The 57,671-nt window shown below is 71.2% G+C and carries 49 protein-coding genes and 4 pseudogenes (1 of these 53 running past the window's edge); 14 read left to right on the forward strand and 39 right to left on the reverse strand.

The window, feature by feature from the left end:
* The 4 genes and pseudogenes from QWU11_RS21605 to QWU11_RS21620 form a co-directional block, all read right to left on the reverse strand.
* Positions 1-222: pseudogene (locus QWU11_RS21605) on the reverse strand (carbohydrate ABC transporter substrate-binding protein); the annotation flags it as partial.
* Positions 219-1,565, reverse strand: a complete 1,347-nt coding sequence (gene ugpC / locus QWU11_RS21610) for a sn-glycerol-3-phosphate ABC transporter ATP-binding protein UgpC (RefSeq protein WP_290115980.1) — start codon at positions 1,563-1,565, stop codon at positions 219-221. The pseudogene QWU11_RS21605 and the gene ugpC, both read right to left, overlap by 4 nt.
* 115 nt (positions 1,566-1,680) lie before the next feature.
* A complete protein-coding gene (locus tag QWU11_RS21615) occupies positions 1,681-2,829 on the reverse strand; it encodes an acyl-CoA dehydrogenase family protein (RefSeq protein ID WP_290116348.1) in 1,149 nt (382 codons plus the stop codon).
* A gap of 120 nt (positions 2,830-2,949) precedes the next feature.
* Positions 2,950-4,068 carry a Xaa-Pro peptidase family protein gene (locus QWU11_RS21620; RefSeq protein WP_290115981.1) on the reverse strand — a complete coding sequence of 373 codons (1,119 nt, stop codon included), beginning with the start codon at positions 4,066-4,068 and terminating at the stop codon, positions 2,950-2,952.
* A 307-nt stretch (positions 4,069-4,375) separates the two neighbouring features.
* Here QWU11_RS21620 and QWU11_RS21625 point away from each other — a divergent pair, with 307 nt between their 5' ends.
* The 4 genes from QWU11_RS21625 to QWU11_RS21640 all read left to right on the forward strand — a co-directional run bounded on the left by QWU11_RS21625 (position 4,376) and on the right by QWU11_RS21640 (position 8,280).
* A complete protein-coding gene (locus QWU11_RS21625; protein ID WP_290115982.1) occupies positions 4,376-5,872 on the forward strand; it encodes a SpoIIE family protein phosphatase in 1,497 nt (498 codons plus the stop codon).
* Positions 5,873-5,905: 33 nt separating this feature from the next.
* Positions 5,906-6,820 carry a 5'-3' exonuclease gene (locus QWU11_RS21630; protein WP_290115983.1) on the forward strand — a complete coding sequence of 305 codons (915 nt, stop codon included), beginning with the start codon at positions 5,906-5,908 and terminating at the stop codon, positions 6,818-6,820.
* Positions 6,821-6,925: 105 nt separating this feature from the next.
* Positions 6,926-7,426, forward strand: a complete 501-nt coding sequence (locus QWU11_RS21635; RefSeq protein ID WP_290115984.1) for a hypothetical protein — start codon at positions 6,926-6,928, stop codon at positions 7,424-7,426.
* A 158-nt stretch (positions 7,427-7,584) separates the two neighbouring features.
* Positions 7,585-8,280, forward strand: a complete 696-nt coding sequence (locus QWU11_RS21640; RefSeq protein ID WP_290115985.1) for a Crp/Fnr family transcriptional regulator — start codon at positions 7,585-7,587, stop codon at positions 8,278-8,280.
* A gap of 598 nt (positions 8,281-8,878) precedes the next feature.
* On the opposite strand, the gene QWU11_RS21645 is transcribed toward QWU11_RS21640, so the two are convergent.
* The 6 genes from QWU11_RS21645 to QWU11_RS21670 all read right to left on the reverse strand — a co-directional run bounded on the left by QWU11_RS21645 (position 8,879) and on the right by QWU11_RS21670 (position 15,124).
* On the reverse strand, positions 8,879-11,617 hold the full coding sequence (locus QWU11_RS21645) for a DEAD/DEAH box helicase (RefSeq protein ID WP_290115986.1): 2,739 nt from the start codon (positions 11,615-11,617) through the stop codon (positions 8,879-8,881).
* Positions 11,618-11,667: 50 nt separating this feature from the next.
* On the reverse strand, positions 11,668-12,546 hold the full coding sequence (gene tatC, locus QWU11_RS21650; protein ID WP_354670876.1) for a twin-arginine translocase subunit TatC: 879 nt from the start codon (positions 12,544-12,546) through the stop codon (positions 11,668-11,670).
* Positions 12,547-12,584: 38 nt separating this feature from the next.
* Positions 12,585-12,905 (reverse strand): Sec-independent protein translocase subunit TatA, encoded by a 321-nt coding sequence (gene tatA, locus QWU11_RS21655; RefSeq protein WP_290115987.1) that lies wholly within the window; start codon positions 12,903-12,905, stop codon positions 12,585-12,587.
* A 60-nt stretch (positions 12,906-12,965) separates the two neighbouring features.
* A complete protein-coding gene (locus QWU11_RS21660; protein WP_290115988.1) occupies positions 12,966-13,154 on the reverse strand; it encodes a hypothetical protein in 189 nt (62 codons plus the stop codon).
* Between the two features lie 22 nt (positions 13,155-13,176).
* A complete protein-coding gene (locus tag QWU11_RS21665) occupies positions 13,177-14,115 on the reverse strand; it encodes a WYL domain-containing protein (RefSeq protein WP_290115989.1) in 939 nt (312 codons plus the stop codon).
* 64 nt (positions 14,116-14,179) lie between these two features.
* Entirely contained in the window at positions 14,180-15,124 is a 945-nt protein-coding gene (locus QWU11_RS21670; protein WP_290115990.1) for a WYL domain-containing protein, read from the reverse strand.
* A gap of 50 nt (positions 15,125-15,174) precedes the next feature.
* Between QWU11_RS21670 and QWU11_RS21675 the strand changes: the two genes are divergently transcribed.
* A complete protein-coding gene (locus QWU11_RS21675; RefSeq protein ID WP_290115991.1) occupies positions 15,175-16,245 on the forward strand; it encodes a DUF3866 family protein in 1,071 nt (356 codons plus the stop codon).
* A gap of 143 nt (positions 16,246-16,388) precedes the next feature.
* Here the strand turns inward: QWU11_RS21675 and QWU11_RS47365 are convergent.
* The 9 genes and pseudogenes from QWU11_RS47365 to QWU11_RS21720 all read right to left on the reverse strand — a co-directional run.
* A pseudogene (locus QWU11_RS47365) lies at positions 16,389-16,837 on the reverse strand (hypothetical protein); the annotation flags it as partial.
* The gene (locus QWU11_RS21685; RefSeq protein WP_290115993.1) at positions 16,834-17,316 is read right to left on the reverse strand and encodes a DUF3291 domain-containing protein; all 483 of its coding nucleotides are present in this window, start codon (positions 17,314-17,316) and stop codon (positions 16,834-16,836) included. The gene QWU11_RS21685 and the pseudogene QWU11_RS47365, both read right to left, overlap by 4 nt.
* A 33-nt stretch (positions 17,317-17,349) precedes the next feature.
* A complete protein-coding gene (locus tag QWU11_RS21690; RefSeq protein ID WP_290115994.1) occupies positions 17,350-17,991 on the reverse strand; it encodes a transcriptional regulator in 642 nt (213 codons plus the stop codon).
* A gap of 29 nt (positions 17,992-18,020) precedes the next feature.
* On the reverse strand, positions 18,021-18,920 hold the full coding sequence (locus QWU11_RS21695; protein ID WP_290115995.1) for an FKBP-type peptidyl-prolyl cis-trans isomerase: 900 nt from the start codon (positions 18,918-18,920) through the stop codon (positions 18,021-18,023).
* Between the two features lie 24 nt (positions 18,921-18,944).
* Complete coding sequence (locus QWU11_RS21700; protein WP_290115996.1) at positions 18,945-20,054, reverse strand: FKBP-type peptidyl-prolyl cis-trans isomerase; 1,110 nt, start codon at positions 20,052-20,054, stop codon at positions 18,945-18,947.
* A gap of 83 nt (positions 20,055-20,137) precedes the next feature.
* Positions 20,138-21,496, reverse strand: coding sequence for a Pup--protein ligase (gene pafA / locus QWU11_RS21705; protein WP_290115997.1), 1,359 nt, complete (start codon positions 21,494-21,496; stop codon positions 20,138-20,140).
* A 151-nt stretch (positions 21,497-21,647) separates the two neighbouring features.
* Positions 21,648-22,400 carry a proteasome subunit alpha gene (gene prcA, locus QWU11_RS21710; RefSeq protein WP_290116350.1) on the reverse strand — a complete coding sequence of 251 codons (753 nt, stop codon included), beginning with the start codon at positions 22,398-22,400 and terminating at the stop codon, positions 21,648-21,650.
* A gap of 45 nt (positions 22,401-22,445) precedes the next feature.
* Positions 22,446-23,294: a proteasome subunit beta gene (gene prcB, locus QWU11_RS21715; protein WP_290115998.1), complete on the reverse strand. Its 849-nt coding sequence runs from the start codon at positions 23,292-23,294 to the stop codon at positions 22,446-22,448.
* Positions 23,295-23,467: 173 nt separating this feature from the next.
* Positions 23,468-24,421, reverse strand: coding sequence for an AraC family transcriptional regulator (locus QWU11_RS21720; RefSeq protein WP_290115999.1), 954 nt, complete (start codon positions 24,419-24,421; stop codon positions 23,468-23,470).
* Positions 24,422-24,497: 76 nt separating this feature from the next.
* On the opposite strand from QWU11_RS21720, the gene QWU11_RS21725 reads away from it, so the two are divergent.
* Positions 24,498-25,529, forward strand: coding sequence for a saccharopine dehydrogenase NADP-binding domain-containing protein (locus QWU11_RS21725; protein ID WP_290116000.1), 1,032 nt, complete (start codon positions 24,498-24,500; stop codon positions 25,527-25,529).
* A 16-nt stretch (positions 25,530-25,545) separates the two neighbouring features.
* Here QWU11_RS21725 and QWU11_RS21730 read toward each other — a convergent pair whose 3' ends face one another.
* The 7 genes and pseudogenes from QWU11_RS21730 to QWU11_RS21760 all read right to left on the reverse strand — a co-directional run bounded on the left by QWU11_RS21730 (position 25,546) and on the right by QWU11_RS21760 (position 33,157).
* The gene (locus tag QWU11_RS21730; RefSeq protein ID WP_290116001.1) at positions 25,546-25,908 is read right to left on the reverse strand and encodes a hypothetical protein; all 363 of its coding nucleotides are present in this window, start codon (positions 25,906-25,908) and stop codon (positions 25,546-25,548) included.
* A gap of 3 nt (positions 25,909-25,911) precedes the next feature.
* Positions 25,912-26,529: pseudogene (locus QWU11_RS47370) on the reverse strand (endonuclease domain-containing protein); the annotation flags it as partial.
* 141 nt (positions 26,530-26,670) lie between these two features.
* On the reverse strand, positions 26,671-26,880 hold the full coding sequence (locus QWU11_RS21740) for a ubiquitin-like protein Pup (RefSeq protein WP_290116351.1): 210 nt from the start codon (positions 26,878-26,880) through the stop codon (positions 26,671-26,673).
* Positions 26,881-27,090: 210 nt separating this feature from the next.
* Positions 27,091-28,605 carry a depupylase/deamidase Dop gene (gene dop, locus QWU11_RS21745; RefSeq protein ID WP_354670877.1) on the reverse strand — a complete coding sequence of 505 codons (1,515 nt, stop codon included), beginning with the start codon at positions 28,603-28,605 and terminating at the stop codon, positions 27,091-27,093.
* 380 nt (positions 28,606-28,985) lie between these two features.
* Positions 28,986-30,758, reverse strand: coding sequence for a proteasome ATPase (gene arc, locus QWU11_RS21750; RefSeq protein ID WP_290116003.1), 1,773 nt, complete (start codon positions 30,756-30,758; stop codon positions 28,986-28,988).
* Positions 30,759-31,089: 331 nt separating this feature from the next.
* Positions 31,090-31,989 carry a tRNA (adenine-N1)-methyltransferase gene (locus tag QWU11_RS21755; protein WP_290116004.1) on the reverse strand — a complete coding sequence of 300 codons (900 nt, stop codon included), beginning with the start codon at positions 31,987-31,989 and terminating at the stop codon, positions 31,090-31,092.
* Between the two features lie 31 nt (positions 31,990-32,020).
* Positions 32,021-33,157, reverse strand: coding sequence for a site-2 protease family protein (locus QWU11_RS21760; protein ID WP_290116005.1), 1,137 nt, complete (start codon positions 33,155-33,157; stop codon positions 32,021-32,023).
* Positions 33,158-33,252: 95 nt separating this feature from the next.
* Here QWU11_RS21760 and QWU11_RS21765 point away from each other — a divergent pair, with 95 nt between their 5' ends.
* From QWU11_RS21765 to QWU11_RS21775, 3 genes are all read left to right on the forward strand, one after another.
* Positions 33,253-34,167, forward strand: coding sequence for a PD-(D/E)XK nuclease family protein (locus QWU11_RS21765; RefSeq protein WP_290116006.1), 915 nt, complete (start codon positions 33,253-33,255; stop codon positions 34,165-34,167).
* Positions 34,168-34,275: 108 nt separating this feature from the next.
* Complete coding sequence (locus QWU11_RS21770; protein ID WP_290116007.1) at positions 34,276-35,466, forward strand: sensor histidine kinase; 1,191 nt, start codon at positions 34,276-34,278, stop codon at positions 35,464-35,466.
* Positions 35,463-36,140 carry a response regulator transcription factor gene (locus QWU11_RS21775; RefSeq protein WP_290116008.1) on the forward strand — a complete coding sequence of 226 codons (678 nt, stop codon included), beginning with the start codon at positions 35,463-35,465 and terminating at the stop codon, positions 36,138-36,140. The genes QWU11_RS21770 and QWU11_RS21775 overlap by 4 nt, the downstream gene beginning before the upstream one ends.
* Here the strand turns inward: QWU11_RS21775 and QWU11_RS21780 are convergent.
* Together QWU11_RS21780 and QWU11_RS21785 are read right to left on the reverse strand one after the other, a co-directional pair.
* Positions 36,118-37,089, reverse strand: coding sequence for an Lrp/AsnC family transcriptional regulator (locus QWU11_RS21780; RefSeq protein ID WP_290116009.1), 972 nt, complete (start codon positions 37,087-37,089; stop codon positions 36,118-36,120). The genes QWU11_RS21775 and QWU11_RS21780 overlap by 23 nt on opposite strands.
* Before the next feature lie 753 nt (positions 37,090-37,842).
* A pseudogene (locus QWU11_RS21785) lies at positions 37,843-38,583 on the reverse strand (VOC family protein); the annotation flags it as partial.
* A gap of 414 nt (positions 38,584-38,997) precedes the next feature.
* Between QWU11_RS21785 and QWU11_RS21790 the strand changes: the two are divergent.
* Together QWU11_RS21790 and QWU11_RS21795 are read left to right on the forward strand one after the other, a co-directional pair.
* A complete protein-coding gene (locus tag QWU11_RS21790) occupies positions 38,998-39,768 on the forward strand; it encodes an ABC transporter ATP-binding protein (protein WP_290116353.1) in 771 nt (256 codons plus the stop codon).
* 64 nt (positions 39,769-39,832) lie between these two features.
* Positions 39,833-42,337 carry an FtsX-like permease family protein gene (locus QWU11_RS21795; protein ID WP_290116010.1) on the forward strand — a complete coding sequence of 835 codons (2,505 nt, stop codon included), beginning with the start codon at positions 39,833-39,835 and terminating at the stop codon, positions 42,335-42,337.
* A 52-nt stretch (positions 42,338-42,389) separates the two neighbouring features.
* Here the strand turns inward: QWU11_RS21795 and QWU11_RS21800 are convergent, their stop codons facing one another.
* A complete protein-coding gene (locus tag QWU11_RS21800; protein ID WP_290116011.1) occupies positions 42,390-44,069 on the reverse strand; it encodes an ABC transporter substrate-binding protein in 1,680 nt (559 codons plus the stop codon).
* 135 nt (positions 44,070-44,204) lie between these two features.
* On the opposite strand from QWU11_RS21800, the gene QWU11_RS21805 reads away from it, so the two are divergent.
* Together QWU11_RS21805 and QWU11_RS21810 are read left to right on the forward strand one after the other, a co-directional pair.
* Positions 44,205-45,245, forward strand: a complete 1,041-nt coding sequence (locus tag QWU11_RS21805) for a mechanosensitive ion channel family protein (protein ID WP_290116012.1) — start codon at positions 44,205-44,207, stop codon at positions 45,243-45,245.
* Between the two features lie 22 nt (positions 45,246-45,267).
* Entirely contained in the window at positions 45,268-46,209 is a 942-nt protein-coding gene (locus tag QWU11_RS21810; RefSeq protein ID WP_290116013.1) for an NADP-dependent oxidoreductase, read from the forward strand.
* A gap of 51 nt (positions 46,210-46,260) precedes the next feature.
* Here the strand turns inward: QWU11_RS21810 and QWU11_RS21815 are convergent, their stop codons facing one another.
* The 7 genes from QWU11_RS21815 to QWU11_RS21845 form a co-directional block, all read right to left on the reverse strand.
* Positions 46,261-47,334, reverse strand: coding sequence for a dipeptide ABC transporter ATP-binding protein (locus QWU11_RS21815; RefSeq protein WP_290116014.1), 1,074 nt, complete (start codon positions 47,332-47,334; stop codon positions 46,261-46,263).
* Positions 47,335-47,369: 35 nt separating this feature from the next.
* Entirely contained in the window at positions 47,370-48,431 is a 1,062-nt protein-coding gene (locus QWU11_RS21820; protein ID WP_290116015.1) for an ABC transporter ATP-binding protein, read from the reverse strand.
* Positions 48,428-49,441, reverse strand: a complete 1,014-nt coding sequence (locus QWU11_RS21825; RefSeq protein WP_290116016.1) for an ABC transporter permease — start codon at positions 49,439-49,441, stop codon at positions 48,428-48,430. The genes QWU11_RS21820 and QWU11_RS21825 overlap by 4 nt, the downstream gene beginning before the upstream one ends.
* A gap of 88 nt (positions 49,442-49,529) precedes the next feature.
* Entirely contained in the window at positions 49,530-51,278 is a 1,749-nt protein-coding gene (locus QWU11_RS21830; protein WP_290116017.1) for an ABC transporter substrate-binding protein, read from the reverse strand.
* Between the two features lie 54 nt (positions 51,279-51,332).
* A complete protein-coding gene (locus QWU11_RS21835; RefSeq protein WP_290116018.1) occupies positions 51,333-52,334 on the reverse strand; it encodes an ABC transporter permease in 1,002 nt (333 codons plus the stop codon).
* Between the two features lie 265 nt (positions 52,335-52,599).
* On the reverse strand, positions 52,600-53,016 hold the full coding sequence (locus QWU11_RS21840; protein WP_290116019.1) for a hypothetical protein: 417 nt from the start codon (positions 53,014-53,016) through the stop codon (positions 52,600-52,602).
* A gap of 130 nt (positions 53,017-53,146) precedes the next feature.
* The gene (locus tag QWU11_RS21845; RefSeq protein ID WP_290116020.1) at positions 53,147-54,127 is read right to left on the reverse strand and encodes a DUF5937 family protein; all 981 of its coding nucleotides are present in this window, start codon (positions 54,125-54,127) and stop codon (positions 53,147-53,149) included.
* Between the two features lie 70 nt (positions 54,128-54,197).
* On the opposite strand from QWU11_RS21845, the gene QWU11_RS21850 reads away from it, so the two are divergent.
* The gene (locus QWU11_RS21850; RefSeq protein WP_290116021.1) at positions 54,198-55,433 is read left to right on the forward strand and encodes an MFS transporter; all 1,236 of its coding nucleotides are present in this window, start codon (positions 54,198-54,200) and stop codon (positions 55,431-55,433) included.
* Here the strand turns inward: QWU11_RS21850 and QWU11_RS21855 are convergent.
* The 3 genes from QWU11_RS21855 to QWU11_RS21865 all read right to left on the reverse strand — a co-directional run.
* Entirely contained in the window at positions 55,384-56,031 is a 648-nt protein-coding gene (locus QWU11_RS21855) for an HAD family phosphatase (protein WP_290116022.1), read from the reverse strand. The genes QWU11_RS21850 and QWU11_RS21855 overlap by 50 nt on opposite strands.
* A gap of 113 nt (positions 56,032-56,144) precedes the next feature.
* Positions 56,145-57,083, reverse strand: coding sequence for an aldo/keto reductase (locus tag QWU11_RS21860; RefSeq protein WP_290116023.1), 939 nt, complete (start codon positions 57,081-57,083; stop codon positions 56,145-56,147).
* 57 nt (positions 57,084-57,140) lie between these two features.
* A protein-coding gene (locus tag QWU11_RS21865) for an aldo/keto reductase (RefSeq protein ID WP_290116024.1) crosses the window boundary here: on the reverse strand, positions 57,141-57,671 show its 3' portion. Its footprint extends 384 nt past the window's final position; the window shows 531 of its 915 coding nt (coding positions 385-915); its start codon lies beyond the right edge, outside the window; it ends in the stop codon at positions 57,141-57,143.

Consider the following 57,671-nt stretch of genomic DNA (forward strand, 5'->3'; position numbering starts at 1 on the left):
CTTCGCCCCCGTCTGCTTCTCAAAAGCCGACAAAACCTTCTGGAAGTTCGCCTGCTCCGGACCCGTCCACTTCGCCGCGACCTCAATGGTCGTGCCCTTGAGCTCCTGCGTACCAGTGCTCGCCTTGTCGGAGGTCTTGGAGTCACTGTCGCTGCACGCCGCGGCGGTGACGAGCAGTCCCGCCGCGGCCACCGCGGCGGTCCACCGCGTGTTCATTCTCATTTGTCTTCCTCCTTGGCCTCGTCGCCGGCCTCGTCGCCGGTCTCGTCGCCGGTGGGGGCCGCCGTCTCGTCCTCGGGCGCGGCCTCGGGTGTCTCCGCGGGTGTCTCCGCGGGCGTCTCGGCGGCCGGTTCCTCGGCGGGTTCCGACGGCAGGTCCCAGATCGCCGCGCTGGTGTCCAGGTCGAAGAAGTGCAGCCGGGTCGTGTCGACGCTCACCTCGACGGCGTCGCCCACCTTGACCTCGGTACGGGGGCTGAAGCGCGCCACCACGACCGTGTGCGGCGTCTCGAGCTCGCCCAGGACGTCGCTGCCCGCATCGCGGGCGAGCTCCTTGGTGTCCTCGGTGACGACCGCGCCCGCCTCGATGGTGAAGTGGACCATCACGTCCGAGCCCATCGACTCGACGAGCTCGGCCGTGGAGGTGAACCGGCTCCCGTCGGTGGCCTCGGCGAGCGAGGCGTCCTCCATGTCCTCGGGCCGTACGCCGACCGCGACCGAGCGGCCGATGTACTCGCGCAGCGCGGGGCGCTGTTCGAGGACCCCGGCGCCGACGCGCAGCTCCTGGCCGCCGACGTTCAGCCGCAGGTCGTCCTCTGCACCGGACAGCTCGCCGCGCAGGAGGTTCATCGCCGGGGAGCCGATGAACCCGGCGACGAACAGGTTCGCCGGCCGGTCGTACAGCTCCTGCGGCGGCGCGACCTGCTGCAGCTCGCCCTTCTTCATCACCGCGACGCGGTGACCGAGGGTCATCGCCTCGGTCTGGTCGTGGGTGACGTAGATCGTGGTGACGCCGAGGTCGCGCTGGATGCGGGCGATCTCGGCCCGCATCTGGACGCGCAGCTTGGCGTCGAGGTTGGACAGCGGCTCGTCCATCAGGAAGGCCTGCGGCTCACGTACGATCGCGCGGCCCATCGCCACGCGCTGCCGCTGGCCACCGGACAGGTTGCGCGGCCTGCGGTCGAGGTACTCCTCCAGGCCCAGCGTCTGGGCGGCCTCGTCGACCCGCTTGCGGATCTCCGCCTTCGGCAGCTTGCGCAGCGTCAGGCCGAACCCGATGTTCTGCCGGACCGACAGGTGGGGGTAGAGCGCGTAGCTCTGGAAGACCATCGCGACGTCACGGTCGCGGGAGGGCACCCGGTTGACCACCTTGCCGCCGACGCTCACCGTCCCCTCGGAGATCTCCTCCAGTCCGGCCACCATTCGCAATGCCGTGGTCTTGCCGCACCCTGACGGCCCCACGAGCACCAGGAACTCACCGTCAGCGATGTTCAGATTCAGATCGCCGACGGCACGAGTGCCATCGGGATAGACCTTGCCAACTCGGGCCAGGACGACCTCGGCCACCGCGCCTCCTCATAAATGTCCCAAGCACGCCTCAAGAACGCGTGCCAGAGTCCTACTCCTCCTTTTGCCAAGGCGCAGGATTTCCTGAAGGAGAGCGCTCTTCGTAAAGAGATCGTTACCTCGGGCGCGTCAACCGGCGCCCGATCACGATGCGCTGAACCTGATTCGTCCCTTCGACGATCTGGAGTACTTTCGCCTCCCGCATATACCGCTCGGCCGGGAAGTCACTGACGTATCCGTAGCCGCCGAGCACCTGGACGGCGTCGGTGGTCACCCGCATGGCGGCGTCGGTGGCGAAGAGCTTGGCCATGGCCGCGTGCGTGCCGTACTCCAGTCCGGCGTCGCGGCGCCGGGCGGCGGTGAGATAGAGCGAGCGCGCGGCCTCGACGGCCGTCGCCATGTCGGCGAGCATGAACTGCAGCCCCTGGAACTCCCCGATGGGCCTGCCGAACTGCTTGCGTTCGCGCGCGTACCCCACGGCCGTCTCCAGCGCCGCCCGCGCCACCCCGACCGCGCAAGCGGCGATGCCCAGGCGTCCCCCGTCGAGGGCGGACAGCGCGATCGAGAACCCCTGGCCCTCCACGCCGATCAGGTCGCCCGCCGGCACCCGTACGTCGTCGAAGCTGAGCTGCGCGGTGGGCGAGGAGCGCAGGCCCATCTTCTTCTCCGGCGGCGCCGGGTGCAGGCCCGGCGCGCCGGCCGGGACGTGCAGACACGACACGCCGCGGCTCTTCTCGGCGGAGGTGCGCGCGAAGACGGTGTAGAAGTCGGCGCGGCCGCCGTGGGTGGTCCACGCCTTGGTGCCGTCCAGCGCGTACGTGTCGCCGTCACGGCGGGCCTTGGTGACCAGCGCCGCCGCGTCGGAGCCCGAATGCGGCTCGGACAGGCAGTAGGCGCCGAGCATCTCGCCGCCGAGCATGTCCGGCAGCCGGCGCTCCCGCTGCTCCGCGGAGCCGTACGCGGCGATCGGGAAGCAGGCGAGGGTGTGCACGCTCACGCCGAGGCCGACGGCGAGCCAGCCTGCCGCGAGCTCCTCGACCACCTGGAGATAGACCTCGTACGGCTGCCCGCCCCCGCCGTACTCCTCCGGGTAGGGCAGCCCGAGCAGCCCGGCGCGGCCCAGCGTGCGGAAGACCTCGCGGGGGAACCGGCCGGCCTCCTCGTCGGCGGCGGCGCGCGGCGCGAGCTCGGCCGCGACCAGCTCACGGGTCAGATCGAGCAGGTCGCGGGCCTCTGGTGTCGGCAGTTCGCGCTCAGGACTCAGCTCGGCTCGGCTCATCGGTCCACCCGCCTCCCGTGTCCCTCCTCGACGTTGAGGAAGGGACTCAGGAAAATAGTAGGACGTCCGACTAACCGGACTCGCCGCCGGGTCGCGCCCGTACGCTCAGGCGTCCACGACGATGAGGTCGTGCGTCACGTGGTTGACGCTCTCGTGGCCGTCGGCCGTGCACACCACGATGTCCTCGATGCGGGCGCCGTGCGCGCCGGGGTAGATGCCCGGCTCGACGGAGAACGCCATCCCCGCCTCGATCGGCTCGGTGTTGCCCGCCACGATGTAGGGGTCCTCGTGCGTCTCCAGGCCGATGCCGTGGCCCGTACGGTGGATGAACCACTCGCCGTACCCGGCCGCCGTGATGATGTCGCGGGCGGCCGCGTCGACGGCCTCGGGCGTGACCCCGGGGCGTACGGCGGCGCACGCGGCGGCCTGGGCCTCCTGGAGCACCGCGTAGTAGGCGCGGAAGTCGGCCGGGGCCTCGCCGACCGCGTAGGTGCGGGTCGAGTCGGAGCAGTAGCCGCTCGGCATGGTGCCGCCGATGTCGACGACGACGGGGTCGCCGGGCCGGATCACCCGGTCGGACAGCTCGTGGTGCGGGCTGGCGCCGTTGGGTCCGGAGCCGACGATCACGAAGTCGACGACCGCGTGGCCCTCGGCGACGATCGCCTCGGCGATGTCGCGGCCCACCTCGCGCTCGGTACGCCCGGCCTTGAGCAGGCTCGGCACGATCCGGTGGACGCGGTCGATCGCCGCCCCCGCCTCGCGCAGCGCCTCGACCTCGGCCCGGCTCTTGCGCATGCGCAGCTCGCGCAGGACCGTACCGGCGGCGACCTGCTCGGCGCGGGGCAGCGCCGCGCGGAACCGCAGCGCCATCACGGCCCACATGCGGTCGGCGACGCCGACGCGGGCCAGATCCGCGGGCAGCCGCCCGGCCACCAGCGCGAACGGGTCCTCGGACTCGCCCCACGGCACCATCTCGACGCCCAGCGCGCCGACCGGGGACGCCTCCGCCGCGGCGAGCTCCAGGCGGGGCACGACGAGGAAGGGGTCGCCGGTGGCGGGGAGGACGAGGCACGTCAGGCGTTCGAGCTGGATGGCGTCGTAACCGGTGACGTAGCGCAGATCGGGTCCGGGCGTGAGGAGCACCGCCCCGAGTCCGGAGTCGGCAACAGCCTGCCGTGCCCGCTCCAGGCGATCGGGCTCGAACGGTGATGTCGCGCTGGTCAACGTCGCCACCTCTCAATGATTGGCACCTGCGTGGATTCGCTTGCCGGGGCAATCTACCGGGCGGCCCCGTCAGGACGCACAGGCCGGCGCACGTTCCGTCGCTCTGTGCGATCGTCACATCGCGTACGGTATGTATCGCTAGGATAGAACCCGCGCGCGTCGCACGTACGAGGTGGTCGCGCCCGCCAGATCCCAGATTCTCATCCGCTACGACTCCTCCCCAAAACCAGGTCCTGCTCCTCCGATGCCCGGAGTGACTACTCTAAGTAGCCGGTCGAGTGCGGGCGATCACATCGAAAGCGGTCTCATGGGCATCCCTCACGACATCCCGCAAGACAAGGGCGGCGAGTCCGCCGAACCGGCGGCCACCGTCGACCAGCTCCGGGTCGAGATCGAGCAACTGCACGCCGCCGCCCATACGACAGCGGTACTCGAACAGGCCAAGGGCCTCATCGCCGGGCGGCTGGGCTGCGGCCTCGCCGCGGCGCACACCCATCTCCTGGAGGTCGCGCGCGACAGCGGGGTCACCCCCGAGGTCACCGCGCGCATGCTCCTCACGCCCGAGCCGGGCACGTCCGCCGCGCGGCCGGCGCCCGGCGCGGTCATCGCGCTCCCCGGCGCCTCCCGCACCCCGCCCGCGCCGCCGCCCGGGCCGGCCCCGCCGGCCGCCGGCGACCTCTGCGCGCAGATCGAGCAGACGCAGCGCATCGGCAACCTCGGCTGGGGCCTGTGGGACCTCGTCGCCGGCGAGATCCACTGGTCCGACCAGCTCTACTGCATCTTCGGCCGCGACCCGGCCGAGGGACCGCTGCCGCTCGACCGGCTCCCCGAGCACGTCGTCCCCAGCGACGTCCCCATCGTCGTCCACCTCGTCCGTACGCTCCTGGACGGCAGTGAGAAGGTCGACAATGAGATCCACATCCTGCGTGGCGAGGAGACCCGCGACGTACGGCTGATGGGCGAGCCCGTGCTCGACACGTTCGGCGTGCCCGTCGCGGTCCGGTGCGTCTGCCAGGACGTCACGCGGTGGCGGCTCGGCGAGCGCACGCTCAAGGCCTCCCGCGTGCAGCTCGAACGCCGCCTCATCGCCGCCGAGCGGCACCAGGCGATCGAGATGCAGCGCTCGATCCTGCCCCTGCCGGAGGGCATCGTCACCAAGCCCGGCCTTCGCGCGGCCGTGCGCTACCTGCCCGCGGGCCATTCGGCGCGGGTCGGCGGCGACTGGTACGAGACGACGGCGATCGAGGGCGACGGGGTCTTCCTCGCGATCGGCGACGTGTCCGGCCACGGGTTGCAGGCGGCCGCGGCGATGGCGCGGTTGCGCAACGGCCTCAGCGGCCTGGCGTTCTCCGGCGCGGAGCCCGACCGCCTGCTCGGCTGGCTCAACCGGCTGACGATGCACTGGCCGACGTCGCTGACCGCCACCGTGCTCGCCGGCCGGTACGACCCGGAGGAACGCACACTGACGTGGTCCCAGGCCGGCCACCTGCCGCCGGTGCTCGTCCGCGACGGCAAGGCGGTCACGCTGGAGCCACCCGAGGGTGTGCTGCTGGGCGCGATGGAGGCGCCGGAGTTCGCCGTCGAGACGACCTCGCTCGAAGCCGGCGACCTGCTGCTGCTCTACACCGACGGGCTGGTCGAGCGGCGTGAGCGTGGCCTGCAGGACGGGCTCGACCTCCTGATCCACGCGGCCTCCACGGCCGCCTGCTGCGACCCCGACAGCGTCCTCGACCACATACTCGACATCTTCGGCGGGCCCAACCCCGACGATGACACCTGTGTGGTCGCCATCCGCATCGAGTGACCGCGGAGGCGCCGAGGCTGCCAAGATGGGGGCGTGGGTGGACTCATGCTGCTGGACACGCCGTCCCTGTACTTCCGCGCCTTCTTCGGCGTGCCCGAATCCGTGACCGCCTCCGACGGCACGCCCGTCAACGCGATCCGCGGGCTCCTCGACATGATCGCGCGCCTCGTACGGGACCGGTCGCCGCACTCGGTGGTCGCCTGCATGGACGCCGACTGGCGCCCGAGTTTCCGGGTCGACGCGCTGCCGTCCTACAAGGCGCACCGGGTCGGGCCCGACGGCGGCGACCAGACCCCGCCCGCGCTCGGCGCGCAGGTGCCGCTGATCGAGGAGGTCCTCGCGGCGTTCGGCATCGCCCAGGTCGGCGCGGCCGGCTACGAGGCCGACGACGTCATCGGCACGCTCGCCACCGTCGAGAAGGGCGAGGTGGACGTGGTGACCGGCGACCGCGACCTGTTCCAGCTGGTCCGCGACGACCAGCCGGTGCGCGTCCTCTACACCGCGCGCGGCATCAAGGCCCTGCAGGTCATCGGGGAGGCCGAGGTCACCGAAAAGTACGGCGTCCCCGGCCGCGCGTACGCCGACTTCGCGACGCTGCGCGGCGATCCGAGCGACGGGCTGCCCGGCGTTCCCGGCGTCGGGGACAAGACGGCCGCGGCTCTGATCACGCGATTCGGCTCATTGGATGGGGTCAAAAAGGCGCTCGATGAAGGCGAGACTTCCGGATTCCCGGCCGGAAGCCGGGCGAAGCTGGAGAAGGCGCGCGACTATCTCGGTTCCGCCGAAATGGTTGTTAGGGTCGTTACCGACATTGCACTTCCCGAGCTCGACGCGCGCCTGCCACATACGCCGCGCGATCCGGAACGCCTGGTAGAGCTCACCGACCGCTGGAATCTCGAAGGCCCGGTCAACCGCCTGCTCGGAGCGGTGAAAACGACCGAGGAATAATGGTTCGCGTCGATTGCGTCATATGGCGCAGTGCTGTGGACCACCCGGAGTTTTCATTTCAGTGAGAGGCGCACTGAAAGTTGCGCCCGACACTGAGAGGCGGTCATGTCCGCGAAACTCAGCAGGCGAACACCAGCTTACCCGGGGGATGACGAAGCTGCGTTCGGCGGCGTGAGTGCGATGTTCGCGATGGTCCAGCGGTCCAATCACGCGACCGCTTTCGCGGGGTGGATCATCGCTACCGGCGCCATGGGGCTGGTCGTCCAGATCGGCACGATCGAGTCGGCGAGCCGCTCGCCGTACGGCGGGCTTCTGGTCGCGGCCCTGGTTCCCGTGCTCGCCGCGGGGAGCCTCGTCGTCGCCCTCCTCGTACGCGCCAACCACATCACCAGGATCGCGCAGGGGGATTTCTACCGCTTCATTGCTGAAATTCCGGGTGATGCACCGGAACTGTGCGCACCGGCGGTACTCCAGCTGCAGTGGCTGACTGCGGCCACGCGCTATCGCGAAACGCTCACTCAGCAGGCGCTGACCTGGGCGTACATCACGGGGACGGCACTACTCGCCTGGAATGTCACCGCCGCGGTGATGGCGTCCGGCAGCTAGTGCCCCACATGCTGGTCGGCATCTGGGTCATGGAAAAAACCGCCCCACTCCCCATGCCCCAGGTGCCGACCTCTAGACAGCGTTCCCCTTCATTGGGTCCACTGGAGGAAATCAGGTTCAATGGCGAACCTCAGCCGGGACAGGCAGACGGGAACTCGGTGCAAGAGACCCTCGCGAACAGACAAGGTTTTTGGCAGGCACTGAACGAGTCCGAACGGACCGCGCTCCGCGCGGCCGGCCGGACTCGTGAGTACGCCGCCGGTACGCTCCTGTGCAGCCAGGGGGCCCCGCCGGACCACGTGCTCATCATCTTGGACGGCTGGGTGAAGGTGACGGCCGGGCGTGCCGACGGTCATGAGGTCATGCTGGCGATCCGCGGCCCCGCGGACACGATCGGCGAGAGCGGCTGGCTGAACGGCCGCCCCCGGTCGGCCAACGTGAAGGCCCTCAACCGGGTCCGCGCCCTGGCGGTACCCGCCGACCAGTTCGCGAACTTCCTGAACGGCCACGCCCACGCCGCCCAGGTCCTCGCCCGCGTGATGGTGGGCCGCATGGACGACGCCGACCGCCGCATGACGTCCCAGGTCGGCACGAGCGGCCCGAAGCTGCTGGCGCTGCTGCTGCTGGACCTCGCGGAGCGTTACGGCGTCCCCGGCCCGGAGAACTCCGTGGCGCTGCCGCTGCCGCTGACCCAGCACGAGCTGGCCACGATGATCGGCCGAGCGCGAGAGACGGTCGCACGGGCGCTGACGGTGTGGCGCAAGGACGGCGTGGTGGTGACGCAGCGAATGCGCATCCTCATCATGAATCCCACCGCCTTGCGCGAGGTCGCCGAAGCCGACGACGACCTCTGAACGGCCGCCGGCCGGCCGCGAGGGGGGTACGACCCCCGCCGGCGGGGGCTCGGGTAAGACTCGGCCCGCAGGCCGCAGGCAAGGATGGCACGCGCCCGCCTCGGCAGCGAGCCGCACCGCGAGACTTCGGCGGCCCACCACAGGACCACAGGACCGCACGCCGACCCGCGGCCGCTCGGTCCACGCGATCACCGCAGCGGTCGCCAGGCCGCTGAGCGAGCGCCCCGGTCGGTGGCCGGCCCGAAGTTCAGGCAGGGCCCGCCGCGGACGACCGGCCCACGTCGCGAACGGGATACCTGTTCGCTTCGCCGCCGGTGCCGGTCACCGCGACCAAGGACGTGCCGCACAGCCAGGCCGCCGTCCTCGCCGATCTCACGTCGTCGTCCTCGGTGAAGTCCGCGACAACGCCCGTGTGACGCCCGGCGTTCTCCACGTTGCGGCGGCGGTGGCCCGCGAGGGCTCTGCCGGCCGTACGAGCACGAACCCTCCGTCCGGCGCCGACGTCGCCTTCGTCCGGATCGCGGTCACGTCCGCCGAGGACCGGGCGAAGCCGGCCGGCCGAGCGGCCGGCCGCCGGGCCGGCACGGGTGCGGGAGGGTCAGGTGACCGAGGTATAGGCGACCACTCCGCGGCGCATCGCGTCCATGGCCTTTCCTGCCGTCTCCCGGATGCCGCTGCCGCGCGGCGCGGCGTCGGCGATCTGGCCCAGCAGGTCCAGCAGCTGCTTCACCCAGCGGACGAAGTCGCCCGCCGTGAGTTCCGCGTCGCTCAGCACCGCGTCCAGTTGGTGGCCCTGTGCCCACCGGTAGGCCGCCCACACGAAGCCGAGGTCCGGCTCGCGCAGGAACGCCACCCGATGGTCGCGTTCGACCTCCCGCAGGTCCTCCGACAGCCCCGCCATCTCGGCCAGCGTCTCGCGGACCGCGCCCGCCGGGATGCGCGGGGCCTTGCCCTCCTCGGTCTGCCGCGACTCGTACACCAGCGCCGACACCGACGCTGCCAGCTCCGCGGCGTCCAGGCCGTCCCAGATGCCCTCGCGCAGGCACTCCGCGGTCAGGAGGTCGGCCTCGCTGTACAGACGCCCCAGACGCCGCCCTGCCTCCGTGACGCGCTCGTCCTCCAGGTAACCGAGCTGCTCCAGCACCGCGCACACCCGGTCGAACGTGCGCGAGATCACCTGCGAGCGGCCCTCCACGCGGCGGCGCAGGTCGGCGGTCTCGCGTTCCAGGCGGAAGTAGCGCTCGGCCCAGCGGGAGTGGTCCTCGCGCTCGGCGCAGCCGTGGCACGGGTGCTCGCGCAGGGTGCGGCGCAGCTGGGTGATCTCCGGGTCCTCCCCCGTCGGCTCGGGCCGCTTGGCCGGCCGGGGGGCGTGGATGCCCGCGGTCTTGTTGCGCAGGGTCGAGGCCAGGTCGCGCCGGTGCTGGGGCGACTTGCGGCTGAACGAGGCCGGGATCCGTACCCGCTCCACCGGCTCCACCGGGCCGCGGAAGTCCATGAGCGCCAGCTGCTTCACCTGCCGGTTGACGGTCAGCACGAGCGGCGACGGGTCGTCGACGCGCTTGGCCGCGCCGGGTTCGAGGACCAGGGCGACGCCGGCCCAGCGGCCGTTCGGGATGACGATGACGTCACCCGGGCGCAGCCGCTCCAGCGACCGCGCCGCCTCGGCCCGCTGCACGCCCGAACGCGCACGCGCGAGCTCCTTCTCCCGGTCCGAGAGCCGGCGGCGGATGCCGGCGTACTCCATGAAGTCGCCCAGATGGCACCCGGCCGCCTCCAGGTAGCCGTCCAGGGCCTCCTCGTTGCGGCGCAGCTGCCGCGCCAGCCCCACCACGGCCCGGTCCGCCTGGAACTGCGCGAACGACTCCTCCAGGAGCGTGCGCGCGCGCTCGCGGCCGACCGCGCCGACGAGGTTCACCGCCATGTTGTACGACGGGCGGAAGCTGGAGTTCAGCGGATAGGTGCGGGTGCCGGCCAGCCCGGCCACCGAGCCGGGGTCGACGCCCGGGGTCCACAGCACGACCGCGTGGCCCTCGATGTCGATGCCGCGGCGGCCCGCCCGCCCGGTGAGCTGGGTGTACTCCCCCGGCGTCAGGTCGGCGTGCATCTCGCCGTTCCACTTGACGAGGCGTTCGATGACGACCGTACGGGCGGGCATGTTGATGCCGAGCGCCAGCGTCTCGGTGGCGAAGACCGCCTTGATGAGGCCCTCGGTGAACAGCTCCTCGACGACCTCCTTGAACGTCGGCAGCATCCCGGCGTGGTGGGCGGCCAGGCCGCGTTCGAGGCCGGCCAGCCACGTCCGGTAGCCCAGCACGTCGAGGTCCTCGGCCGGGATGTCCGCGACGCGCGACTCGACGTGCGCGCGGATCTCCCCGGCCTCCTCCATCGAGGTCAGCCGCAGGCCGGAGTACATGCACTGCTCGACGGCCGCGTCGCAGCCGGCGCGGCTGAAGATGAACGTGATCGCGGGCAGCAGGCCCGCACGGTCCAGGCGGTCGATGACCTCCGAGCGCGGCGGCGGCCGGAACCGCTGCGGCCGTGCCTCGCGCCGGCGGCCGCTGCGGCGGCCCTGGTTGACCTTCGTACGCCGCAGGTCGTCGAGGGCGAACCGGCGCAGCGCCGGGTTGACCTTGGCGTGCTCGGCGTTCGGGTCGTCGGTGTCGACGAACAGGTCGTACAGCCGGTTGCCGGCGAGCATGTGCTGCCACAGCGGCACCGGCCGGTGCTCGTCGACGATGACCGTCGTGTCGCCGCGTACCTCCTGCAGCCACTCGCCGAACTCCTCGGCGTTGCTGACGGTCGCCGACAGCGCCGCGAGGCGTACGGACTCGGGGAGGTGGATGATGACCTCCTCCCAGACCGCTCCGCGAAACCGGTCGGCGAGGTAGTGCACCTCGTCCATCACGACGTAGGCGAGCCCGGACAGCGTCCGCGACCCGGCGTACAGCATGTTGCGCAGCACCTCGGTCGTCATGACGACGATCGGGGCCTCGCCGTTGATGGTGTTGTCGCCGGTGAGCAGCCCGACCCGGCCGGCGCCGTAGCGGCGTACGAGGTCGGAGTACTTCTGGTTCGACAGCGCCTTGATGGGCGTCGTGTAGAAGCACTTCTGCCCGCTCGCGAGCGCCAGGTGGACGGCGAACTCGCCGACGATGGTCTTGCCCGACCCCGTGGGGGCCGCGACCAGGACACCGTGGCCGTTCTCCAGCGCCCGGCAGGCGTCGACCTGGAAGAAGTCAAGGTCGAAGTCGTACAGGCTCTGGAATTCCGTCAGCGCGGGTGTGAAGCCGGCCATGCGCTCACGATTCGCGGCATAGCGCTCCGCGGGGGTCGTCATGGTCCAAGCCTACGGAAGTGCCGGGCATGGGACGGCAACCCGCCCCGCGATCATGAGCGCGGGGTGTCCTCCAGGTCGTCCACGTCGTCCCGGTCCTCCAGCGGCGAGGCCTCGTCGTCGGAGAGGCCGGCGTACGGGTCGGGGCGGGCGGCCTTGCGGCGGTCGTGGAAGTACGCGATGACCTCGGCCACCTCGAACAGCACGACGGTGGGCAGGGCCAGCGCCAGCATCGTGAAGGGGTCCTGGCTCGGCGTCGCCACCGCGGCGAAGACGAAGATGCCGAACAGCAGCGTCCGGCGCCACTTCCTGATGCGCTCGTGGGTCAGCACCCCGGCCAGGTTGAGCACCACGACGAACAGCGGCAGCTCGAACGTCGCCCCGAAGATCAGCAGCATCGCCACGGCGTAGCTGAGATAACTGGTGATCGTCACGAGCGGGACGACGTGGTCGGGGGTGAAGCCCAGCAGGATGCCCAGGCCCTTGTCGAGCGTGAGGTACGCGAGGCAGGCGCCGGCCGCGAACAGCGGGATCGCGCCGGCCATGAAGACGTACGTCCAGCGGCGTTCGCGCTGGTAGAGCCCTGGCGCCACGAACGCCCAGAGCTGGTAGAGCCAGATCGGCGAGGCGAGGACCAGCCCGATGATCACACAGATCTTGATCCGCAGCACGAACGGGTCGAGGATGCCCGTCGTCGTCAGCGCGCACTGGCCGTTGAGCCGGTTGGACTGCGGGATCTGGCAGTAGGGGTGCTGGAGGACCCGCCAGATCGGATCGTAGAAGATCCAGCCGACGACCGCTCCCGCCAGGACCCCCGCGATCGCCTTGAGGATCCGGTTACGCAGTTCGCGGATGTGCTCCATCAGCGGCATGCGGCCGTCCGGGTTGGACGGTCGCTCGTCACGCCGCCGGGACACCTTCATCGCCGACATGTGATCTGGGGCTCCGGCTCGTCAGGACAAGGTCAGGACTAGGACTGCTTGTCGTGCTCCGTCTGCCGCAGCGGCACACCGTTCGCACCGCCGTCGTTCACGGGCGGGTTGAGCTGCTGGGGCCCGGCCTGTGCCTCCAGGCGGGCCGCCTCGGCACGCAGCCGTGCCGCCTCGGCACGCGCGTCGGTGGGCGCGTTGTTCTGCTTGTCGTCATCGTCGCCGATCAGACCCTTGGTCTCGGACTTGAAGATGCGCATCGAACGGCCGAGCGAACGCGCCGCCTGCGGCAGCTTCGCCGAGCCGAACAGCACCAAGATGACGACCGCGATGATCGCGATCTCCCACGGGCCAAGATCCATGACAGTCCTCTTCAGCAGTGGCCGGTTCTCTCCCGATCGTACGCCGTCCGGGAGGCTGGCTCATTCTCGCGCCCGCTCCAGACGCCGTGCCGCGGTCCGCAGGGCCGAACGTTTCGGCTCCAGACCCGCCTTGGCCTGCTGGAGTTCACGGCCCAGGCCACGGACGGCCACGAACACCTTCACGGCGCAGGCGGCGATGACGACCAGCCCGGCGAAGGCCAGTCCCAGGAACAACATCACCCACGGCACACGGTGAGACTACACGGGACGCTCAGGTGTAAAGCGCCAGCGCCCGCTCGGCGTCGTCGCGCACCTCTCCGGCGAGCCCGGCGGGGGCCATGACCACGCCGCTGCCGGCCAGCCGCAGCGCCAGGCGGCGTACCCACCGGGTGTCGCGGGTGCGGAGCTCGACGCGCAGCCGCCCCTCCCCCAGCTCGGTGACGCTCTCGCACGGGTAGTGGTCCGAAACCCAGCGCCCGGCGGGCGTGAGCTCCAGGATCACCCGGATGTCGTCCGGCGTCGGCCGGAACAGGCCACGGTCGACGTCGACCGGCTCGGCGTCCTCAGGGATGCTCGCGGCGGTGTCGAGGACGGCCAGCTCCACGATGCGGTCCAGGCGGAACAGCCGCACCGCCTCGGCCCGGCGGCACCAGCCCTCCAGGTAGGACCAGCCGTCGACCAGCAGCAGGCGCATCGGGTCCACGTCGCGGTCGGTGTTCTCGTCGCGGCCGGGCACGTAGTAGGTCATCCGCAGCCGCCGGCCCTCGTCCAGCCCCTCGCGGACGCGTACGAGCACGTCCGGGCGCACGTCGACCTGCACCGAGACCTGGCTGCTGGGCCGCGCGGCGCTGCCTGCGGCGGCCTCCAGCTTGGCGAGCACGCGGCTGAGCGCGTCGCCCCGGCCGGGGATCTCGGCGAGCGTGCGCAGCGCCACCAGCAATGCGGACGCCTCGTCCACGTCGAGCCGGAGCGGCCTGCTGATCGACTCGGCCTCGCTGACGACGATCTCGCCGCCCTCGTAGGACAGGTCGATCGGGCAGTACGGGTCGGGGGCGCGCAGCTCGACGCACCACAGGAGGTTGAGGTCGTCGATGAGCTGCTTCTCGGTGACCTCGAACGCGGCTGCCGCCTCCGCCACGCTCACCGAGGTACGGCTGATGACGTACGGCACCAGCGCCAGCAGCCGCGTCAGCCGGTCCGAGGAGCTCATGAGCCCTCCTCCGTCGGAGGAGTGGCCAGAGCGCTGTGCTCGTCTATTCGCTCGTTCCGCTCGCTCATGCGAGGACCGCCTTCAGGTGCTGGATCATCGCTTCGCGCACGTCGGGCGGGCCGATCACGGCGATGTCGTCGGCGAACCCGGCGAGATAGTCCACGAGCCGGTCGACGTCGGCGAAACCGAGCTCCGCGACGTCCCACTCGCCCTCGTCGGGCCGTACGTCCGCGGCCCAGCGGCGGATGCCGAGCGCGGCGCCGCGGCGCAGCCGCACGGTGGCGGTCCGCCGGTCCGGCGCCGGGCTGCTGCTGGAGTCGACGATCTCGCGGATGTCGGCGTCGTCGGGCACCACGACCGTGCCCACCGCGCCGTCGGGGGCGACCGTGCCCAGGATCCGGCTGAGCCGGAACACCCGCACCTGCCCGCGGTCGCGGTCGTGCCCGGCGACGTACCACCGGCCGCGCCGGCTCACCACGCCCCAGGGCTCCAGGTGACGGCGCTGCGGGGCGCTGCGGCCGATGCCCTGGTAGTCGAAGGTCACCGGGCGCCGGTCGCGTACGGCACGCCACAGGGCCGGGAACGCCGGCTCGTGGGTGTCGACCCGCGGCTCGATGCCGAGCGAGGCGGCCTCGGCGGTGTCCACGCCGGCGGCGCGCAGTTTCAGCAGTGCTCCGGAGGCGGCCTCGGCGAGGCTGGCGCGCTGCCAGACCCGCGCGGCCAGGCCGAGCACGGCGGCCTCGTCCGGGTTCAGCTGGATCTCCGGCAGCTCGTACGCCTGGCGCTGGATGCGGTAGCCGGTCTCCTCCTCGCCCTCGCTGCCGGTCTCCAGCGGGATGCCGAGCTCGCGCAGCTCCTCCTTGTCGCGCTCGAACATGCGCTTGAACGCCTCGGAGCCGTCGGGATAGCCGGGTACGGCCTGGCGGATCTGCTCGGCGGTGAGATATCTGCGGGTGGCCAGCAGGCACACCACGAGATTGAGCAACCGCTCGGTCTTGCGGCGTGACATCGGCTCTCCTTCTTACCCATCCCCGTGGCCCCCGACGCTACCTTTGGCGGGTGATCCGATGGCGCAAAGGCACGGTTGTCAAGATACGCCGGGAGTGGCCCGGCGCGGTCGAACTCGACGTAGAGATCGAGAATGAGGGTGCGGCCCGCGCACTGGCCTACCCGGAACTGGTGGGGTCGCCCCTGCCGGGCGACGCGGTGCTGCTCAACACCACGGCGCTCGCGATGGGCCTCGGCACCGGCGGGTACGCGATGGTGGTGGCCGTCCCCGACCGCTTTCCGCCGGACCCCTCCGGGCCGGGACATCTGGTCAAGGCACGGTACACGCCGCTGCAGGCGACCGTCCTGGGCGCCGACGAGCAGGACTCAGAACACCACGAGACGCTCCGCGAGGCCGACTCGGTCGGCGGCATGCCGGTGATCGTGGCCGACCTGCACTCCGCACTGCCCGCGATCATCGCCGGGCTGCACCTCGACCGGCCGGGGACCCGCGTCGTCTATGTCATGCCGGACGGCGGGGCGCTGCCGTCGTGGTTCTCCCGTTCGGCGGCGGCGCTGCGCGAGTCCGGCGCGCTGGCCGCGGTCGTCACCGCCGGCCAGGCGTTCGGCGGCGACCTGGAGGCGGTGACCCTCCACACGGGCCTGCTCGCCGCGCGCCTGGTGCTCGACGCGGAGGTCGCGATCGTCGCCCAGGGGCCCGGCAACCTCGGCACGGGCACACGCTGGGGCTTCTCCGGCGTGTCGGCGGGCGAGGCGGTCAACGCCGCCGGCGTCCTCAAGGGCCGGCCGGTGGCCTCGCTCCGGGTGAGCGAGGCCGACGCCCGCGACCGCCACCTCGGCATCTCCCACCACAGCCTGACCGCCTACGGCCGGGTCGCCCTGGCCCGCGCCCAGGTCGTCGTGCCGGAGCTGCCGGGCGACTTCGGCGCCCGCGTCCGCGCCGAGGCCGAGCCGCTGGGCGAACGCCACGAGCTCGTACGCGTGCCGGTGACGGGCCTGGAGGAGGCGCTGCGCGCGTCCCCGGTACGGCTGTCGACCATGGGCCGCGGCCTGGACGAGGACCTCGCGGGCTTCCTCACGGTCGCGGCGGCCGGACGCCACGCGGCGGCGCTCCTCGCCTGATCGCGGGGCTCATCGGTGGCCCGGGCCGGCGCCTTTACATTGTAGATCAATTAGTCACGCACGCTCGCCGGGGTCTGGTCACGCGGCTCTGGTTCGTGCGCGTCCCCGGCGTTGTTGCCGTTGGCTTCGGAGTTGCCGGTCACGAAGGTGCGCAGGGGTCCGAATCGGGCTGCGACGGGGTTGGCCCAGGAGGCGCAGGTCGGGGTCAGGCAAAGTTCGATGGTCGCCGCCTTCACGGGTCCGGGTCAGCCCCCATGGCTGGTCATCGGCCGGGGAGTAACAGCCGCGGAAGTAGCGGATGCCGTGGGTGCGGCGGTAGGTGGCGGGTAGCCGGTCCGGCCGGGACCGCGGCGCCCAGGCGGATCCGTGGCAGGGACGGATCATGGCCGGGCGCGTGGTGGCCGTCGTGGCGATGAACTCGACGTCATCGGTACTGATCAGGCGGGGGCCTCCCCGCCTACTCAGGGTCCAGGCAGGCCAGCGCTAATCCGTTGAACGCATGGATCACGTCCCGGACGGTGTCCTCGTCCGCGGCGACCAGCCGGGCGATCGCCGGCACCGGCGTCCCGGACGCCGAAGCCATGTTGATCATCTCCCGGCGTTCGTGGTCACCGCACCAGCGAGGCCGGCCGGGTCGTACGGTTCGCGGAAGGTGAAGGCCTCCGGGCCCGGGCCCTCCTCGCGCAGGAGGTCGAGGCGGCCCAAGGCCTCCTCGACCGATGGGACGTGCCCGGCCTCCACCCACCACAGCACCGCGATCGGCTCGGCCGTGCGGACGAACCACTCGCGCCGGCGGCGTACGAACTCCAGGTGGTCCGAGCGGTAGGCGAAGTTCCACAGGGCCTCGCGCGACTCCCACACCGACAGGTTGACGATCATGTCGTCGCCGTTCGGATGGATGGAGGTGGCGTCCTTGCCGTCCTCGTCGGTCAGGCGCCACACGAAGCCCGGCGCCGTGTCCGCCAGGGCGTTGACCGGCTCGAGGCCGGCCACGAAACCGGCCGACCCCGGGGCGTGGAGGGGGTGCAGCAGGCGTCCCACGTTGAGCTGGGCGAGGTGGTGATCCGTCATGGACGACAGCAGACCACCGCGCACTCTCTATTGTCAATCTTCATTGTTTTTAGAGATGATCTCGACACAGCACTCCCCCGGCCGCGGCCGCAGGCACGCCGACAGGCCGGTCTCGCCCATGCCGTCGAGGAGGCCGCCGACCAGTGCCAGGTTCATGCCGCACATCAGCGGCGGGAAGTCGCGGGCCAGCGTGTGGAACGGGCAGTTGCGCATCCGGATCGCGCCGCCCTCGCGGTACGGCGCGTACCCCTGCCGCGCCAGCATCTCCTCGACGCCGCCCCCGGCCGAGGCACCGGCACGCCGGCCGTACCGGCGGGCCACCTCCTCCAGGTCGGCCTCGGCGCCCAGCGTGTCCACGACCTCGGCGAGCAGCGACGCCGCGGTGCCGTAGTCGCGCGGCGGCAGGCTCACCACGTGCTCGGCCGCGGACCTGCGGTAGAGCTTGGCCGGGCGGCCCGCGCCCGGGCCGGCCCTGCCCGCCGGCCGGCGGAACACCACGTCGAGCAGGCCGACGCCGGCCAGCCGGTCGAGGTGGAAGGCGGCCAGCGTGCGCTGGATCCCGGCGGCGTCGGCGGCCTCGGCCCGGCCGACCTCGTGGTCCTGCGCGACCACGTAGTCATAGAGCCGCCGGCGTACCGGATCGCCCAGGGCCGTGACGGCCTCGACATCGCTCACGCGCCGATTGTAGGGACGGCGCCCGGAGATCAGTACGCGGCGAGGATGTCGATGACGAAGGCCAGCGTGTCGGTGCTCCTGATGCCGGACGCGGCATGGCCCTTTTTTCCGTACCCCTGACCCGGCGGCACGACGACGAGGACGCGGCTGCCGACCGGCTTGCCCACGACCGCGCGGTCCCAGCCCGCGAGCATCTGCCGGGCGCCCACGACCACCGAGTCCGGATGGCCCCGGCCGCGCGAGGACTCGAACACCTTGCCGGTACGCCAGATCTGCCCCAGGTCGTGGTAGACGACGAGCTGGCGCGCCTGCACCGGCTTGCCCGTGCCCTGCACGATCGTGCGCACCTGCAGCTTGGCCGGCGGACGCGCCGAGGGGATCTTCATCGCCGGCGTCGCGCCCGTCGTCACCCGCGGCAGACCGCCGGACTGCGCCACCGCCGCGCCGCGGGCGCTCGCGTCGTTCGGGTAACGCCCGAGGACGTCCACCACGAACACCATCGAGTCGGTGCCGCCGACCTGCAGCGGCGCGTAGCCGTTCGCGCCGTACCCCTCACCGGGAGGGATGACCGCCATGACCCGGCCGCCCGGCCGCTGGCCCGCGAGCGCCTTGTTCAGGCCCGGCACGAGCTGCCCGTACGGGAACATCGCCGGCCGCCCCGCGTCGAAACTACTGGCGATCAGCTTGTGATCGCCAGCCTTCCAGCGGTAGCCGACGTAGTTCGCGGCGACCAGGTCACCCTTCACGACCTGGTCGCCCTTGCCCTTGTGCAGCGTCTTGACCTCGAGCTTGCCGCCCGGCCCGGACTTGGGGATGGTGACCGTCGGCTGCCGGCCGACATCGCCGGCGATCTTCAGCCCGTCCGGCAGTCCTCCCCCGCTACAGGCGGTCAGCAGGACGAGCAGGACCAGCGGGGCGGCGCGCCGCATACACCGACCTCCAAGCGAGAACGATCAGACCGCGCCGAGGATATCGACAACGAACACCAGCGTGTCGGTGCCCTTGATGCCCGCCTGGGGAGAGCCCTTCGAGCCGTACCCCTCCTTCGGCGGGACGACAAGCAGCACCCGGCTGCCGACCTTCTGCCCCACGAGGGTCTTGTCCCAGCCCGGGATCACCTGGCCCACGCCGATCGGGAACCCGGCCGGCGCGCCGTGCTTGTAGCTGGAGTCGAACTCCTTGCCGGTACGCCACAGCACGCCGTCGTACTGGCCGATCAGCGTCTTGCCCTTGGCGACGGCCGGGCCGGCGCCCTGGATCAGCGTCTTGACCTGCAGCTTGCTCGGCGCCGAGCCCGACGGGATCTTGACCGTCGGAGCCTGGCCGGGCGCGCCCGGCGTCACCTGCGGCAGGCTCTTGTCGAGCGTCTGCTGCGTGCCCTTCACCGACGCCGACTTGCCGAACGTGTTGATCACGTCCACGGACAGGACGAAGTCGTCGGTCTTGGGCAGCTGCAGCGCCTGTGCGACCTGGTCGCCGACGCTCGCGTAGGGCAGCGTCAGCTCCAGCCGCGTGCCCTCCGTACGGCCCGCGATCGCCTTGTCCAGTGCCGGGAGGCCGGTGAGCTGGCTCGCGGTGCCCGTGGCCGGCGTGCCCTTCTTGTAGGTGTTGAGCAGCTCCTTGCCGCCCTTGGCGCCCCACTGGTAGCCGACCAGGTGCGCCACGACGAAGTCGGTGCTCGCGACCTTCGGGCCCGTGCCGTGGATGAGCTCCTTGACCTGCTGCTTCGGGGCCGGCTTGGCCTTCGGCACCGACACCGCCGGAGCCTTGCCGAACGCGCCCTTGAACTTCACCGACGGCTTGGGCCGGTTGGCGTACAGCACGCCCCCGGTGACCGCCGCCGCGACCACCACGACGGCGACCGCCGAGTAGATGACCTTGCGGCGCTTGGCGGCCTTGCGGGTGCCCGAGCGGGGCGCGGGGCGGCCCTTGGTGGCGGCCAGCCCGTGCGGAGTGATGCCACTGCGGCCGATGTCCCTGGCCTGCGGCATCTTCACCTTGGGCCGCGCATCCTCCTGCGTCTCCTCGGTCTCCGCATCCTCGCGGCCTTCCACTTCAGACATCTTCTCCACCGTTTCGCGGGCATGAGACAGCTCGAAAGCACCAACCATGTCAGCAGGCACCTAAAGGTAGCGTGAGATGGCGGTTACATTCCCGCGATCAGCTTGTCGACCCGGTCGTCGACCGACCGGAACGGGTCCTTGCACAGCACGGTGCGCTGCGCCTGGTCATTGAGCTTCAGGTGCACCCAGTCCACCGTGAAATCACGGCGTTTCTCCTGCGCCCGCCGGATGAACTCCCCACGCAACCGCGCGCGTGTCGTCTGCGGCGGCACCGACTTGGCCTCGAAGATCGCCAGATCGCGGGCCACCCGGTCGACCGAGCCGCGCCGCTCCAGCAGGTAGTACAGGCCACGGCCCCGGTGCACGTCGTGATAGGCCAGATCGAGCTGCGCCACCCGCGGCGAGCTCAGCGGCAGGTCGTACTTCCGGCGGTACCGCTCGATCAGCTGGTATTTCGTCACCCAGTCGATCTCGCGGGCGACGTCGTCGAGGTTGCCGGTCTCGACCGCGCGTACGGTCCGCTCCCACAGGTCCAGCACCCGCAGGACCACCGGGTCCGCGCCGCGCCGGTCCACGAAGTCGCGCGCCTTGTCGAGGTATTCGGACTGGATCTCCAGCGAGCTGGCCTCCCGGCCGTTGGCCAGCCGCACCTTGCGGCGTCCGGTCATGTCGTGACTGACCTCGCGGATCGCCCGGATGGGGTTCTCCAGCGTCAGGTCGCGCATCACGACGCCCGCCTCGACCATGCGCAGCACCAGGTCGGTCGCGCCGACCTTGAGCAGCATGGTCGTCTCGCTCATGTTGGAGTCGCCGACGATCACGTGCAGACGGCGGAACCGCTCCGCGTCCGCGTGCGGCTCGTCGCGCGTGTTGATGATCGGCCGGGAGCGCGTCGTCGCGGACGAGACGCCCTCCCAGATGTGCTCCGCGCGCTGGCTCACGCAGTACACGGCGCCACGGGGCGTCTGCAGGACCTTGCCCGCACCGCAGATGATCTGACGCGTCACAAGGAACGGGATGAGCACGTCGGCCAGGCGGCCGAACTCACCGTGCCGCCCGACCAGGTAGTTCTCGTGACAGCCATAGGAGTTGCCGGCCGAGTCGGTGTTGTTCTTGAACAGATAGATGTCCCCCGCGATGCCCTCCTCGCGCAGCCGCCGCTCGGCGTCGACCAGCAGGCCCTCGAGGATTCGCTCACCCGCCTTGTCGTGCACGACGAGCTCGTCGACGCTGTCGCACTCGGGCGTCGCGTACTCAGGATGACTTCCGACATCGAGGTACAGCCGTGCCCCGTTGCGCAGGAACACATTGCTGCTACGGCCCCACGACACCACCCGGCGGAACAGATAGCGGGCCACCTCATCAGGTGACAACCGCCGCTGCCCGCGGAAGGTGCACGTAACGCCGTACTCGTTCTCCAACCCGAAGATGCGCCTGTCCACACCGCAAGGCTATGTGTCCGAGCACCACAGTTGGTAGAGATCAAGCCTGGGCGTACCGGTCACATCCGGCCGCCCGGCCTGGTTTGAGAGATCGAAAACGCCGAAGCCCGCCGTGACCAGGGACGATCACGACGGGCTGCGGGTGAGGTCGTTACTCCTCGGACGTGCCTTCTTCTGCGGTTTCGCCGTCTTCGGACGCCGGAGCGGCCGGAGCCTCGCCGGCGGCCTCCTCGAGCAGCTGCTCGATGCGCGCGGCCGGCAGGCGCCGGAACAGGCGGTGGTCCCGGTTGCGGTCGAGCACCGCGACCTCGAGCTGCCCCGCCTCCAGGTGCCGGTCGGCGTCCTGCTGCTCCAGGGCGTGCACACCGACGCCGAGGGCGCGCGCGAGCGGCAGCCCCTCCTCGAACCGGTCCTTCAGCGCCGCCGCCACCTGGTCGACCTGACCGCCCATCGCGACGTATCCCTGCTCGTCGGCGACCGAACCGTCGAAGGTGAGCCGGTAGATCTGGTCCGAGGCGACGTCGACGCCCACCTCGGCCACCACGATCTCCACCTCGTACGGCTTGTTCATCTCGGTGAACACCGTGCCGAGCGCCGTCGCGTAGGCGTTGGCCAGACCGCGCGCCGTGACGTCGCGGCGGTCGTACATGTAGCCGTTGACGTCGGCGTAGCGGACGCCCTGCTGCCGGAGGTTCTCGAACTCGTTGTACTTGCCGACCGCGGCGAACGCGATCCGGTCGTAGATCTCACTGATCTTATGCAGGGCGCGCGACGGGTTGTCGGCCACGAACAGGATGCCGTCGGCGTACTGCAGCACGACCACGCTGCGGCCCCGCGAGATGCCCTTGCGGGCGTAGTCGGCCTTGTCCTTCATCGCCTGTTCGGGCGACACGTAGAACGGCATGGACACCGGTGGCGTTCCTCACTACTCGTTCGTCATTCGGTCGGGTTAGCGCAACGGGGCGGTCGGGCCTCCGGGAGCCCGCATCCGCGACTCCATCACACTGTCCACCAGCGTGCCCACCCGGTCGTCGGGCAGCCGGCGGAAACCGTCGGCGGTGACCACGGAGACCACCGGGAAGATGCGCCGGGTCATGTCCGGGCCGCCGGTGGCCGAGTCGTCGTCGGCGGCGTCGTACAGCGCCTGCAGCGATGCGAGCACGGCCTCCTCCTCCGACAGGTCGGAGCGGTACAGCTTCTTCAGCGCGCCGCGGGCGAAGACCGAACCGGAGCCGATGCTGTGGAACTCGTGCTCCTCGTAGCGGCCGCCCGCCGCGTCGTAACTGAAGATCCGCCCGGCGTCGGTCTCCTCGTCATAGCCCGCGAACAGCGGCACCACGACGAGACCCTGCAGCGCCATGCCGAGATTGCCGCGCACCATCGTCGCGAGACGGTTGGCCTTGCCCTCCAGCGAGAGCGTACGGCCCTCCATCTTCTCGTAGTGCTCGAGCTCGACCTGGAACAGGCGGACGACCTCGATGCCGATGCCCGCCGTGCCCGCGATGGCGATGGCGGAGTATTCGTCGGCGCGGAAGACCTTTTCGATGTCACGCTGAGCGATCATGTTGCCGGCGGTCGCCCGCCGGTCGCCGCCCATCACCACACCGCCCGGGAACGTCACCGTGACGATCGTGGTGCCGTGCGGGAAATGCTCGCCCGCGGCGGTCCCGGCCGGCAGCTCCCGGTTCCCCGGAAGCATGTTCGGCGAGTGCGCCGACAGGAACTCGGTGAACGAAGAGGGGCTCTGGCTCGCGAACGTGCCCGGCAGGCGTCCCGGGGTGGAACCTTGCGACGTCACACGACTCCTTCCAGTGACAGCGGGACGCGATTCGCCCCCGCTAACCAGACCCTACTGTCAGGGCGCCACCGCGTGCATGCGTCATGATCCCTCCCCTCGTCCGCTCACGGCGAACCCGGCCGAACCGGCCGGATGTGAATCGGCCGGGGAGAACACCGACATACCCCTCGGTCTCACCCGGCGTGACCCTGCCTGCGGTAACGGCCCGGAGCCACGCCGTACTCCCGCTTGAACGCGTTGGCGAAGGCGAACTCCGAGGTGTACCCGACCCGTACCGCCACCGCCCCCAGCGGGGCGTCGGACTCCCTCAGGAGCCCGGCGGCCACGGTCATCCGCCACCAGGTCAGATAGCCCAGCGGCGTACGGCCGACCAGCGCGGTGAACCGCCGGGAGAAGGCGGCACGGGACAGCCCGGCCTGTTCGCCCAGGTCGGCGACGGTCCACCGCCTCGCCGGGTCGCCGTGCATGCCGCCGAGCGCGGCCGCGACCGCGGGGTCGCGGAGCGCGGCGGCCCAGCCCGCGGCGTGCCCGGGGCGCTCGGGGCGCTCGTCGAGCCAGCCGCGCACCATGTAGACCAGCAGCGCGTCGAGCAGCGCGGACAGGGCCGTGTCCGCCCCCGGGCGGCGCCGTTCGAGCTCGGCGCCGAGCAGGTCGATCGCGGCGCGCAGCGAGGGGTGGCGGCCGACGCGCGCCGGGAGGTGGATGACCTCGGGAAGCTCGGCCATCAGGGGATGCAGGCGCGTACGGTCCAGCAGGTACGCGCCGCAGAGCAGGACGGACGCGCCGTCTTCGGACCGCTCCCGGTCGTCGGGGAGTTCGGCCAGCGGGTCGACGGACGGTGTGGCGCCCGGGTCGCCGGCCAGCTCGTGCCCGGCGCCGTGCGGGAGGAGGACCGCGTCTCCGGCGCCGAGTGCGATCGGGTCGCCGTCGCCGCGTCTCAGGCGGCAGGTGCCCTGCAGGACGACGTGGAAGCCGGCTCCCGCGAACGGCGGGTGGCGTACGGCCCAGGGGCCGGTCCGTCGGGTGCGGGCGGAGTGCGGCCGGCCAGTACGCATGGCGGCGATGGCGTCGCTGAGCAGGTCCACGCCACCGAGCGTACCGGCGGTCGAGACGATCACGTATGTCATGACACTTTCAGCGCATTAATCATCTTGGCGATGCTCCGTACGGTGAGATCACCTTGTTTCTTCGGAGGAGATGGACATGCGGATCGCCGTCTATGGCGCCAGTGGACACCAGGGAAAGCTGATCGTCGCCGAGCTGGCCCGGCGAGGTCTCCAGATCGTGGCGGTGGGGCGCGACCGTGAGCGGCTGCGCGCGGCCGCCGGGGACGCCGAGGTACGCGTCGCCGGCCTGGACGACGCGGACCGGCTCGCCGCCGCGTTCCGCGGCTGCACGGTCGTGATCAACTGCGCCGGCCCCTTCACACTCTCGGGCTCGGCCGTGGTGCGCGCCGCGCTCGCGGCGGGATGTCACTACGCCGACACTTCCGGCGAGCAGGCACAGATCAAGCAGACGTTCGACCTGTTCGGCGCCGAGGCCGGGCGCGCCGGCGTCACCGTCGTCCCGGCGGCGACCGACGGCGGCGTCCCCGGCGACCTGATCGCCCACCTGCTCGCCGACCGCCTCGGGCCGCTGGAGGAGATCGTCACCGCCCACCTGATCGCGGGGAGCGGCCGGCTGTCCCGGGGGTCGCTGCGCAGCCTGCTGGAGACGGCCGAGACGCTGTGGAGCGGAGGCCTGGGCTATGAGGACGGCGCGTGGCACCCGACGGCCGCGGCGCGGCGTACGACGATGAGGTTCCCGGGAGGCTCGTCGGAGGTGCCGGTCGTACGGTTCGCGCTACAGGAGGTCGTCACGGTCCCCCGGCACGTGGACGTCCGGCGGGTCGAGGGCGTCGCCGACGCCGCCCTGGCCGCCCGGTTCGCCATCCCGATCGACCCCGCGGCGATCGAGAGCCTGCCGGAGGGACCGGCGGCGGAGAGCCGGGAGGCTCAGGAGTTCACCATCGTGATCGACGCCGTGGCCCGGGACGGCCGCTCGGCCCGCGGCGTGGTGCGGGGCCGCGACACGTACGGCACGACCGCGAGGGTCGCCGTGGAGGCCGCGAGCCGCCTGGCGGCCGACGGCGCCAAGCCGGGCGTACTGGCCCCGTCCCAGGCCTTCGACCCGGCCGCCTTCCTCGACGCCCTGGCTCCGTACGGCCTCACCTGGGATCTCACCGTCGACGGCTGAACGCACGAAGGCCCCGTCAGGCGAACACGTCCACTTCCGCAGGGCCGAACGGCTCTGCCGGCGCGGGGTCGTCCGAGGACGGGGTGCTCAGGTCGAGTGGGGGGAAGCGGAGTTCGGCCGGGCCTGGGTCCGCGACGCCGAGGTCGCTCTCCCCGGGCTGACCGGAGTCGTCGTGGGCGAGGGCGTGCAGTACGGCGTAGTCGTGCGCGCCGATCTGGCCGATGTCCCACCCCGGGTCGACGGCCGGGCCGTCCCGCCTGGGGCGTACGACGGTGACGTCATAGTCACCACCGCCGGTCCGGCTGAGGCCGAACAGGCCGCCGGTGAGGTATCCGATCGCCCTGCGAAGCACCCAGGGGTCGTCGCGCAGCTGCCCCATCCCGGTATTGCAGTCCCCGCAGAGGACCCCCCGCACCCCGCCCGTCACATGATCATGATCGACGGCGAAGGGCGCCGCATCACGACAGATCGGACAGAGACCGTCCTGCCCCGCGATCATCCGCTCGACGTCCCGCTCACCGATGCCATAGCGCTCCGCCAGGCGATAGTGGCGTCGGCTCCGGCGTTCACCTCGCGGAGCCCTCGTCCGCGGTTCCGGCCGGACCTTCTCGACCAGCCGGCCCTCGAGATAGTCGACCGCGCGCCGCATGACCCGCGGATCGTCCTTGAACTGGCCCAGACCTCCGTTGCAACGGAAGCACAGCAGACCTCGGACGTCGCCCGAGGCATGATCGTGATCGACGTGCAGAGAGCCTCGGTGCAGACAGATGCGACAGATACCGCGCTGCTCCTCGACGGCACGCTCGACCTCGGCCTCGGTCATGCCGTAACGGCGTTCGAAGTGGTAACCGCGCACGCTGCCGTGCTTCTTTGCCTTGATCGCTGCCATGACCTTGTTGTGGCACGGCTTGCAGTAAGTGGCCCGCCCTGAGGGATCGGCCCTGTTGCCGCCGAAGTCCGCAATCGGTTTGATCTCGGCGCAGCGCGCGCAGTACTTCATTCCATCGGGAACACCCGAGTGGCGACATACAGCGACAGTCCGTCAGGGGACTGTTTGCGGCGCCAGAACTCGGCGGCGGGCTTCAGCTCCCCGCAATCCTTGCACCGCTTGTGATCCGGAACTAAATCGGACATACCAGGATCACTCGCCGCCCTTTTGTACGTAACTGCGCACGAACTCCTCTGCGTTCTCTTCGAGGACTTCGTCGATTTCGTCCAGAATTGCGTCTACATCGTCCGTGAGCTTCTCGTTGCGCTCCTGGACTTCTTCGGCCGGCGCGGTCTGGGTCTCGTCGACCTCTTCCTCGCGCCGGGTCGTCTGCTTCTGGCCGCCCGTATCCCTCGTCGCCATGCTGAGCCTCCACTCCTGCCGAGAGACCTCGACTCTATCGTCGCCCGCCGACAACCAGTGGATCACTCACCGTGTCCCACCGGCCGACGTTCGGTCTCATGACGGGGTTATCGCCCGCCAGGATCGCTGCGAAACGGTCATACCGGTCACGACTGTGCATTGATCGACCTGGGCGCCGTTCCGCCCCGCGGGACGCGCCCGCACCGGCGGCTACTCCCCCGTCAAGGCGGTCACGAGGTCCGAGGCCGTACGGCAGCGGTCCAGGAGGGCGCCCACGTGCGCCTTGGTGCCCCTCAGGGGCTCCAGGGTGGGTACGCGCTGCAGCGACTCGCGGCCCGGGACGTCGAAGATCACCGAGTCCCAGGACGCGGCGGCCACCGCGTCGGCGTACTGGCGCAGGCAGCGCCCGCGGAAGTAGGCGCGGGTGTCCTCCGGCGGGTCCTCGATGGCGGCCTCGACCTGCGCGTCGGTCGTGACGCGCTTCATCCGGCCCCGTGCCACGAGGCGGTTGTACAGGCCGCGGTCCGGCCGGACGTCGGAGTACTGCAGGTCGACGAGCTGGAGGCGCGGGTGGGACCAGTCGAGGCCGTCCCGGCTGCGGTAGCCCTCCAGGAGTTCGAGCTTGGCCACCCAGTCGAGCTCGCTGGACAGCTGCATCGGGTCGTCGCCCAGGCGGTGCAGCACCGACTCCCAGCGGTCCAGGATCTCAGTGGTCATCTCGTCCACGTCGGCGCCGAAGCGGTCCTCGACGTACTTGCGGGACTGTTCGAGGTATTCCATCTGCAGTTGGACGGCCGTCATCTTACGGCCGTCGCGCAGGGTCAGCAGGTGCTTGCAGGACGGGTCGTGTGAGATCGCCCGCAGCGTCGCGACCGGCATGTCGACCGACAGGTCGACGGTGAGGAAGCCGTCCTCGATCATGGCGAGCACGAGGGCCGTGGTGCCGAGCTTGAGGAAGGTCGAGACCTCGCTCATGTTGGCGTCGCCGATGATGACGTGCAGCCTGCGATATTTTTCCGGGTCGGCGTGGGGTTCGTCGCGCGTGTTGATGATCGGGCGCTTCAGCGTCGTCTCCAGGCCGACCTCGACCTCGAAGAAGTCGGCACGCTGGCTGATCTGGAAGCCGTCGCTGCGGCCGTCGACGCCGATGCCGACGCGGCCGGCGCCGCAGACGACCTGGCGGGTGACGAAGAACGGGGTGAGGTGGCGGACGATCTCCGAGAAGGAGGTCTCGCGCTTCATCAGGTAGTTCTCGTGGCAGCCGTACGAGGCGCCCTTGTTGTCGGTGTTGTTCTTGTACAGCTGGATGGGCTGGGTGCCGGGCACCTGGGCGGCCCGGCGCGCGGCGTCGGCCATGACGCGCTCTCCGGCCTTGTCCCAGATCACGGCGTCGCGCGGGTTGGTGCACTCCGGCGTGGAGTACTCCGGGTGCGCGTGGTCGACGTAGAGGCGCGCCCCGTTGGTGAGGATGACGTTGGCCAGCCCCAGGTCCTCGTCGGTCAACTGGGTCGGGTCGGCGACCTCGCGCGCCAGGTCGAAGCCTCGGGCGTCCCGCAGGGGGTTCTCCTCCTCGAAGTCCCACCGTGCCCGCCGCGCCTTGGCCGCCGACGCCGCGAGGTAGGCGTTCACGACCTGCGAGGAGGTCACCATCGCGTTGGCCCCCGGTTGACCGGGCACGGAAATTCCGTATTCGGTCTCGATTCCCATTACCCGCCGCACGCTCATAGACCTGAGCCTAATGCGCGATCGCCGTGGTCTTGGAAGGCGCGGCGGGATCGTGACCCGATTCCGCCCGCCCGTACGGGCTCCGGGCGGGTTCGGCCGTGTCCGGGGCGTGACGCCGTCCGGGAGATCGTTTCCATGGGCGTCCCAGGTCAGGGTAAAGACCGTGTATCGGGAGCGCGGAACGGCGCCGCCGTGCGCGAATGGCTCCGCCGCGCAAGAATCCACCGCGAATCAACACGAGACCGGCCCGCGCTCCGTCTCAGCACATGCGGGCGTCCCACCCGGGCACACCCCCAGGGCCCGCCAGAGCCTCCAGGAGGCCACATGCGTACGCGGCCGGCCCTGGGTGGGCCGGCCGCGTACGGAGTCGTTGGTGGGGATTAGAGGTACTGGCCGGTGTTGGCGACCGTGTCGATGGAGCGTCCCGCCTCGGTGCCCTGCTTGCCGGAGACGAGCGTACGGATGTAGACGATCCGCTCGCCCTTCTTGCCGGAGATGCGGGCCCAGTCGTCGGGGTTCGTGGTGTTGGGCAGGTCTTCGTTCTCGCTGAACTCGTCGACGCAGGCGGCGAGCAGGTGACTGACCCGAAGGCCCTTCTGCCCGCTGTCGAGGAAGTCCTTGATGGCCATCTTCTTCGCCCGGTCCACGATGTTCTGGATCATGGCGCCGGAGTTGAAGTCCTTGAAGTAGAGGACTTCCTTGTCGCCGTTGGCGTAGGTCACCTCGAGGAAGCGGTTCTCCTCGGTCTCGGTGTACATCCGCTCGACGACGCGCTGGATCATGCCGTCGACCGTGGCGTCGGCCGAACCGTCGTGTTCCTTGACGTCGTCGGGGTGCAGGGGCAGCCCTGCGAGGATGTACTTGGAGAAGATGTCCTTGGCCGCCTCGGCGTCGGGCCGCTCGATCTTGATCTTCACGTCGAGACGTCCGGGCCGCAGGATCGCCGGGTCGATCATGTCCTCGCGGTTGGAGGCCCCGATGACGATGACGTTCTCCAGGCCCTCGACACCGTCGATCTCCGACAGCAACTGGGGCACGATCGTGTTCTCGACGTCGGAGGAGACCCCGGATCCGCGGGTGCGGAAGATGGAGTCCATCTCGTCGAAGAAGACGATCACCGGCGTGCCGGCGGAGGCCTTCTCCCGTGCACGCTGGAAGACCAGGCGGATGTGCCGCTCGGTCTCACCGACGTACTTGTTGAGGAGCTCCGGGCCCTTGATGTTGAGGAAGAAGCTCTTCCCCTCGGCACCGGTCTTCTCCGCGACCTGTTTGGCCAGGGAGTTGGCGACAGCCTTGGCGATGAGCGTCTTGCCACAGCCTGGCGGGCCGTAGAGCAGGACGCCCTTGGGCGGACGGAGTTGGTGTTCGCGGAAGAGATCGGCGTGGAGGTAGGGCAGCTCGACGGCGTCGCGGATCTGCTCGATCTGCGGGCCGAGTCCCCCGATCTCCTCATAGGAGATGTCGGGAACCTCCTCGAGGACGAGCTCTTCGACCTCGGCCTTGTGGATCTTCTCGTAGGCGTACCCGGAACGCGTGTCGAGCATGAGCGAGTCGCCGGCGCGCAGTGAGACTCCGCGCAACGGCTCGGCCAGCTTGACCACACGTTCTTCATCGGCATGCGCGATGACAAGGGCGCGTTCGCCGTCGGCGAAGACCTCCTTGAGCATCACGACTTCGCCCTGGGTCTCGAACTCCAGCGCGGCCACGACATTGAGCGCCTCGTTGAGCATGACCTCCTGGCCACGCTGCAACTCCTCGACCTCGATGTTCGGACTGACGTTCACCCGTAGCTTGCGGCCACCGGTGAAGATGTCGACCGTGCCGTCCTCGCGCGCGGCGAGGAACGTTCCGAAAGCGGATGGCGGCTGTGCAAGCCGGTCCACTTCCTCTTTCAGGGCGATGATCTGCTCTCGGGCTTCCTTGAGGGTCGCCACGAGACGTTCGTTCTGACCCGTAACCGCGGCCAGACTTGCCTGCGCCTCGTGTAGGCGCTCTTCGAGTACACGAACTTGTCGGGGGGATTCCGCGAGCTTCCGGCGCAGCACGGAGATCTCCTCCTCCAGGAAGGAGACCTGCGTCTGGAGGTCGCGGACCTCCTTTTCGTGCTGCGCCTTACGCGCCCCGGCATCGTCACGAGCGGCCACGCTCGTCACCTCCTCAGGCAGAGACGACGACCTAACTGAAACCCTACCTATCCGGAGGGCCTCCGTAACCTGGCCGGTGGGTACTCGTGTCGCGGCGCGTCGGCGGACGGCTGCGAAAACGGGGTCCTTCCGCAGGTGGGAGCACGAATAGGGGGGCTCCTGGGGTACGCGGAAAAACGGCATGGACGGATAAGCCCTCGGAGGTCTTACGCCGTAGCGGACACCGAACGGATACGCCGCGGACACGCGTCCGACACGGCGGCAACATAAGGAGGCCGCCGGAAACGTACGGAACGCGTCGGCGGCGACACGCAGCGTCAGACCCGGTGCTCAGTCCCCATCAGTCCATGGGAGTGGGTTCCTCGGGCGCCTGGGCGCCCTTGGCCGGCCGCCTGCGGCGTGCCGGGGGCCGTACGCCGTCGGCGAGGCGCCGGGCGGTCGCGAGGAACCCGGTGTGCCCGACCATGCGGTGGTCGGGCCGTACGGCGAGGCCTTCGACGTGCCAGGAGCGCAGCATGGTCTCGAAGGAGTACGGCTCGGCGAACGCGCCGTGCTCGCGCAGCGCCTCGACGACGCGGGAGAGCTGGGTCGTGGTGGCGACGTAGGCGCAGACCAGGCCGCCGGGGATGAGGGCCTTGGCGACGGCGTCGACGCACTCCCAGGGGGCGAGCATGTCGAGGACGACGCGGTCGACGTCGGCCTCGGCCAGGGAGTCCTCCAGGGAGCCGACGGTGAGCCGCCAGGCCGGGTGGGGCCCGCCGAAGTAGGTCTCGACGTTTCCGCGGGCGATCTCGGCGAAGTCCTCGCGGCGCTCGTAGGAGGAGACGAGGCCGTGCTCGCCGACGGCGCGCAGCAGCCAGCAGGTGAGGGCGCCCGAGCCGGCCCCGGCCTCGACGACGCGGGCGCCGGGGAAGATGTCGGCCATGGTGATGATCTGCGCGGCGTCCTTGGGGTAGACGACCGCGGCGCCGCGCGGCATGCGCAGCGCGTAGTCGGCCAGGAGCGGCCGGAAGGCGAGGTATTCGGTGCCCCCGGAGGAGCGGAACACGCTGCCCTCGGGGCTGCCGAGGATCTCGTCGTGCGGGATCGAGCCCTTGTGGCTGTGGTAGAGCTTGCCGGGCTGGAGGGTGACGGTGTTGACCCGGCCCTTGGGGTCGGTGAGCTGAACCCGGTCGCCGGGCCGGAAGGGCCCGTGGGGTGCTTTGGGCATGGCGGAGCCGCCGGAAGTGGGTTCGCTCATGTCCTTAAGGCTATCGAGGTTCGCGGGGCGCTCAGGCCCGGGCGAAGGTCTTGGAGATGTCCTCGGCGGCGAGGACGCCGTACAGCTCGCCGGTCGGCTCGACCAGGAGGTACTCCGAGGCGGGCGCGCGGCTGATGGCGGCGACGAGGTCCTCGCCGGAGATGTCGGCGGGCAGGATCATGCCGGGGTCGAGCGTACGGGTGAGGGAGGCCGCGTCGACCCAGGGCCGCCGGTGCTCGGGCGTGGCGATGACGGCGGTCTCGCTGACGATGCCGAGCGGGTCGTCGTCGTGGCCGACCACGACGATGGCGCCGGCGCCGGCCTCCTGCGCGCGGCGTACGGCCTCGGCGAGCGGTGTGCTCTGGGGTACGCGGACGGCGCGGCGGGCCAGGGCGCGGGCGTTGAGGAGGGGGATGCGGTCGCGGATGCGGGCGACGCGGATGGCCTCGCCGGCGCCGACCCAGATGAAGGAGGCGACGAGCGCGGCCCAGATGACGGTGAGCCAGCGGCCGCCGTCGCCGGAGACCGACAGCACGGCGCCGAGGATGAGCACGGCGACGGCGACGACGCGGCCGGCCCAGCCGGCGGCGACGGTCGCGGTGCGCTGGCGGCCGGTGAGCTTCCAGACGGCGGCGCGGACGATCCGGCCGCCGTCGAGGGGCAGGCCGGGCAGCAGGTTGAAGACGCCGACGATGAGGTTGGCGATGGTGAGCGCCTGGATGAGCAGGACGGCGACGGCCGGGAGGGGCACCAGGACGAGCGTGACGTAGCCCGCGGCGCCGAGGACCAGGGACAGGAGCGGGCCGGCGGCGGCGACGAGGAACTCGCGGCCGGGCGTGCGGGGCTCCTGTTCGATCTCGGAGACGCCGCCGAGGATGTGCAGGGTGATGGCGCGTACGGGCAGGCCGAAGCAGCGGGCGACGACGGAGTGCCCGATCTCGTGGAGGAGCACCGAGGCGTACAGGAGGATGGCGTACGCGAGGGCGACGACGTAGCTGAGCGGCCGGTGGACGTGCTCGGCGACCTGGGGTTCGAACATCACGGTGATGACGATCGCGACGACGAACCACGTCGGCGACACGTAGACGGGGATGCCGAACGGCCGCCCCATCAGGATGCCCGGTCTGGCCGGGCCGGACTCGTCGCCGCGGGGCGCGCTGTCTGCCACGTCCCCGATGCTACGTGCACCGCGGCGCGGGCGGTCTCCGGCGGCGCGGAGGGTTCGGCCGTGTTCTGTCCCCGGCCTCCCCTAGGGTTGCGCGCATGACGGCCACCGATGTGAATGCCAGAGCGGGCAAGGGCGACGGCGCGGACGACGTGGCCGTGGTCGGGACGCTGTCGCCGTCGCGGGCCGGTGACTTCATGACGTGCCCGCTGCTCTACCGTTTCCGCGTCATCGACCGCATCCCGGAGCGCCCGAGCCCGGCCGCGGCGCGCGGCACGCTGGTGCACGCGGTGCTGGAGCGGCTGTTCGAGCTGCCGGCGGGCGCGCGTACGCCGGCGGCGGCGCTGGAGATGCTGGGCCCGGAGTGGGAGCGGCTGCTGGCCGAGGAGCCGGAGCTGGCGACGCTGTTCGACGAGGAAGAGGACGGGGAGGGCGCGCGCGAGGAGTGGCTGACCGAGGCGCGCGGGATGGTCGAGCGCTATTTCTCGCTGGAGGACCCGCGGCGGCTGGAGCCGGCGAGCCGGGAGCTCTACGTCGAGACCGTGCTCGAGTCGGGGTTGCAGCTCCGGGGCTACATCGACCGGCTGGACGTCGCGCCGACGGGTGAGGTGCGGGTCGTCGACTACAAGACGGGCCGGGCGCCGCGCGCCGACTTCGAGGCGCGTGCGCTGTTCCAGATGAAGTTCTACGCGCTGGTGCTGTGGCGTCTGCGGGGCACGGTGCCGCGGCTGCTGCAGCTGATGTACCTCGGCAACGGGGAGATCCTGCGGTACACGCCGGACGAGTCCGATCTGCTCGCCACCGAGCGCAAGGTGGAGGCGCTGTGGAAGGCGATCCGCCGTGCGATGGACTCCGGTGAGTGGCGCGAGCGTACGAGCCGGCTGTGCGACTGGTGTGATCACAAGCAGCGGTGCCCGTCGTTCGGCGGGCAGCCGCCGCCTCTGCCGGTGGTCGCGCCGGCCCGTACGACGGCTGTGGTCGAGCGGCCGGCGCCGGAGCGCGACGACCTCTGAGAGGCATGTGGGGCCTCGTTGGTCGGAGGCGGGTCTCCTCCCTGCGGATGAGGAGACTTCCACGTTCAGGATGGCACCGCGGCACGGCGCAGCCCCTAACGTGAGGGTGTGTCCGAGCTTCTACGCAACCGTCGTGCGTGGCTTGGGACGCATCCCGTCGTCGCGGATGCGCTCACGTCCGCTTTCCTGGCGCTGGCGTTCTTGGTCTTCACGGCGTTCCAGCACTCGTACTCCTTCCCCGGCAAGCGCCCTGACCTGGTCAGCGGCATCGTCGTGTCGGTCATGGTGCTGTCGCTGACGCTCCGGCGGCGCATGCCGGTCGGGGTGCTCGGTTTCGTGCTCGCGGGCTGCGTGGCGCTGTCCGTGCTCGGGTATGTGCCGACGCTCGGGCCGGCCATCGCCACCCTCGTCGCGGTCTACTCGGTCGCCTCGCACCGGGGGCTGGCGACGAGCCTGCCGGTGGGAGCGTTCGGGCTGGTCGTCTACATCGTCACGATGGGCGTCGAGGGCTACCACTTCTGGCAGGTCGTGAGTGACTCGGTGTTGTTCGTCGGGGTGTGGTGGGTGGGGCGGAGCCTGCGGCTGCGCCGCGCGTACCTCGACGAGCTGGAGGCGCGGGCCCGCCGGCTGGAGCGGGCGCGTGAGGCCGACTCGCGCGCCGCGCGGGCCGAGGAGCGGTCCCGGATAGCGCGTGAGCTGCACGACGTCGTAGCCCACCACGTGAGCGTGATGACGGTCCAGGCCGGCGCCGCGCGCCGCATCCTGCACCGCGACCCCGACTCCGTGCAGGACGCGCTTTCCACGATCGAGCAGATGGGCCGTACCGCGCTCGGGGAGATGCGGCGGCTCGTCGGCGTATTGCGCACCGAGGCCGAGCCGGCGCGTACGGAGCTGTCGCCGCAGCCGGGCGTGCACGACGTGAGCGGGCTGGTCGACCAGTTGCGGGAGACGGGCCTGCAGGTGCAGCTGTGGATCGAGGGTGAGAGCCGGTCGCTGTCGCCGGGCGTGGACCTGGCGGCGTTCCGGCTCGTACAGGAGGCGCTGACCAACACGCTCAAGCACGCGGGTCCGCAGGCGCGGGCGTGGGTGCGCATCCAGTACGCCGACCGGCAACTGGAGATCGAGGTGGAGGACGACGGCCGCGGGCTGGTGGCCGGGCTGGGCCGTGCCGGGGGAAACGGGCACGGGTTGGTGGGCATGCGCGAGCGCGTGGCCCTCTATGGTGGCGATCTGAGGATCGGGCCACGTTCGGGCGGTGGCTTCGAGGTCCGTGCCCGATTTCCGTTGGAGGTGCAGTGACGATCAGGGTGCTGCTCGTCGATGACCAGCCGCTGCTGCGCACCGGCTTCCGTCTCATCCTCGAGGGCGAGGCGGACATCGCCGTGGTGGGCGAGGCCGGCGACGGGGCCCGGGCCGTCGAGCTCACCCGGACGCTGCTTCCGGAGGTGGTCCTGATGGACATCCGGATGCCGGGCGTCGACGGGATCGAGGCGACGCGCCGGATCGTCCGCGAGGAGGCCGCCAAGCACGATCCCCGTGTGCTGATCCTCACGACGTTCGACCTGGACGAGTACGTCGTGGAGGCCGTACGCGCGGGGGCCAGCGGCTTCCTGCTGAAGGACGCGCCGCCGGAGGACCTGGTGACGGCGATCCGCATCGTGGCGGCGGGTGACGCGATCGTGGCGCCGAGCGTGACGCGGCGGCTGCTCGACCGGTTCGCCACGCGGCTGCCGTCCGTACGCGAGGCGGCCCCGCCGCGTGGTCTGAAGATGCTGACCGAGCGGGAGCTGGAGGTGCTGCGCCACGTGGCGCGCGGCCTGTCCAACGCCGAGATCGCCCGGCAGCTCGTCGTCAGCGAGACGACGATCAAGACGCACGTGGGCAACCTGCTGGCCAAGCTCGGCCTGCGCGACCGCGTCCAGGCGGTCGTCTTCGCCTACGAGACGGGCCTCATCCAGCCGGGCCAGACCTAGATCCGGAGCGCTTGCTGTTGCGGATGACCGGAGCGCTCTCCAGCTGGCGGATGCCGGGCAGGTCGCCGATGCCGCGTTCGAGAAAGTCGTACAGGGCGTCCACGTCGCGGCAGGCGGCGAAGACCAGCAGGTTGGTCGGGCCGGTCGTGGCGGCGGCGAAGGCGACGTCGGGGGGCGCGGCGATCGCCTCGGCGGTGCGGCGCACCCGGGCCGGGTCGACGGTCAGCCAGAGGATGGCGAGCGTCTCGAACCCCAGCAGCAGCGGGTCGATGTCGACGTCGAAGAAGAGCGCGCCGCGCCGGCGTAGCTGCGCCAGCCGGCGTTTGGCCGTCATCTCCGACCAGCCGGTGGCCTTGGCGAGGTCGGGGTAGGTCGTACGGCCGTCGCGGGCCAGGGCGGCCAGCAGCCGTTCGTCGCCTTCCTGCAGGACGACCTTCTCCTGTGACGCGTCGAGGGGTTCGGGGGCGAGGGCGGCGACCTGCCCGGGGGTGAGCGAGTCGGCGCGGCCGTGCCAGCCGGACGGGCCCCCGGCGAAGACGCGCAGCAGGCAGTGCGCGGTGACGCCGGTGACCCGCGGCGTCCTGGGAAGCTGCCCGAGCAGCAGCGCGTCGCTCTCGCGGGAGCTCCGCGCCCGGGTGACGCAGACGATCTGCGTTCCTCCGGAGGTGAGGCAGACCCAGGAGGTGTCCTTGCGGCGGGCCAGCGCGTCGGCGACGGGCACCGCCGCGTCGGGGGTCACCTGAACCCGGACGAACCACTCCACCCAACCCAGCCTGCGGGCGTTCGGCAGGCCGATGACCCGCAGCGACCCGGTGGAACGCAACCGCCGGTAGCGCCGCGCGACCGTCTGGTCGGACACCCCCAGCACCGCCGCCAGCCGGCTGAACGGCGCCCGCCCGTCGATGTGCAGCGCGTGGACGATCGAGCGGTCGAGCTCGTCCAAGATCATGGAACTCACCTCCGTCAGGGTATTCGGGCCCTTCGCCAAGGACCTGACGTGCGGGAACAAGCGGCCCGACGCCCGGCATGGACGAGGCCCGGCCCCACGTACGCCGCTCCGCCACCACCCGACCCGTGCGTGCGGTGTGCCGCACTCTTCCTGGCGGGAGCGACCGCGCCCCGACGGACCCACCCGTACCGGCACGCCACGACCGCGCCGGCGGCAACGTCACACGCCGCCCCGGCGGGCGCGCCGCGACAGCCGCCAGGACTCCCGGGAAGAACCTCGCCGCGCGGGATCCGCCAGCGATCCGGCCCGCGCCGGAGGCGCACCGCGGGCCCTCCCCCGCGCAACGGACCAGCCGGCACCACCGCACCGGACACCACCACGCCCCGCCGCACCCGGCCCGCGCCGGAGGCGCACCGCAGGCCCTCCCGCGCGAGTCGGCCGGCGCTGCCGCGCGGGAAGCCGTGACCGCGTGGCGGGCGCGGGGACGGGACCCGTCAGGACCGGAAGATCTCGCCGCACCGGCGGTGTACCGCGAGCCCCTCTCGCGGCCGCCCGCCAGGCACCCCGCCGTACCGGGCGCCACGATCGCGCCCGCGACAACATCACGGGCCGCCCCAGCAGGCGCATGGCGAGAGCCACCAGAACTCCTAAAAGACGATCACCGACCCGCCGGCGCGTATCGCGAGCCCTCCCGCGCGAGGCCGGCAGCGCCGTACGGGAGGCCGTGACCGTGCGGCGCGGGGACGGAGCCCGTCAGGATTCCAGGAAGGTGATCGCCGCGCCGCGGGCCTGGGTCGCCCCGACGAAGAAGCCGCCCGGTAGTTCGCGGACGGTGAAGCCGTTGTCCTCCACCAGGGTGCGGGCCGCGCCGATGTCCCTGACGGCGACGGACTGCCCGGCCATGTACGGCAGGGAGGGAACCGGCTCGCCGGGCAGGATGTCGCCGAAGGCGGAGACCGCGGCGATCTCCATCCGGCCGGCCGGTAGGGCAAGGGCGTGCAGCGGCCCCTCGGCCACCGGCCGGGTGTCCAGGATGCGGGCGTAGCGGGCGACCGTGGCCGAGAGCTCGGCGTCGTCCACGACGAGCAGCACGCTGTGCAGGCGGGTGGCGCCGTTGGCGTGTTCCAGGTAGCGGGGCTGGTGGATCAGCTCGGGCGTCAGATGGTGCGCGATGTGGATCAGCCCCTCCGGGGTGAGCGCGCGGTCGAGGTGGACCGCCTGGAACCGCGCCGTCGCCGCCCCCTCAGGGGTTTCCACGTCTCGTTGCAGCGGCAGCACCCCGGACGACGACAGTCCCCCCGCGCGCAGGCGCTTCTCGGTGGTCTCGGCGTCGCCGCAGCCGAACGAGCAGCCGTGCAGGCCCTCGTACCCGGCGATGAGCGGGCGGATGTTCCACGGGTCGGCCGAGCCGTCCCCGAACAGGCCGAGCAGTTCGAGGTAGGTACGGCCGAACAGCGCGCACCGGTTGCCGGCGCCCATCGGCCTGCGCTCTGCCGCCGGGGCGGTCCGCGCCCTTGTGCATGGACAGCGGGCTGAGGGTGAAGCCGAGCGCCTCGTACGTCGCGGCGGTGGCGTCCATGTCGGTGGTGTAGAGGACGGAGTGGTCGATCCTCTCGATGTCGGTCATGACGGACAGGCTGCTGTCGCGAGCCGGTTCGCTCCAGCCACCGGCGCCCGGCTGAGAGATTCCGACAGAACACGCCGCGAAGTGATGGAATCCGCACGACGCGGCACCCTGTCGGTGGAGCGGCTCGTCCTCCCGGCGGAGGATCGCCCTCCCCCGGGAGGTGGAACAAAGATCGGTCCCGTAGGCCGAGGTGAGCGCGCCGCCGTTCCCATAACGTGTCCTTCGACACACAACAGAACTTAAGCGGCAAGGAGTCTTCGGTGACCAGCACCGCCCACACGATGAACGGTGGGCCGCCCGGCCCCGCGGCCCAGACGCCGGCCGCACGCGCCGATCGCATCTCCAAGGTGTACGGCCGGGGCGACGCCCGGGTCGTCGCCCTCGACGAGGTCTCCGTCAGCCTCGACCGCGGCCGCTTCACCGCGGTGATGGGCCCCTCGGGTTCGGGCAAGTCGACGCTCATGCACTGCATGGCGGGCCTGGACTCGGTCGACTCCGGCGAGGTCTACGTCGGCGACATCGAGGTCACGGGGCTCGACGACAAGCGGCTGACCCGGCTGCGCCGCGACCGCATCGGCTTCGTGTTCCAGGCGTTCAACCTGGTGCCGACGCTGACCGCGCTGGAGAACATCACGCTGCCGCTCGACATCGCGGGCCGCAAGGCCGACCAGGCGTGGCTCGACACGGTCATCGACACGATCGGGCTGCGCGAGCGGCTGAAGCACCGGCCGAGCGAGCTGTCCGGCGGCCAGCAGCAGCGTGTCGCGTGCGCCCGCGCGATGGCCTCACGGCCTGAGATCATCTTCGCGGACGAGCCGACCGGCAACCTCGACTCCCGCTCCGGCGCGGAGGTGCTGTCGTTCCTGCGCAACTCCGTGCGTGAGATGGGCCAGACCGTCGTCATGGTCACGCACGACCCGGTCGCGGCGGCGTACGCGGATCTGGTGATCTTCCTGGCCGACGGCCGGCTGGTGGACCAGATCCCGGACCCGACCGCGGAGAAGGTCCTGGAGCGCATGAAGGGCTTCGAGCTTCCCGGAGTGACCCCGTGACCGCGACACCCCTGAGCGCGACACCCGCGACCGCAGGCCCCGCGCGCGACGAGGCGGCCCCGGCGTGATCCTCAAAGTCACCCTCCGCAACCTGATCGCGCACAAGCTGCGGCTGGCGCTCACCGCGCTCGCGGTCATCCTCGGCGTCGCGTTCGTCGCCGGCACCCTCGTGTTCACCGACACGATGGGGCGGCAGTTCGACGACCTGTTCGCCAAGACGGGCAAAGGCGTCGCGGTGCAGGTGCGTGCCAAGAAGGTCATCGACACCGCAGACGACTCGGACGCGCCGACCGTCCCGGCCTCGCTCGCCGACACCGTCTCCCGCGTGCCCGGCGTGGCGCGCGTCAGCGGCGAGGTCAGCGGCTTCGCCGCGCTCGTCGGCCGTGACGGCAAGGTCGTCGGCGGCTCGGGCCCGCCCCAGCTCGGCATCGCGTGGGACCCGAACGACCACGACAACCCGATGAAGGCCGGCCGCGGGCCGGCGACCGCCGGTGAGGTCGCGGTCGACGCCAAGGCGGCGGAGAAGGCCGGGCTGAAGGTCGGCGACCGTACGCGCGTGCTCATCCAGGGGCCGCCGCAGGACGTCACGATCGTCGGAATCGTCGATCCGGGCAACCTGATGGGCGCGACCGTCGTCGCGTTCGACCAGGGCACGGCGCAGCGGCTGCTGCTCAAGCCGGACCGCTTCAGCGACATCACGGTCATGGCGCAGAGCGGCGTCGGCGAGACGACGCTGCGCGACCGGATCGCCCAGGTGCTGCCCTCGACCGGCTACGAGGCGATCACCGGCACCAAGATGCGCAAGGACAACGAGAGCGACATCGCGCAGCTCCTGTCCTTCATCCGGACGTTCCTGCTGGTCTTCGCGGTGATCTCGATCTTCGTCGGCGCGTTCATCATCTTCAACACCTTCTCGATGCTGGTGGCGCAGCGCTCGCGGGAGCTGGCGCTGCTGCGCGCCGTCGGCGCGTCCCGCAAGCAGGTCACCCGCGCGGTGCTCGGTGAGGCGATCGGCGTCGGCATCGTCGGGTCCACGCTCGGCCTGGCGGCCGGGATCGGGCTGGCGCTGCTGTTGCAGGCGCTGTTCCGCGCGGCGGGTGCCGACCTCGGCGGCGGGCTGACCCTGACGTACCAGCCGGTGCTGTGGTCCTACGTCGTGGGCATCGTGGTGACGGTCTCGGCGGCCTACTTCCCGGCGCGCCGGGCGGCGAAGGTGCCGCCGGTGGCGGCGATGCGCGACGATGTGGCGATGCCGCGCCGCTCGCTGCGGGTCCGCCTGATCGCGGGTTCGGTGGTGACGGTCCTGGGCGCCGTGCTGTCCGGGTACGGGCTGGCCGGCGGGCCGATCGCGCTGCTGGGCGCGGGCGCGGCGCTGGTGTTCGTCGGCGTCGCGATGCTGGCGCCGGTGATCAGCCGTCCGGTCGTACGGGTGCTGGGCGCGGCCTATCCTCGGCTGTTCCACACGCCGGGCCGGCTCGCCACGCAGAACGCCCTGCGCAACCCGCGTCGCACGGCCGCCACGGCGTCCGCGCTGATGATCGGGCTGGCGCTGGTGAGCGCGATCAGCGTGATGAGCTCCTCGGCGAAGGCCTCGATCTCGGGGCAGGTCGACAAAGAGTTCGCGGCCGACTACATGGTCACGCCCGTCTCTCCGGGCTTCGACCCGGCCGAGCCGGCCAAGGCGGTGCGCGCGGTACCCGGCGTACGGCTCGTGACCTCGGCGTACCAGGGCAGGTTCAAGGTCGGGACGCAGCAGCACTCGTTCCTGGCGACCGAACGGCCGGCCGACCTCGTCCAGGCCGCCAAGCTGTCGCTCACGTCGGGCTCGTCCGAGCTGGGCCGGGACGGCCTGCTGGTGGACGACGCGACCGCGACCTCCGACCGGCTGCGGGTGGGCTCGACCGTCATGGCGCGGTTCGCCGACGGCGGCACCGAGAATCTCCGCGTCACCGGGATCTACGCCAAGAACCAGCTGCTGGGCGCCCGGGTGCTGGCCCTGCCCGCCTACGCGGCGCACAGCACGCACCCGGCCGGGCTCGGCATGATGATCAACACGGACAAGGCGGACGCCGCGACCAAGGCGGGCATCGAGCGGGCGCTGAGCGCCTACCCGAACCTCAAGGTCCAGGACCAGTCCGACGTGAAGAAGAACGCGCAGAAGAGCATCGACTCGTTCGTCACGCTGCTGACGGTGCTGCTGGCACTGTCGATCGTCATCGCGGCGCTGGGCATCATCAACACGCTCGCCCTGTCGGTCATCGAGCGGACCCGCGAGATCGGGCTGCTGCGCGCGGTGGGCACCAGCCGCCGTCAGACCCGTCGCATGATCCGCCTGGAGTCGGTGGTCATCGCGGTCTTCGGCGGGCTGCTCGGCATCGCGATCGGCGTGGTGTTCGGCATCGCCATCCAGCACGCGGTGAGCGATGAGGGCCTGAACGTGCTGAGCGTCCCGGTGCCCACGCTGGTGGGCTACCTCCTGCTGTCGGCCGTCATCGGCGTGCTCGCCGCGCTGTGGCCGGCCTGGCGTGCCTCCCGTCTGGACGTGTTGAAGGCGATCGCCTTCGAGTGACCGTCCGATAGGTGAACTCGGGCCCGGCGTCCGCCTGGCCCGAGTTCGCGTCTCACCGGCCGAGCGCGGCGAGGTCGTAGGCGCCGTACGCGGGGTGGACATAGGCGTTGCGCAGGGAGTCCGGGCGGTAGAGCACGGTCCTCTCGTCGAGGAGCGGCACCAGCGCGGCGTCCTCCATCACCTGACGGTCCGCCGCGGCCCAGGCCCGTGCGCGGCCCGTACGGCCGGCGGTCCTCAGCCCGTCGTCCAGCAGCCGCCGGACCGCCGGGTCGGCCAGTTCCATCACGTTGTGGTTGCCGGTCTTGCCGACCGTGCCGGTGATCGGGGCCAGGAAGGCGTACCCGGTCGGCTGGTCCGCGGCCCACGCGTCGATGACGATGCCCAGCCCGTGGTCGTGGACGTACGCGGGCGAACCGGCCGTGCTCCCCCAGCGGAACGCCGACAGCCGCGTCACGCCGGCGTGGATCCCCACCGCCGCCAGGGAGCGGCTCAGCGCGCCCGCGGCGGCGACGTCGCCCGGGCGGTCGGCGCGGACGGCGATGCCGGTCGTGAAGCCGGCCGGGCGGCCGCAGGAGGCCAGCTCCTGGCGGGCTCGCGCGAGGGAGAGGGGGTAGCGGTCGGTCCTCTCGTATCCCTCGACGGTCGGCGGCAGGACGTTCGTGGCCGCGTCGCCGGCGGCCGGCCCCCCGTACGCGGCCCGGATCGCCGCGGGGTCGACGGCGTACTGCACCGCGCGGCGGCAGTGCAGGTCATCCAGGGGCTTCACCCCGGCGGGCAGCATCGCGTACCGCACCAGGCCGGTCAGCGGGTCGTCCGCCCGCGCCTTCAGCTCCGGGGAGGCCAGGATGCGGGCGCGGGTCTGCGGCAGGACGCCGGCGCCGCTCAGGTCGGCGTCCGCGCCTCCGGCCAGCAGCCGCGCGTCGAGGTCGGCGGTGGCGACGCGCTCGGTGACCTCGACGCGGTCGGGGAGGGCGGCGCGATTCGGGTCCTCGCGCCACTGCGGGTTGCGGACCAGGGTGAAGCCCGTGCCGACGTCGTGCCGCGCGAAGCGGTACGGGCCGGTGGAGACGGGGTGCTCCTCATAGTGCAGCTTCGTGTCGGCGGCGCGCGGCACGGGCGCGGTCTGCGGGCTCGCCGCGAGCTGGTCGAAGTCGGCGTACGGCTTCTTCAGGTGGAAGACCACGGTCCGGTCGTCGGGCGTGGTGACGCCGGTGAAGTGGTCGAGATCCTTGTCGAGGTACGGGCCCCAGTAGGTGCCGCGCAGGACCTCGCGCAGGTCGCGGGGGCCGTCGGTCAGCTCGGCGCTGTAGTTGCTGCGCGCGACGGCGTACTTCACATCGCGGGCGCGCACCGGCTTCCCGTCCTCGTACGTCAGGCCGGGGCGGAGCCGGTACGTCCAGGTCCGCCCGCCGTCACCCGGCCGGCCCAGATCCCCGGCCAGGTCCGGGACGACGCGCAGGCCGGCCGCGCCGGGCGCCAGGGCGTAGGTCACGAGGGACCGCGCGTACAGGCGTGCCAGGTCGGCGCCGTACGCGAAGCCGATGTTCCCCGGGTCCAGCGACACCGGCGCGTCCGTCACGAGGAGTCTCAGCGTGCCGCCCCGCGCCGTGGAGGCGTGCACCGTCCGGGCCGACGCCTCGTCGAAGGAGGTGTCCGGCCGTGGCCCGGTCCGCCCTCCGCCGCACCCGGCCAGGACGAGCAGGAGCATCATCACGCAAGCCGCAGATCTCACGCATAAATCATTGCAATCGCTGCATCATTGCACCAAGCGCACAAAGTGAGACCTTCACCACGGTCGATTTGTTGCACTATGCAAGAATTGTCCGATGATCTTTGCGATGACCGACAGACACCCGGGAGGCCGACCGTGAGCGAACCGATGCACTGGGAGCGGCTCGTGGTGGCCGCCGCCATCGTCGCCGGCGCGCTGATGACGGGCCTGCTCCTGCGGGCGATGCTGAGCTGGCTGACCCGCCGGGCCGGGCGTACCCGCTGGGCCTGGGACGATCTGCTCCTCACGTTGCTACGCGACCTGGCGGTCGTGTCGAGCTCGGCCCTGGGGCTCTGGGCGGCGGTGCTCATCGTGCCGCTGCGGCCGTCCGTCCGCCAGACCACGGACAGTGTCCTCGTGGCCGTCCTCATCTTGACCATATCGGTGGCCGTGGCGCGGTTCGCCGCGGGTGCCGTCTCCTCCGTCGTGACCTCGAGGGCGGGCGTCGCGCAGTCGGCGACGATCTTCGTGAACATCGTCCGCGTGGCGGTCGTCGGGATCGGCATGCTCGTCCTGCTGCAGAGCCTGGGCGTGTCGGTCACGCCGCTGCTGACCGCGCTGGGCGTCGGCGGCCTGGCCGTCGCCCTCGCCCTGCAGGACACGCTGGCCAACCTGTTCGCCGGGGTGCACATCCTCGTCTCACGGAAGGTGCAGCAGGGCGACTACGTGCGGATCGACAGCGGCCAGGAGGGCTACATCGTCGACATCAACTGGCGGAACACCACCATCCGCCAGCTCGCCGGCAACCTGGTGATCGTCCCGAACGCCAAGTTCGCCGACGCGATCCTCACCAACTACCACCGTCCCGAGCAGGACCTGTCGATCCAGATCAAGGTGGGCGTCGGCTACGGGAGCGACCTGGAGTGGGTGGAGAAGGTCACCCTCGACGTGGCCCACGAGGTGCTGACCGACGTCGACGGCGGCCTCGCCGACCAGGAGCCGTCGGTACGCTTCCAGGCGTTCGGCGAGTCCAGCATCGACTTCGGGGTGAACCTGCGCACCCGCGAGTTCACCGACCAGTACGTCGTCGTGCACGAGTTCATCAAGCGCCTGCACCGGCGCTACCAGCTCGAGGGCATCGAGATCCCGTACCCGACCCGCGTCCTCAGGCAGGCCGGGCAGCCCGGCTACAACTAGCCGGGGCAGATCGGAGCGAATGATGAAGGCAGCCCGTTTCAGCCGGTTCGGCGGCCCGGAGGTCCTCGAGATCGTGGAGCTCCCCGATCCGCATCCGGGTCCCGGCCAGGTCCGGATCGCGGTGCGCGCGGCCGGGGTCAACCCGAGCGACTGGAAGAAGCGCGCGGGCCTGATGGACGAGGAGCTCCCGCAGACCCTGGGCCACGAGGCGGCGGGCGTCGTCGACGAGGTCGGCGAGGGCGTCACGGACGTGGCCGTCGGCGACCGCGTGTTCGGGCTCTCCGGCGAGGGCGCGGCCCAGGCCGAGCTGGCGGTGCTGTCCCACTACGCGCCGATCCCGGCCTCGCTCGGCTTCGCCGGCGCCGCCGCGCTGCCGGCGGCCGTCGAGACGGCCACGCGCGCGCTCGACCAGCTCGGTGCCGGGAGCGCCGGCACGCTGCTCGTCAACGGCGCCTCCGGAAGCGTCGGCGCCGCCGCGGTCCAGCTCGCCGTGGTGCGCGGTGCCCGCGTGATCGGTACCGCCGGCCCGGCCAACCACGACCTCCTCCGCTCGCTGGGGGCCGAGCCCGTCACCTACGGCGAGGGCCTCGCCGAGCGGGTACGCGCGCTCGCTCCCGGCGGCGTCGACGCCGCGCTCGACGTCGCCGGGAGCGGCGTCCTGCCCGAACTCGTCGAGCTCGCGGGCGGCCCCGAGCACGTCGTGACGATCGCCGACTTCGCCGGCGCGCGGGAGCACGGGGTGCGGTTCAGCAGCGGCGACGCCGGCCGCGCGGTCCACGCGCTCGCCGGGATCGGCGAGCTGGTCGAGTCCGGGCTCTTCTCGCTCCCCGTCGCCCGGACCTTCCCGCTCACCGAGATCGCCGAGGCGCACCGCGCCGGAGAGAAAGGCCGCACGCGCGGGAAGCTCGTGCTGGTCGCCGGCTCCCCGGACCGCCAGGGCCCGTCTCGAAGTCCCCGTCCGTAGCGAGCGGAGACCTCGGGTGTCGACAACGTCCGGCAGTTCTCTACCTAGGGGCTAGGCCAGACCGGCCGCCTTGGCGACGCGGCTCTCGGCGTCCGACGGGGCGTTCTCCGGGAAGTGGCACGCCACCTGGTGACCCGGGGCCAGCTCGACCATCGGCGGCTCGACCTGCCCGCACACCTCCTGCGCCTTCCAGCAGCGCGTGTGGAACCGGCAGGCCGGCGGCGGGTTCAGCGGGCTCGGCACGTCGCCCTGCAGCCGGATCCGCTCGCGCTTGGAGCGTGCGGACGGGTCCGGCACCGGCACGGCCGACATCAGCGCCACCGTGTACGGGTGCATCGGGGTCTGGTAGAGGTCCTTGTTGTCGGCCAGCTCCACCATCTTGCCCAGGTACATCACGCCGACCCGGTCGGAGATGTGCCGTACGACCGACAGGTCGTGGGCGATCACGACGTAGGTCAGGTCGAACTCATCCTGCAGGTCCTCCAGGAGGTTCACGACCTGCGCCTGGATGGACACGTCGAGGGCCGAGACCGGCTCGTCGGCGACGATGAGCTTGGGCCGCAACGCGAGCGTACGGGCGATGCCGATGCGCTGCCGCTGCCCGCCGGAGAACTCATGCGGGTAGCGGTTGTAGTGCTCGGGGTTGAGGCCGACGACGTCGAGGAGGTCCTGGACCGCCTTCTTGACGCCGGCCTCGGTCTTCACGTTCTGGAGCCGGTACGGCGCGCCGACGATCGAGCCGACCGTCTTGCGCGGGTTCAGCGACGAGTACGGGTCCTGGAAGATCATCTGGATGTCGCGGCGCAGCGGTCGCATCGTCCCCTGGGAGACGTGCGTGATGTCATGGCCCTCGAACACGATGCGGCCGTCGGTCGGCTCCAGCAGCCGGGTGATCATCCGGCCGGTGGTGGTCTTGCCGCAGCCGGACTCCCCCACCAGGCCGAGCGTCTGCCCGGTGCGCACGCTGAAGTCGACGCCGTCGACGGCCTTGACCGCACCCACCTGGCGCTTGATGATCGCCCCGCGGGTCACCGGGAAGTGCTTGCGCAGCCCGCTGACCTCCAGCAGGACCTCGCCCTGCGGAGCGGGCGGCTCTTCCACCGCCGTGGTCTCCGGTGTCGTCACAGTGTCTCCAGCCTCAACGGCGTCGGTCTCCTCGTTCACAGCTTCGGCCGTACCTCTTCGTTCCAGAGACGCTGCCGGTCCTCACGGTCCAGGTGGCAGGCCACCCGGTGGCCGGGGGCGATCTCGCGCAGCTCCGGCCGCTCGGTCTCGCTACGGCCGTCGTTCAGCTCGGCGAACGTGCAGCGCGGGCTGAACGCGCAGCCCTGCGGCACGTTGATGAGGCTCGGCGGGCTGCCCTTGATCGGCAGCAGCCGCTCGGTGCGGTCACGGTCCAGGCGGGGCATCGAGCCGAGGAGCCCCCAGGTGTAGGGGTGCTCGGGCGCGTGGAAGATGTCCTCGACGTCGCCGTACTCCACGCACCGGCCGCCGTACATCACGAGGATGTCATCGGACAGCTCCGCCACCACGCCGAGGTCGTGGGTGATGATGATGACCGCGGAGTTGAACTCCTTCTGCAGGTCGCGGATCAGGTCCAGGATCTGCGCCTGCACGGTCACGTCGAGCGCGGTCGTCGGCTCGTCGGCGATCAGCAGCTCGGGGTCGCACGACAGCGCCATCGCGATCATCGCGCGCTGCCGCATGCCGCCGGAGAACTGGTGCGGGTAGTCGTCCACGCGCCGGTCCGGCTGCGGGATGCCGACCCGGTCGAGCATCTCGATGGCGTGCTTGCGCGCGACCTGCTTGGAGACCTCGTTGTGGATGCGGTACGCCTCGATGATCTGCGCGCCGATCGTGTAGAACGGGTGCATCGACGACAGTGGGTCCTGGAAGATCATCGACATCTTCCGGCCGCGCATCCGCCGCACCTGGTCCGGCGACGAGCCGACGATCTCCTGACCGTCCAGCCAGATCTCGCCGGAGACGTTCGCGTTCTTGCGGTTGTGCAGGCCCAGCAGGCCCAGGCTGGTGACGCTCTTGCCCGAGCCGGACTCGCCCACGATGCCGAGCGTACGGCCGCGTTCGAGACCGAAGGACAGCCCGTCGACCGACTTCACCAGGCCGTCGTCGGTCGGGAAGTGAATCTGCAGGTCACGGACCTCCAGGAACGCCCTCGGCGCCTGGACCGCGATCGGCTCCTGACTCTCCTTTTCGGTCATGAGAGCCTCACCCTCGGGTCGATCACCGCGTACAGGACGTCCACGACGAGGTTGGCCAGCACGATGAAGAAGGCTCCGATCATCACGACGCCGAGCACCCGTGGCAGGTCGTTGTTGTTGATCGAGTCGATGGCGAACTTGCCGAGCCCGGGCAGGGAGAACGTCCCCTCGGTCAGGACCGCGCCGCCGAGCAACGTGCCCAGGTCGATACCGAAGATCGTCAGCACCGGCGTGAGGGTGGCGCGCAGCGCGTGGCGGACGATCACCGTCCGTTCGGGCAGGCCCTTGGCCCGCGCCGTTCGGATGTAGTCCTCACCCATGGTCTCCAGCATCCCGGCACGGGTGAGGCGCGCGTACAGCGCGGCCTGCAGGAACGCCAGGGTGATCCAGGGCAGGACGAGGTTGGAGGCCCACGTGAGGGGGTTCTGGGTCAGCCCGACGTACGTCCCGGCGCCGGGGAACCACTGCAGGTTGTCCCGGAAGATCGCCAGGGACAGCAGTCCGGTGAAGAAGATCGGCAGGGACACGCCCGCCAGTGCGATGCCCATCGACGCGCGGTCGACCGCGCTGCCCCGCTTGAGCGCGGAGATGACGCCGGTCGTGACGCCGAACACCAGCCAGATGACGGCCGCACCGCCGGCGAGCGACAGGGTCACCGGCATCCGGTCGAGCAGGTCCGGCCACACCGGGGTCTGGTTGACGAAGGAGTAGCCGAAGCACGGCGGCCCGCAGTACACCTTCGACGGGCCGAAGTTGTAGTGCGCCCCGACGACGATGCCCTTCACGAAGTTCCAGTACTGGATGACCAGCGGGCGGTTCAGGCCCAGCCGGACCTCGACCTCGTGGATCGCCTGGGGGCCGGCGGTCTTACCGACGTACCGGGAGGCCAGGTCGGCGCTGCTGGCGCCGGTCAGCCTCGGGACGAGGAAGAAGATCGCGAAGGTCACCATGCTCACGATGATGAGCAGGGCGATTGCGGCGAGCAGTCGCCGGATTAGGAAGTTGACCACAGTGCCTGGCTGCGGTGGACGGCGGGCTCACTGTGTCTCCGCCGCGCCGTCCACCGATGCCTTCACCTGCCTTCTATGGGACGAGGGGCTACTTCACGCCGAGCTGGGCGTAGTCGTAGTAGCCGTTGAGGCCCTGGCTGACGTAGGCGTTCTTGACGTTCGGCGGCCGGTAGAGCAGCTGCTTGACGTCCAGGAACGGCACCATGTACGCGTCGTCCATGACCTTGGCGTCGACCTGTGCCCAGATCGCGCCGCGGGCCGTGTCGTCCGCGGTCGTGGTCGCCTTGTCGATCATCGCGTCGACGTCCTTGTCGGTCACACCGAGGTTGGTGTTACCGGCGTCGCGGATGACGCGGCTGTCGACGATCTGGGACAGGTAGCCGAAGCCCTCGGTCCAGTCCGCGCCCCACGACATGCTGAGCAGGCCGAGGCCGTTCTTCTTCACGTAGGCCGGGTTACCGGCGTACAGCTTGAAGTAGTCGCCCTGGGGGTACTTCTTGATCTCGGTCTTGATGCCGACCTTCTGCAGGCCCTGCTGCATCGCGAGCGCGGCGTTGATCTCCTTGGGCCGCTCGGTCCGCGCCGAGATGACGGTGCTGAAGCCGTTCGGCTTGCCGCACTGCTGCAGCTCGGACTTGGCCTTGGCGACGTCGCCGTGGTTGCCCGGGCCCGAGGGGTACGGGTTGATGTCCTGGTTGCCGGGGATGAGCGGCATCATCAGGTGCGTCGCGACGTCACCGCCGGACAGCGGGCCGCCCCACGCGGTCTGCATCGCGGCCTTGTCGGTCGCGTACTCCACCGCGCGGCGGCAGTGGATGTTGTCGAACGGCGGCACCGACGAGGAGATCGAGATGTAGTTCAGCCGTGCCGTCGGCGAGGAGTCCGCGTTCTTCTTCAGGTTCGGGTTCGACTGGATCTTGGCCGCGGCGGCGGCCTGCACGCCGGTGCCCGCCACGTCCATGTCCATCGACCCGGCCATCAGGCGGTTGTCCAGGTCGTCGGCGTTGATGCCGATCTGCACCTGGATCCGGTCCGGCAGCTGCTTGCGATTCGGGTCGGTCGAGGGGTCCCAGTTGGTGTTGCGGACCAGGTTCAGCGACTTGCCCGGCGTGTAGTTCTCGAACTTGTACGGGCCGGTGGAGACCACGTGCATCTTGTAGTTCGCACCCGTGTCCTTCGCCTGCGGCACCGGGATGGTGGCCGGCAGCATGGCGAAGTAGTCGAAGCCGGAGAACGGCTTCTTCAGGTGGAAGATGATCGTGTTGTCATCCGGCGTCTCGACGGCCTTCAGACCCAGCTTGCCCGGGGTCTTGTCCTTGTAGGGCGAGGTGTAGCCCTTGGTGTCGAGGAAGTCGTTGAAGTACGTCGGCCCGTTCGGGAAGGTGTTCTTGTCCAGTGTCCGCTCGACGTCGTACTTCACGTCCTGGGCCCGGACCGGCGTGCCGTCCTCGTACTTGATGCCGGGCTTGAGCTTGTAGGTCCAGGTCTTGAAGTCGGCGCTGTGCTCGCCGAGGTTCTGCGCCAGGTCGGGGACCAGCTGCAGGCCGTCCTTGCCGGGTCCGGGCTTGAACATCGTCAGCGCCCGGCCGTACAGGTGGATGAAGTCCCACGAGTAGCCGTAGTACGTGTCGGCCGGGTCGACGTTGTCCCAGTCGCCCGCGTTGCCGATGCGGAGCGTTCCGCCGGTCTTCGTCGACGGGTTGACCGTGCTGGTCAGGCCCGCGTTGAAAGTGCCGTTCCCGCTGCTACTGCTGCCGGAATCGCCGGTGCCTCCGCACGCGGCGAGGGCGAGGGCCAGTGCTGCGCCCACCGCCACCAGAGGGGTCTTTCTCCTCATTTGGTCGCATTCCTCCTTTAGGAACGAACTCTGAAAATCGACCGATCAGTGTGATCAGCGGGTACGGGGGTCCAGCGCGTCGCGAAGGCCGTCGCCGAACAGGTTGAAGGCCAGCACGGTCACGAAGATCGCCAGACCGGGGACGATCATGAACCAGGGGTCCACGGAGTAGATCGGGACCGCCTGGGCGAGCATGCCGCCCCACGTCGGCGTCGGCTCGTTGACGCCCACGCCCAGGTAGGAGAGCGCCGCCTCGAACAGGATGTTCGTCGGGATGAGCAGCGTGGAGTACACCAGGATCGGTGCGATGAGGTTCGGGAGCAGCTCGCGGAAGAGAATGTAGGGCGCCCGCGCGCCCATCGAGCGCGCGGCGTCGACGAACTCGCGCTCGCGCAGCGAGAGCGTCTGTCCCCGGATGATCCGGCCGATGTAGGCCCAGTTGAAGAATCCGATGATGAAGATCAGCAGCGCGATGCGCAGGCCGTTGCCCTCCAGCCCGAACACCTTGCCCTGCACGACGCCGGCCAGCGCGATGGCGAACAGCAGGATCGGGAAGGCCAGGAAGATGTCCATGGCCCGGGCGATCACCGTGTCGACCCAGCCGCCGAAGTAGCCGGCGACGATCCCGAGGGTGGAACCGATGATCACCGACAGCATGGTCGCGAGGAACGCGATGAGCAGGGAGATCCGGGCCCCGTAGACGATCCGGCTGAAGATGTCGCGGCCGTTCGTCGGCTCGATGCCCAGGGGGAAGTTCCCGCTGATCCCCGAGTGCCACGGGCCGTGCAGCGGGCGCTGGAGGTTCGGGTCGATCAGGTCCTGGTGGAACTCGCTCGGCGGGTGGCCGAACCAGGAGCTCAGCAGGGGCGCGAAGATCGCCATCAGGACGAGCAGGAGGACGAGCACCCCGCCCGACATGGCCACCTTGTCGCGCCGTAGCCGCATCCAGGCGATCTGACCGAGCGAGCGGCCCTCGACCTTGCCGCCCATCCCCGCGAGGACGGCCTCGGGCTGTGCCTCGACGTCGGAGCCAGACACCTCGATCGGTGCGGTCACTACGGATACCTCCCACGCTCGGCGGCCTTGCCGTCACGGACCGACCGGCCGCTCCACATGCGAAACCGGGCATATGGGGAGCCATATGCGTCCATTGGAGAGGGAACCTACCTCTCCCGGGACGACTCTCATGCCCGGGAGCAGGTCGGCGCTAGTACCCGTGTCTCGATTGTGATCTCGTCGTCATCAAGGGCGTATGGGGTGTTACACGATCGTGAGCAAATGCGCTTCCGACGTCACACCAGTCACATATCGGCGCAGGTCATCAACTGATGCCGCGGTTCTTCAAGATCTGCTCGATCTCGGCCAGGTCGGGGTCCGCCGAAGGCTGCCGCTTCTCGATCGCGGCCTTGGGCGCGCCGCCGGAGGGGGCCCGCTGGGCCTTCTTGCGGCCGGAGTCCACCTCGGGGGTCTCGCCGCCCTTGCGGAGCATCACGCCGGAGGTCATGTACAGCACCGCGCCGAGCCCGAGCACGACCACACCGGCCCACTTGACCGGGCTGAAGACCAGGTCCGAGAGGAACTTCGTCAGGCCGGTCAGGTACGCCCCGAGCGGGACCAGGGACCAGGCGGCGCCGCGCAGGCCGGAGGCCGCGCCGCGCCTGCGCAGCGCGGCCCAGCTTGCCGCCAGCCCCAGCACCGTGACGGCCAGGCTGATGGAGAAGAGAAAGAAGTCGCTCATCACGGCACCTCGCTGCGCCGGGCTCCCCGGGCTGTTCACAAGGCCGGGCGGACCCGGCTTTTCGTACGACTGGTCCCCCCATGGTTACACGTAATGACGCGATCGTTCTCCTTCCGCAGGACGGTCGGGGCTACTCCCCCGGCATGAGCCCTCCGGCGAGGGCCCGGCCCAGCGGCGTACGCCGATAGCGCACCTCATGGCCGTTCCGCCGCCGGGCGAGGAGCCCGGCGCCCTCCAGCGCGGACAGGTGCGCCGAGACGGTGGAGGGCGCCAGGCCGTGCCGCGCGGCGAGCGCGGCGGTCGAGGCGGGCTCGGCCAGATCGGTGAGGATCAGCGCCCGGGTGCGCCCGAGCAGGCGCGCCAGCGGCGCCGGCGCCGCCGCGCGGCCGCCCAGCAGGGCGCCGATGCCCCGGGCCGGGTAGACGAGCGTCGGCCGCCAGGGCGGGTCCACGACCGCGGTCACGCTGGGCCACACGAACGCGCTGGGCATGAGGATCAGCCCGTCGCCGCCGAGCGGGCGCTCCAGGTCCTCGTGGGCCGGCTCGATGACGACGGCGTCGCCCGCCCAGCGGATCCGCTCGTGCAGGCCGCCGACGACGTGGCCCAGGCCGTGCGCCGCCAGGATCCGCGAGCGGTACTCGACGTCGGCGTCGATCAGCTCCCGCACGCGCGGCCACCACGGCAGGACGAGCCGCCGCCAGGCGTCCTCCACGTGGTCCGCGAGGCGGTCGCGCGCCGCCCCCGGGTCCTCGATCATGACGCGGACGACGGCGGACGCCACGCAGTGGCCGGGGTCCACGCGCCGCAGCTCGGCCGCGACCTGCTCGGGCGGCGTGGCGCGCACGGCGTCGAGCTGGGCCTCGATGGACGGCGCGGCGCCCTCCGGGGGCTGGCAGAGGAAGTCGGGGTTGTAGCCGCGCGGGCTCTGCACGGCCAGCAGCTCGGCCGCCGGGGGCCGGTCGCGCACCCGCTCCCACCACGGCCGCAGGTACGGCCGGGAGCGCGGGTCGACGAACGCGCGGACGGCCTGGGCCGTCTCCCAGAGCGGGGAGGTGGCGAACCGGCAGCGCAACAGGTCGCCGCTGCCCGCCACCAGCCGTGTCACGGCCATGTGCGCCCCCTTCATTCGCCGCTGAACGAATCCTTCGCGTCGGAAGCGTACGCTCTGTCAGCGTCCGCGGGTGACCACCACCACCCGGCCGGGCCGCTACCGCGACGCCTTCGCCGCTCCGGAGTTCCGCTCGCTGTTCGGGGCCCTCGTCGTGTCCATGCTCGGCTACGTCGTCGCCGGGCTGGCGCTGACCGTGCTGGTCTACCGGCAGACGGCGTCGCCGCTGCTGTCGGCGCTGACCTTCACGATGGCGTTCCTGCCCTACCTGTTCGGCGGCACCCTGCTGTCGGGGCTGGTGGACCGGGTCCCGCCCCGGCGGCTGCTGGCCGGCTGCGACCTCGGCTCCGCGGCGATCGTGGCGGTGATGACGCTACCGGGCACGCCGGTGCCGGCGCTGTTCGCGCTGCTGTTCGCGATGAGCCTGCTGACCCCGCTCGCCGCCGGGGCGCGGGGCGCGCTGGTCGCGGACGTGCTGCCGCCCGCCGCCGTGGTGCCGGCCCGCTCGCTGCTGCGGATGGTCTCCCAGGGGGCGCAGATCTGCGGGTACGCGATCGGCGGCGGGCTGCTGGCGGTCCTGTCGCCGCGGGCCGTGCTCGGCGGTGAGATCGCGACGTTCGCGGCCTCGGCGCTGGTGTTGCGGGTGTCGCTGCGGCGCCGCCCGGCGCGCGGGCGGGCCGGCGGCTCGCTCGCGGGCGACTCGCTGCGCGGGGTGGCGGAGGTGCTGCGGAACGCGCCGCTCCGCCGGGTGATGTTCCTGGGCTGGCTGGTGCCGTTCGTCGCGGTCTGCCCCGAGGCGCTCGCCGCCCCGTCCGTGGCCGCGCGCGGGCTGCCGTCCTCGGCCACCGGCTGGTGGCTCGCGGCGGGACCGCTGGGCACGGTCGCCGGCGAGGTGGCCGGGATCTACCTGATCCCGGCGGCCCGGCGCGGGCGGCTCACCGCGCCGCTCGCCGCCTGCGGATTCCTGTCGCTGCTCGCCTTCGCGCTGCACCCGCGCCTGGTGCCGGCGGCGCTCCTGCTGGGCGCGGCCGGGCTGTCCGGGGCGTACATGCTCGGCCTGGACCAGCTCCTGCTGGACGTCACGCCGCCGGAGCTGCTCGGCCGCGCGTACGCGGTGAACTCCGCGGGCCTGATGACGACCCAGGGGCTGGGCTTCGCGGCGGCCGGGGCGCTCGGTGAGGCCGTACGGCCCGACACCGCGATCGTGGTCGCCGGCGTGGCGGGCCTGGCGGTGGTGGCGCTGTGCCGTCCGCGGCCCCTCAGACGAGGGAGCGCAGCCGGGCCAGGTCCACGTCCCGCAGCGAGGTGACGACCGTACGGCCCGGGGCCTCGGGGATCGGCACGACGCTCGGCACCGCCACGACGTGACAGCCGGCGGCGGTCGCGCTCTCGGTGCCGTTCGGGGAGTCCTCCAGCGCGACGCAGCCGCGCGCCTCGACGCTCAGGAGGCGCGCCGCGGTGAGGTAGGGCTCCGGGTGGGGCTTGGTGTTCTCGACCTCGTCGCCCGCGACCGTGACGGTGAACCGGTCGCGGCCTATGCCGTCCAGGGCGTACTCCATCAGGGCGCGGTTCGTGGAGGACACGAGCGCGGACGGGACACCCGCCTCACGCACCTCGTCCAGGAGCTCCTTGGCGCCCGGCATCAGCGGGACGTTGGCGCGCAGCCGCTCGGTCATGCCCGCCAGGAGCCGACGCGCGACCTCCTCCGGCTCCGCGACCGGCCCGGTGAGCGAAAGCATGTACGCGACGGTGCGGCCGATCGAGCCCCCGACCAGCGTCTCCTGGTCCTCCGGTCCCCACGTGCGCCCGAGCTCTGCCATGATCTCGGCCTCGGTCTCGAACCAGAGCCGTTCGGAGTCCACGAGCAGCCCGTCCATGTCGAACAGGACCGCCTGAAGCACCTGCATCGCCTCCTCGGCGCGCCGGGGGAATCGGATGCACGAGCCTATGTGAGGTCCCGACCGGTCCGGCCCGCCCCGGACCGGGGCGGGCCGGGGCGGGCCGGGGCGGGCCGGGCGTGTCAGGCGGCCGCCTCGGTCAGGCGGTCCAGCTCCTCGGCGGTGAGGCTCAGGCCGGCCACGGGCAGCAGGTCGGCGAGCTGCCCGGGCGTACGGGCGCTGGCGATCGGCGCGACGACGCTCGGCCGGGCGGCCAGCCAGGCGAGCGCGACCGCGGCCAGGGTGGTGTCGTGGGCGGCGGCCACCTCGTCCAGGACGCGGAGGGTGGTCAGGCCGCCCGCCTCGTTCAGGTGCTCGCGGGCGCGCTGGGCGCGGGGACTGTCACCGTCCGGGCCGCCCGGGCGGTACTTGCCGGTGAGGAAGCCGCGGGCGAGGCCGTAGTAGGGCAGCACGCCGATGTTCTCGCGCTCGCACAGGTCGGCCAGGTCGCCCTCGAAGGCGTCGCGGTCGACCAGGTTGTACTTCGGCTGCAGGGCCACGAAGCGGGCCAGGCCCTCGCTCTCGGAGATCTTCAGGGCCTCGGCGAGGCGGGGCGCGCTGTAGTTGGACGCGGCGATGTAACGCACCTTGCCGTCGCGTACGAGGCCGTCGAAGGCCTCCAGCGTCTCCTCCAGCGGCGTGTTCGGGTCGTCCCGGTGCGCGTAGTACAGGTCGATGTGGTCGACGCCGAGCCGGCCCAGCGACGCGTCCGCGGCGGTGCGGATGGTGCCGGCGCGCAGGTCGTCCAGCTCCGGGGCCGCGCCCACCTTCGTGGCGATCACGATGTCGTCGCGGCGTCCGCGCCGGGTCAGCCAGCGGCCGATGATCCGCTCGGACTCGCCGCCGGAGTTGCCCGGCACCCACGCACTGTAGGCGTCGGCGGTGTCGATGAAGTCGCCGCCCGCCTCCGCGTACGCGTCCAGCACCGCGAACGAGGCGTCCTCGTCTGCGGTCCAGCCGAAGACGTTGCCGCCAAGGCACAGCGGGAAGACGTCGAGTTCCGTGTCAGCAATCTTGGTCATGGCGGGAACAACACGCGTCCCCCGCGTGTTTCTTCCTGCCCGCTCGTCCCGTACGGGTCAGGCGGCGGCCCGGGTCAGGCGGTCCAGCTCGTCGGCGGTGAGCCGCAGCTCGGCCACGGGCAGCAGGTCGGCGAGCTGCCCGGGCGTACGGGCGCTGGCGATCGGCGCGACGACGCTCGGCTGGGCGACCAGCCACGCCAGGGCCACCGCCGCGACCGTGGTCTCGTGTGCGGCGGCGACCTCGTCCAGCACGCCGAGCGCGGCGATGCCGCGGTCGTTGAGGTACTCACGGGCGCGCGGGGAACGGGGGCTGTCGCCCTCCGGGCCGCCGGGCCGGTACTTGCCGGTGAGGAAGCCCTTGGCGAGGCCGAAGTAGGGCATGACGCCGATGTTCTCGCGCTCGCACAGCTCGGAGAGGTCGCCCTCGAAGGCGCCGCGGTCGACGAGGTTGTAGTGCGGCTGTAGTGCCACGTAGCGGGCGAACCCCTCGCGCTCGGACACCTTGAGGGCCTGGGTGAGCCGCGGCGCGTCGAAGTTGGACGCGGCGATGTAGCGCACCTTGCCGGCCCGTACGAGGGCGTCGAAGGC

Source organism: Actinomadura sp. DC4, from assembly GCF_030406325.1.
GTDB lineage: Bacteria > Actinomycetota > Actinomycetes > Streptosporangiales > Streptosporangiaceae > Actinoallomurus.

What these genes read in the sequence shown, in the direction of transcription:
- prcA (WP_290116350.1), bottom strand. Translation starts at nt 22,400, where the DNA reads ATGCCGTTCTACGTGTCGCCCGAACAGGCGATGAAGGACAAGGCCGAC.
- QWU11_RS21810 (WP_290116013.1), top strand. Translation starts at nt 45,268, where the DNA reads ATGAAGGCAGCCCGTTTCAGCCGGTTCGGCGGCCCGGAGGTCCTCGAG.
- QWU11_RS21840 (WP_290116019.1), bottom strand. Translation starts at nt 53,016, where the DNA reads ATGAGCGACTTCTTTCTCTTCTCCATCAGCCTGGCCGTCACGGTGCTG.
- QWU11_RS21670 (WP_290115990.1), bottom strand. Translation starts at nt 15,124, where the DNA reads ATGTCACGCCGCAAGACCGAGCGGTTGCTCAATCTCGTGGTGTGCCTG.
- QWU11_RS21755 (WP_290116004.1), bottom strand. Translation starts at nt 31,989, where the DNA reads ATGAGCGAACCCACTTCCGGCGGCTCCGCCATGCCCAAAGCACCCCAC.
- QWU11_RS21830 (WP_290116017.1), bottom strand. Translation starts at nt 51,278, where the DNA reads ATGAGGAGAAAGACCCCTCTGGTGGCGGTGGGCGCAGCACTGGCCCTC.
- QWU11_RS21720 (WP_290115999.1), bottom strand. Translation starts at nt 24,421, where the DNA reads ATGACATACGTGATCGTCTCGACCGCCGGTACGCTCGGTGGCGTGGAC.
- dop (WP_354670877.1), bottom strand. Translation starts at nt 28,605, where the DNA reads ATGAGCGTGCGGCGGGTAATGGGAATCGAGACCGAATACGGAATTTCC.
- QWU11_RS21625 (WP_290115982.1), top strand. Translation starts at nt 4,376, where the DNA reads ATGGGCATCCCTCACGACATCCCGCAAGACAAGGGCGGCGAGTCCGCC.
- QWU11_RS21695 (WP_290115995.1), bottom strand. Translation starts at nt 18,920, where the DNA reads ATGCGGCGCGCCGCCCCGCTGGTCCTGCTCGTCCTGCTGACCGCCTGT.
- QWU11_RS21725 (WP_290116000.1), top strand. Translation starts at nt 24,498, where the DNA reads ATGCGGATCGCCGTCTATGGCGCCAGTGGACACCAGGGAAAGCTGATC.
- QWU11_RS21820 (WP_290116015.1), bottom strand. Translation starts at nt 48,431, where the DNA reads ATGACCGAAAAGGAGAGTCAGGAGCCGATCGCGGTCCAGGCGCCGAGG.
- QWU11_RS21645 (WP_290115986.1), bottom strand. Translation starts at nt 11,617, where the DNA reads ATGACGACCCCCGCGGAGCGCTATGCCGCGAATCGTGAGCGCATGGCC.
- QWU11_RS21845 (WP_290116020.1), bottom strand. Translation starts at nt 54,127, where the DNA reads ATGGCCGTGACACGGCTGGTGGCGGGCAGCGGCGACCTGTTGCGCTGC.
- QWU11_RS21730 (WP_290116001.1), bottom strand. Translation starts at nt 25,908, where the DNA reads ATGGGGCAGCTGCGCGACGACCCCTGGGTGCTTCGCAGGGCGATCGGA.
- tatC (WP_354670876.1), bottom strand. Translation starts at nt 12,546, where the DNA reads ATGTCGGCGATGAAGGTGTCCCGGCGGCGTGACGAGCGACCGTCCAAC.
- QWU11_RS21665 (WP_290115989.1), bottom strand. Translation starts at nt 14,115, where the DNA reads ATGAGCTCCTCGGACCGGCTGACGCGGCTGCTGGCGCTGGTGCCGTAC.
- QWU11_RS21700 (WP_290115996.1), bottom strand. Translation starts at nt 20,054, where the DNA reads ATGTCTGAAGTGGAAGGCCGCGAGGATGCGGAGACCGAGGAGACGCAG.
- QWU11_RS21790 (WP_290116353.1), top strand. Translation starts at nt 38,998, where the DNA reads ATGAACGGTGGGCCGCCCGGCCCCGCGGCCCAGACGCCGGCCGCACGC.
- tatA (WP_290115987.1), bottom strand. Translation starts at nt 12,905, where the DNA reads ATGGATCTTGGCCCGTGGGAGATCGCGATCATCGCGGTCGTCATCTTG.
- QWU11_RS21635 (WP_290115984.1), top strand. Translation starts at nt 6,926, where the DNA reads ATGTCCGCGAAACTCAGCAGGCGAACACCAGCTTACCCGGGGGATGAC.
- QWU11_RS21740 (WP_290116351.1), bottom strand. Translation starts at nt 26,880, where the DNA reads ATGGCGACGAGGGATACGGGCGGCCAGAAGCAGACGACCCGGCGCGAG.
- QWU11_RS21780 (WP_290116009.1), bottom strand. Translation starts at nt 37,089, where the DNA reads ATGATCTTGGACGAGCTCGACCGCTCGATCGTCCACGCGCTGCACATC.
- QWU11_RS21685 (WP_290115993.1), bottom strand. Translation starts at nt 17,316, where the DNA reads ATGACGGATCACCACCTCGCCCAGCTCAACGTGGGACGCCTGCTGCAC.
- QWU11_RS21860 (WP_290116023.1), bottom strand. Translation starts at nt 57,083, where the DNA reads ATGACCAAGATTGCTGACACGGAACTCGACGTCTTCCCGCTGTGCCTT.
- QWU11_RS21855 (WP_290116022.1), bottom strand. Translation starts at nt 56,031, where the DNA reads ATGCAGGTGCTTCAGGCGGTCCTGTTCGACATGGACGGGCTGCTCGTG.
- QWU11_RS21765 (WP_290116006.1), top strand. Translation starts at nt 33,253, where the DNA reads ATGACGGCCACCGATGTGAATGCCAGAGCGGGCAAGGGCGACGGCGCG.